42 protein-coding genes are annotated in these 41,152 nt (G+C 71.8%); 12 read left to right on the top strand and 30 right to left on the bottom strand.

Annotation, left to right across the window (positions count from 1 at the left end):
- Positions 1-185 precede the first annotated feature (185 nt).
- Entirely contained in the window at positions 186-797 is a 612-nt protein-coding gene (locus ACFV0Q_RS09460; protein WP_385002981.1) for a hypothetical protein, read from the top strand.
- 104 nt (positions 798-901) lie between these two features.
- Here the strand turns inward: ACFV0Q_RS09460 and ACFV0Q_RS09455 are convergent, their stop codons facing one another.
- Positions 902-1,405 (bottom strand): hypothetical protein, encoded by a 504-nt coding sequence (locus tag ACFV0Q_RS09455; RefSeq protein ID WP_385002978.1) that lies wholly within the window; start codon positions 1,403-1,405, stop codon positions 902-904.
- Positions 1,406-1,674: 269 nt separating this feature from the next.
- On the opposite strand from ACFV0Q_RS09455, the gene ACFV0Q_RS09450 reads away from it, so the two are divergent.
- The gene (locus ACFV0Q_RS09450) at positions 1,675-2,184 is read left to right on the top strand and encodes a carboxymuconolactone decarboxylase family protein (protein ID WP_385002975.1); all 510 of its coding nucleotides are present in this window, start codon (positions 1,675-1,677) and stop codon (positions 2,182-2,184) included.
- 82 nt (positions 2,185-2,266) lie between these two features.
- Positions 2,267-3,487 carry a serine hydrolase domain-containing protein gene (locus ACFV0Q_RS09445; protein WP_385002972.1) on the top strand — a complete coding sequence of 407 codons (1,221 nt, stop codon included), beginning with the start codon at positions 2,267-2,269 and terminating at the stop codon, positions 3,485-3,487.
- Positions 3,488-3,502: 15 nt separating this feature from the next.
- Here ACFV0Q_RS09445 and ACFV0Q_RS09440 read toward each other — a convergent pair whose 3' ends face one another.
- The 5 genes from ACFV0Q_RS09440 to ACFV0Q_RS09420 all read right to left on the bottom strand — a co-directional run bounded on the left by ACFV0Q_RS09440 (position 3,503) and on the right by ACFV0Q_RS09420 (position 7,568).
- Positions 3,503-5,647: a tetratricopeptide repeat protein gene (locus ACFV0Q_RS09440; RefSeq protein WP_385002970.1), complete on the bottom strand. Its 2,145-nt coding sequence runs from the start codon at positions 5,645-5,647 to the stop codon at positions 3,503-3,505.
- Positions 5,644-6,054, bottom strand: a complete 411-nt coding sequence (locus tag ACFV0Q_RS09435) for a hypothetical protein (RefSeq protein WP_385002967.1) — start codon at positions 6,052-6,054, stop codon at positions 5,644-5,646. Before ACFV0Q_RS09435 ends, ACFV0Q_RS09440 begins: the two co-directional genes overlap by 4 nt.
- A 64-nt stretch (positions 6,055-6,118) precedes the next feature.
- Complete coding sequence (locus tag ACFV0Q_RS09430) at positions 6,119-6,583, bottom strand: hypothetical protein (protein ID WP_385002964.1); 465 nt, start codon at positions 6,581-6,583, stop codon at positions 6,119-6,121.
- Positions 6,547-6,732 carry a DUF397 domain-containing protein gene (locus ACFV0Q_RS09425; RefSeq protein WP_385002961.1) on the bottom strand — a complete coding sequence of 62 codons (186 nt, stop codon included), beginning with the start codon at positions 6,730-6,732 and terminating at the stop codon, positions 6,547-6,549. Before ACFV0Q_RS09425 ends, ACFV0Q_RS09430 begins: the two co-directional genes overlap by 37 nt.
- Positions 6,729-7,568: a helix-turn-helix transcriptional regulator gene (locus ACFV0Q_RS09420; protein ID WP_385002958.1), complete on the bottom strand. Its 840-nt coding sequence runs from the start codon at positions 7,566-7,568 to the stop codon at positions 6,729-6,731. Before ACFV0Q_RS09420 ends, ACFV0Q_RS09425 begins: the two co-directional genes overlap by 4 nt.
- 124 nt (positions 7,569-7,692) lie before the next feature.
- Between ACFV0Q_RS09420 and ACFV0Q_RS09415 the strand changes: the two genes are divergently transcribed.
- A complete protein-coding gene (locus ACFV0Q_RS09415) occupies positions 7,693-8,169 on the top strand; it encodes a hypothetical protein (protein WP_385002955.1) in 477 nt (158 codons plus the stop codon).
- Here the strand turns inward: ACFV0Q_RS09415 and ACFV0Q_RS09410 are convergent.
- From ACFV0Q_RS09410 to ACFV0Q_RS09395, 4 genes are all read right to left on the bottom strand, one after another.
- Positions 8,094-8,969, bottom strand: coding sequence for an alpha/beta hydrolase family protein (locus ACFV0Q_RS09410; protein ID WP_385002953.1), 876 nt, complete (start codon positions 8,967-8,969; stop codon positions 8,094-8,096). The genes ACFV0Q_RS09415 and ACFV0Q_RS09410 overlap by 76 nt on opposite strands.
- 171 nt (positions 8,970-9,140) lie before the next feature.
- Positions 9,141-10,430, bottom strand: coding sequence for a kynureninase (gene kynU, locus ACFV0Q_RS09405; protein ID WP_385002950.1), 1,290 nt, complete (start codon positions 10,428-10,430; stop codon positions 9,141-9,143).
- The gene (locus ACFV0Q_RS09400) at positions 10,423-11,271 is read right to left on the bottom strand and encodes a tryptophan 2,3-dioxygenase family protein (protein WP_385002948.1); all 849 of its coding nucleotides are present in this window, start codon (positions 11,269-11,271) and stop codon (positions 10,423-10,425) included. Before ACFV0Q_RS09400 ends, kynU begins: the two co-directional genes overlap by 8 nt.
- A 129-nt stretch (positions 11,272-11,400) precedes the next feature.
- Entirely contained in the window at positions 11,401-11,814 is a 414-nt protein-coding gene (locus ACFV0Q_RS09395; protein ID WP_385002945.1) for a DUF3151 domain-containing protein, read from the bottom strand.
- Between the two features lie 162 nt (positions 11,815-11,976).
- On the opposite strand from ACFV0Q_RS09395, the gene ACFV0Q_RS09390 reads away from it, so the two are divergent.
- Positions 11,977-13,125 carry an IS701 family transposase gene (locus ACFV0Q_RS09390; protein WP_385002943.1) on the top strand — a complete coding sequence of 383 codons (1,149 nt, stop codon included), beginning with the start codon at positions 11,977-11,979 and terminating at the stop codon, positions 13,123-13,125.
- 91 nt (positions 13,126-13,216) lie between these two features.
- On the opposite strand, the gene ACFV0Q_RS09385 is transcribed toward ACFV0Q_RS09390, so the two are convergent.
- The 10 genes from ACFV0Q_RS09385 to ACFV0Q_RS09340 all read right to left on the bottom strand — a co-directional run bounded on the left by ACFV0Q_RS09385 (position 13,217) and on the right by ACFV0Q_RS09340 (position 23,299).
- Positions 13,217-15,139, bottom strand: coding sequence for a helix-turn-helix domain-containing protein (locus ACFV0Q_RS09385; protein WP_385002940.1), 1,923 nt, complete (start codon positions 15,137-15,139; stop codon positions 13,217-13,219).
- A gap of 103 nt (positions 15,140-15,242) precedes the next feature.
- Entirely contained in the window at positions 15,243-15,944 is a 702-nt protein-coding gene (locus ACFV0Q_RS09380) for a BTAD domain-containing putative transcriptional regulator (protein ID WP_385002937.1), read from the bottom strand.
- 81 nt (positions 15,945-16,025) lie between these two features.
- Complete coding sequence (locus ACFV0Q_RS09375) at positions 16,026-16,736, bottom strand: ScbR family autoregulator-binding transcription factor (RefSeq protein WP_385002934.1); 711 nt, start codon at positions 16,734-16,736, stop codon at positions 16,026-16,028.
- 178 nt (positions 16,737-16,914) lie between these two features.
- Positions 16,915-17,937 carry a class II fructose-bisphosphate aldolase gene (gene fbaA, locus ACFV0Q_RS09370; protein WP_385002931.1) on the bottom strand — a complete coding sequence of 341 codons (1,023 nt, stop codon included), beginning with the start codon at positions 17,935-17,937 and terminating at the stop codon, positions 16,915-16,917.
- Between the two features lie 260 nt (positions 17,938-18,197).
- Positions 18,198-18,737: an orotate phosphoribosyltransferase gene (pyrE, locus tag ACFV0Q_RS09365; protein WP_385002928.1), complete on the bottom strand. Its 540-nt coding sequence runs from the start codon at positions 18,735-18,737 to the stop codon at positions 18,198-18,200.
- A gap of 29 nt (positions 18,738-18,766) precedes the next feature.
- Positions 18,767-19,552: an aldose 1-epimerase gene (locus ACFV0Q_RS09360; protein WP_385002925.1), complete on the bottom strand. Its 786-nt coding sequence runs from the start codon at positions 19,550-19,552 to the stop codon at positions 18,767-18,769.
- 19 nt (positions 19,553-19,571) lie between these two features.
- Positions 19,572-20,426: an SRPBCC domain-containing protein gene (locus tag ACFV0Q_RS09355; RefSeq protein ID WP_385002922.1), complete on the bottom strand. Its 855-nt coding sequence runs from the start codon at positions 20,424-20,426 to the stop codon at positions 19,572-19,574.
- A gap of 77 nt (positions 20,427-20,503) precedes the next feature.
- Positions 20,504-22,144 (bottom strand): polyamine aminopropyltransferase, encoded by a 1,641-nt coding sequence (locus tag ACFV0Q_RS09350; protein WP_385002919.1) that lies wholly within the window; start codon positions 22,142-22,144, stop codon positions 20,504-20,506.
- 105 nt (positions 22,145-22,249) lie between these two features.
- Positions 22,250-22,768 carry a DUF2617 family protein gene (locus ACFV0Q_RS09345; protein ID WP_385002916.1) on the bottom strand — a complete coding sequence of 173 codons (519 nt, stop codon included), beginning with the start codon at positions 22,766-22,768 and terminating at the stop codon, positions 22,250-22,252.
- A 327-nt stretch (positions 22,769-23,095) separates the two neighbouring features.
- The gene (locus ACFV0Q_RS09340; protein ID WP_385002913.1) at positions 23,096-23,299 is read right to left on the bottom strand and encodes a hypothetical protein; all 204 of its coding nucleotides are present in this window, start codon (positions 23,297-23,299) and stop codon (positions 23,096-23,098) included.
- A gap of 128 nt (positions 23,300-23,427) precedes the next feature.
- Here ACFV0Q_RS09340 and ACFV0Q_RS09335 point away from each other — a divergent pair, with 128 nt between their 5' ends.
- Positions 23,428-24,621 carry a pyridoxal phosphate-dependent aminotransferase gene (locus ACFV0Q_RS09335; RefSeq protein ID WP_385002910.1) on the top strand — a complete coding sequence of 398 codons (1,194 nt, stop codon included), beginning with the start codon at positions 23,428-23,430 and terminating at the stop codon, positions 24,619-24,621.
- 76 nt (positions 24,622-24,697) lie between these two features.
- Here the strand turns inward: ACFV0Q_RS09335 and ACFV0Q_RS09330 are convergent, their stop codons facing one another.
- Together ACFV0Q_RS09330 and ACFV0Q_RS09325 are read right to left on the bottom strand one after the other, a co-directional pair.
- Positions 24,698-25,048, bottom strand: coding sequence for a hypothetical protein (locus tag ACFV0Q_RS09330; protein WP_385002907.1), 351 nt, complete (start codon positions 25,046-25,048; stop codon positions 24,698-24,700).
- Entirely contained in the window at positions 25,045-25,530 is a 486-nt protein-coding gene (locus tag ACFV0Q_RS09325; protein WP_385002904.1) for a prevent-host-death family protein, read from the bottom strand. Before ACFV0Q_RS09325 ends, ACFV0Q_RS09330 begins: the two co-directional genes overlap by 4 nt.
- 121 nt (positions 25,531-25,651) lie before the next feature.
- Here ACFV0Q_RS09325 and ACFV0Q_RS09320 point away from each other — a divergent pair, with 121 nt between their 5' ends.
- Together ACFV0Q_RS09320 and ACFV0Q_RS09315 are read left to right on the top strand one after the other, a co-directional pair.
- On the top strand, positions 25,652-26,533 hold the full coding sequence (locus ACFV0Q_RS09320) for a hypothetical protein (protein WP_385002901.1): 882 nt from the start codon (positions 25,652-25,654) through the stop codon (positions 26,531-26,533).
- A gap of 190 nt (positions 26,534-26,723) precedes the next feature.
- Positions 26,724-27,851, top strand: a complete 1,128-nt coding sequence (locus ACFV0Q_RS09315) for a hypothetical protein (RefSeq protein WP_385002898.1) — start codon at positions 26,724-26,726, stop codon at positions 27,849-27,851.
- Between the two features lie 13 nt (positions 27,852-27,864).
- Here ACFV0Q_RS09315 and ACFV0Q_RS09310 read toward each other — a convergent pair whose 3' ends face one another.
- Together ACFV0Q_RS09310 and clpB are read right to left on the bottom strand one after the other, a co-directional pair.
- Complete coding sequence (locus tag ACFV0Q_RS09310; RefSeq protein ID WP_351824528.1) at positions 27,865-28,407, bottom strand: YbjN domain-containing protein; 543 nt, start codon at positions 28,405-28,407, stop codon at positions 27,865-27,867.
- Between the two features lie 111 nt (positions 28,408-28,518).
- Positions 28,519-31,104 (bottom strand): ATP-dependent chaperone ClpB, encoded by a 2,586-nt coding sequence (clpB, locus tag ACFV0Q_RS09305; RefSeq protein WP_385002894.1) that lies wholly within the window; start codon positions 31,102-31,104, stop codon positions 28,519-28,521.
- 136 nt (positions 31,105-31,240) lie between these two features.
- Here clpB and ACFV0Q_RS09300 point away from each other — a divergent pair, with 136 nt between their 5' ends.
- Positions 31,241-31,645 carry a pyridoxamine 5'-phosphate oxidase family protein gene (locus tag ACFV0Q_RS09300; protein ID WP_385002891.1) on the top strand — a complete coding sequence of 135 codons (405 nt, stop codon included), beginning with the start codon at positions 31,241-31,243 and terminating at the stop codon, positions 31,643-31,645.
- A gap of 162 nt (positions 31,646-31,807) precedes the next feature.
- Here ACFV0Q_RS09300 and ACFV0Q_RS09295 read toward each other — a convergent pair whose 3' ends face one another.
- Positions 31,808-32,122: a (2Fe-2S)-binding protein gene (locus ACFV0Q_RS09295; protein WP_267088552.1), complete on the bottom strand. Its 315-nt coding sequence runs from the start codon at positions 32,120-32,122 to the stop codon at positions 31,808-31,810.
- A complete protein-coding gene (locus tag ACFV0Q_RS09290) occupies positions 32,122-32,421 on the bottom strand; it encodes a hypothetical protein (RefSeq protein ID WP_385002888.1) in 300 nt (99 codons plus the stop codon). The genes ACFV0Q_RS09295 and ACFV0Q_RS09290 overlap by 1 nt, the downstream gene beginning before the upstream one ends.
- An 84-nt stretch (positions 32,422-32,505) precedes the next feature.
- Between ACFV0Q_RS09290 and ACFV0Q_RS09285 the strand changes: the two genes are divergently transcribed.
- Positions 32,506-33,537, top strand: a complete 1,032-nt coding sequence (locus tag ACFV0Q_RS09285) for a helix-turn-helix transcriptional regulator (protein WP_385002885.1) — start codon at positions 32,506-32,508, stop codon at positions 33,535-33,537.
- A 94-nt stretch (positions 33,538-33,631) separates the two neighbouring features.
- Here ACFV0Q_RS09285 and ACFV0Q_RS09280 read toward each other — a convergent pair whose 3' ends face one another.
- Genes ACFV0Q_RS09280 through dnaK form a run of 4 tightly spaced genes read right to left on the bottom strand, consistent with a single transcriptional unit; the run spans position 33,632 to position 37,849 of the window.
- Positions 33,632-34,093, bottom strand: a complete 462-nt coding sequence (locus tag ACFV0Q_RS09280) for a heat shock protein transcriptional repressor HspR (RefSeq protein WP_385002883.1) — start codon at positions 34,091-34,093, stop codon at positions 33,632-33,634.
- A 1-nt stretch (position 34,094) separates the two neighbouring features.
- Entirely contained in the window at positions 34,095-35,282 is a 1,188-nt protein-coding gene (dnaJ, locus tag ACFV0Q_RS09275; protein WP_385002880.1) for a molecular chaperone DnaJ, read from the bottom strand.
- A gap of 48 nt (positions 35,283-35,330) precedes the next feature.
- Positions 35,331-36,002, bottom strand: coding sequence for a nucleotide exchange factor GrpE (gene grpE, locus ACFV0Q_RS09270; RefSeq protein WP_385002877.1), 672 nt, complete (start codon positions 36,000-36,002; stop codon positions 35,331-35,333).
- On the bottom strand, positions 36,002-37,849 hold the full coding sequence (gene dnaK, locus ACFV0Q_RS09265) for a molecular chaperone DnaK (protein ID WP_385002874.1): 1,848 nt from the start codon (positions 37,847-37,849) through the stop codon (positions 36,002-36,004). The genes grpE and dnaK overlap by 1 nt, the downstream gene beginning before the upstream one ends.
- Before the next feature lie 245 nt (positions 37,850-38,094).
- Between dnaK and ACFV0Q_RS09260 the strand changes: the two genes are divergently transcribed.
- Positions 38,095-38,619, top strand: coding sequence for a sugar transferase (locus ACFV0Q_RS09260; RefSeq protein ID WP_385002871.1), 525 nt, complete (start codon positions 38,095-38,097; stop codon positions 38,617-38,619).
- A 110-nt stretch (positions 38,620-38,729) separates the two neighbouring features.
- The coding region (locus ACFV0Q_RS09255; RefSeq protein WP_385002868.1) for a (Fe-S)-binding protein at positions 38,730-41,152 on the top strand (2,423 nt) is incomplete at its 3' end.

Raw genomic sequence — 41,152 nt, 5'->3', positions numbered from 1 at the left:
GTGCCCTCCCGGTCGACACCTCCGGCCGGGAGCGGGACGATGAAGGGGAAGTGACCTAGGCCGGGTCCCATCCGGCTCCCCGCGCGGCCGGTGTTCCCCCGTGTCCGTCCGGCCAGGGGGGCGACAACCGCCCGCTCGCCGTCCGGGCTCCGTGGCGGCGGTGGGCGCCTCCGATGGGTATGACCATGTCCGGTTCCCACAGGCACCGTCTCACCACGTTCAGCGCCGCATCGCTCGTCGCCCTGCTCGCGCTCGCTCCGGCGACCGCCGCCGCGGCCGCCGCACACCCGGCCGCTCCCGCCGTCCCGACCATCTGCCACGGCCTGACCCAGCCCAACGACCCGTACCACCTGGGCTGCCGGGCGGGCTACCTGGAGGGCTCCTCGGCCGGCAACAAGGCCGGCAAGCCCCCCATCTGCCAGAAGGTCGCGCCGCCGCTGTCGCCCGTGAACCCCACCCCGTACGAGCAGGGGAAGCGGGAGGGCTACGTCTACGGCTACAACCAGTCCTTCGCCACCGCCTACAAGGCGAACTGCGCCAACAAGCCCCAGGTCCCGCCGCCGCCCCAGAAGCCGCCGCCCCAGACCCAGACACCGTCGAGCATGGCCGCCGCCGGCCAGGCCGCCGGAACCACCTGGGGCAAGGAAGACGCCCGGCTGACCTGCACCCGCGCACACGCGAACCTGGTCCCGCCGAAGACCCCGGACACGCTGATCACCGCGTACCAGAACGGCTACCGCGTCGGCTACGACACCGCCTACGACGAGGCCTACCGCCAGATGTGCATGAACAAGTGACCTCGGTGACCTCACGGAAGGTCCCCGGAGCCGCGCACGGGCTCCGGGGACCTTCTCACGCGCTCACGTCACTCACGTCACGCGCTCACGCGCTCACGCGATGGTCAGCAGAACGCCTCCCTGGCCACGGAAGCTCCCTTGTTCCAGCCCTGGGTGAACTGCTTGTTGCCCGATGCCGGGGCCTTCGCGGCGCAGTTGCCCTTCACGGCGTCCCAGCCGGCCACGATGCCCGCCTTGGCGGTGGTGCCGGTGGCGCCGGTGCCGGTGTCGTTCCCGGTCTTCATCTCGCTGCCGCCCGAGCACTTGGTGTCCTCGTTGCCCTGCCTGACCGTGTACTGGACGTTCTCCATCTTCTCCATCGCGAAGGAGCCGTCGGCACTCATGTTGAACTGCACCGCCGGACCGGACCCCTTGTCCAGGAACGCGGCCCCCGGCTTGAAGCCGCCGCCGGACAGCCGCACCGTCCCGTCGGGCAGGACACCCGAGAGGGAACACGAGGCGGCGGGCACGGCCGCGGGGGCCGAGGCCCCGGCGAGGGCGGCGGGCCCGAGGACGAGGGACCCCGCCAGCGCGGGGGCGAGCAGGATCAGACGTGTACGTCGGTTCATGGTGGTGCCTCCCATGAGGGAGAAGGGGGACGGTCTGGGGTCGCGGGCGACCGGGACGACATCGCCAGGCGGCACGGGCCGGGCCCCTCCAAGGGGCCACGCGGCGCCGGTCCGGCGGCTGTGAGGCCGGACATGTCCGTCGTTTCCGTCCTTCCATCGTCTCCCGGACTGCCGCGGGTGTCGTCCCGAAAAGTTTTCTCCCCGGGCTGTCACACTCCCGCCGTCCCATCCGTCAGTGCTGTGAAGACACCGACCGAAGGAGAGCAGCGATGACGAACACCGACACCACGACCCCCACCACCTCGATCTCCCGGATGGCCAACCCGGGCGAGTTCGTCCCCGAGCTGAGCGACATCAGCGCCGCCCTCTTCCGGGCCACGGGCAACCGCTCGGTGCCGCGCACCACGATGAGCCTGGTGCACCTGCGGGCCGGGCAGATCGTCCACAACACGTACCTGACCGTCCTGAACACCGCCTTCCTGCGCAAGGCGGGCGAGACCGAGGAGCGCATCACCGCCGTCTCCTCGTGGGCCGACGCCCCGTACTTCACCCCCGCCGAGCGCGCCGCGCTCGCCCTGGTGGAGGCGACCCTGCAGCCCGCCCCGCACGGCAAGGAGCGCGTCTGCGACGAGCTGTACGCGGAGGTCGCGAAGCACTACGACGAGAAGGCCCTGGCCACCCTCACCATCGCGATCGGCCAGATCAACTTCTTCATCGCCCTCGCGGTCATCGGCAAGCCGGCCCCGGTCGCCTCCCTCGCCGACCAGCAGTGGGACTGACCCGCGGGGGGGCGGCCGCCCGGCGGGCGGCCGCACCGGAGCGGGCCTAGCCTGAAGGCTCCCCGTGACAGGAGGAACCGCGGTGAAGGCGACCCTCATACCCCTGCGCCGGGCCTGCGTGGCCGCCACGGCGGCGACCCTGCTCCTCGCCCCGGCGGCCACGGCCTCCGCGTACCGGTCCACGACCGCCCCGGCGCCCGCGGCCCCCTCCCCGTCGGCGGACACCACGTTCGCGCAGCTCACCCCGGCCGTCGCGGCGAAGCTCGACGCGGCCATCCGGCGGACCATGACGGAAACCAAGGTCCCGGGCGTGATCGTGGGCCTGTGGGCTCCGGGCAAGGGCAGTTACGTGAAGACCTTCGGCGTCGCCGACAAGGCGACCGGCGCCCCGATGCGGACGGACCTCAACGTCCGCATCGGCAGCGAGACCAAGACGTTCACGGTCACCGCCCTCCTCCAGCTCGTCGACCAGGGGAAGATCGGCCTGGACGACCCCATCGGCACGTACATCGCCGGTGTCCCGAACGGGGACCGCATCACCCTGCGCGAGCTGGCGGGCATGCGCAGCGGGCTCTTCAACTACAGCGAGGACCCCGCCTTCGACAAGGCGCTCACCTCCGACCCCGACCACGTCTTCACCCCGAAGCAGCTGCTGGACTACTCCTTCAAGCACCCGGTCAACTTCGCTCCGGACGCGAGGTTCGAGTACTCCAACACCAACCTGATCCTGCTCGGCCTGGTGATCGAGAAGATCACCGGCCGCCCGCTCGCCGAGGTCGTCAACCAGGACGTCATCGAGCGGGCCGGGCTGCACCACACCCTCTTCCCCACCGGCGCGGAGTTCCCCGCCCCGCACGCGCAGGGCTACACGAACCAGACGGCCTCCGGGAAGATCGAGAACTCCACGAACTGGGACCCGTCCTGGGCCTGGGCCGCCGGGGCGGTCATCTCCGACCTCCAGGACCTGCGCAGCTGGGCGAAGACCGTCGCCACGGGCACCCTCCTGACCCCCGCGACGCAGGCCCAGCGCCTCATGACCAAGCCCATCGGCATCCCCGGCGACGGCTACGGCCTGGGCATCTTCGACATCCAGGGCTGGATCGGCCACAACGGCTCGCTCCCCGGCTACGAGACGCTGACGGTGTACCTGCCGGAGGCGAAGGCCACCATGGTCATCCTGCTGAACACGGACGTCACGGTGAACGGCCAGGAACCGAGCACCCTGTTCGGCACCGCGATCACCAGCATCGTCACTCCGGCCCACGTCTACCCGGGCAAGAAGCCGGCCGTCCACGGACGGTGAGACGGGCCGAACCCGCTACCCGGCCCCGGCCTCTCCCGCCTGGTACCGGGCCAGGAGCTCTTGGGCCAGCAGCGTCCAGGGGTGGTCCGGCCCGAGTACTCGGGCCCTGTTCTCGGCGACGGCCCGCGCGTGCTCGACCGCCTCGGTGAAGTCGCCCAATGCGGCAAGGATCTGCGAGAGGAGCGACCTGGCGGCCAGCGTGATCTGGTAGTCGCCCCCGTACTGCCGCTCAAAGGCGGCGAGGACCGCCCTGGCATAGGGCAGCGCGGCCGCCGGCTCGCCGCCACTGAAGAGGGCGAACGCGAAGTTGTGCTCGGTTCTCAAGGTGGTGACGTGGTCGGGTCCGAGCGCCCAACGGCAGTCACGGACCAGCTCCTCCCCCATTTCCACCACCGCGCTCCCGCCCGACTCCGGATAGAGCGGCAGGTACGACCTCACGCGAAGCGTCAGCGGATGTACGGGTCCCCGCGCTGCGAGCTGGCCGGCCACGGCCCGCCGGACCAAGACACCGGCCTCGGTCAGGTGCTCGGACGCCCGTAGCGGGTGTGTCAGGGCAATGCAGCTTTCGAGCGTGTCCGGGTCCGTCGGGCCGAAGACGCGCTCGCAGAGGGCGAGAGTCTCGCGGAGCAGCGTCTCGGACTCCTCGAATCGTCCGAGGCGGTGCAGGGTACGTCCTCGCCGCTGGTGCAGCCTTACCAGCAGTGGATGCTCCCCGCCCAGACGCCGCTCCGTCAGCTCTTCTGCCTTCAGCCCCAGCGACAGAGCCGAGGCGAAGTCACCGGCACGATGCAGGACCATGACGAGCCGCAGGGCCGACTCGGCAGCCCTTTCGGCGGTCGACCGGTCGACGCCGTCCCATTGCGTCACCCGTCGCAAGAGCGCGAGCACATGAGGTGCCAGCGGGCTGAAAGACGCGGCGCGCAGCCCGCGCTCGGGCTGTTCCGGGAGCGCGGCCAGCAGTAGCCGGGCGGCCTCCCCGGCGAGCGGCCCGCGCTGGTCCGACGGGGTGCTCCGGGCCACGCTGTCGAGGAGCACGCCATGGGTACGCAGGCCGCGCGGCGCTTCCCCCACGAGCTCGGTGAGGGAGTGGTCGAGCAATCCGCGCAGGGCCGGTTCCACCCGTGCTGCCGGAAGGATCGGCGGGAGTTCCGCGTCGGCCAGCAGGGAGAGGGGAAGGGGGTCGCTCCCCCAGCACGCCAGCAGCCGCAACAGCACCTGTGCCTCGGGCAGGCCCTGATCGGCGACCGCGCGGAGCGAGAGTTCCCACGTACGGCTGACCAGATGGCGGGAGTCGCCGCCCGGCTCCGTCCCGCCCTGGTCGAGCAGCTCGATGGGGTCGGTCGCGCGGCCACCGTCGAGGTGGTCGGCGTAATCGGTCATCGTCCAGGGGCTGATCACGCGCTGGGACAGGAAGGTGCCGGCGAGGGTGAGCGCGAGCGGCAGCCGCCCGAGCCGGTCACCGATCGCTGCGGCCTGCTCGACGGTTCCCGTTCCGGGAGCCAGGTCGCACAGCACCTGGGCGGCCTCTTCCCTGGGGAGCACCCCCACCTGGAGCAGCTCCGCGCCGGGCCACCAACGGGCTGCGGCCTGACGGCTGGTGACCAGTACGGTCCCGCGCGCGCTGGTACGGAGCCAACCCCCGTCCCGCAGCACGGCGGGGTCGTCCGCGTTGTCGATCACCAGCAGCCAGGGCTCGTCCGAGCGGTCCAGGTGGTCCCACACCAGGTCCGCGGCTGCCCGTAACCCGCTGCGCGCGGCGGCCAGCTCTCCCTCGGCGGCGCCCCGGTCGGCGGCCACGGCGAGCATGCCGGAGCGCAGGGACGTGGTGTCGGAGGCGTTCACCCACAGCCCGACTCGACCCGCGTCGGCGGTCGCGTACTCGAAGACCGCGTGGGCCACCGCCGTCTTGCCGCACCCGCCGAGTCCGTGCAGAACGTACGCCTGACCGGCCGTCCCCGGCTCTACGGAGGCCCGCAGGCGTTGCATCAGCTCGACCCGGTCGCGCAGCGCGAGGGGCGTGCGGCCCAGCGTGGGACGGCGTACTGAGTCCGGCCCGGACCACGTGGGGCCGTGGTGGTGGTGCTCCACGATGTGCTGGTCACCGGCCGCCTGATAGACCCGTCCCTGACCGCTGGCCCGGCCCTCGGTACGGCCGGTCACTGCGGACCCAGGTGGAGGTCACGGCCCGCCTGGTAGACGCGGCTGCTCCCGGAGGCCGTCGCCTGCTGGGTGATCGAGCCCGCGGCGGGCGCCGCGTCAGCGTGCTCGGCCAGCAGGGACCGCAGCTCCGCGGCCACCTCCGGGTGGGCGCTGAGCAGCCGCCGGATCCTCCCCTGCCATTCCGCCGCCAGCTCGGCCGGAGTCTCCTCGTCGCCGTGGTCGCGCGCGCCGAGCAGGTCCTCGCGGGTCGCCTCCAGCTCGGCGGACACGGAGTCCGCCCGGTCCGGGAGGACCCGCCTCCAGAGTGCGACGACCCCGTCCCGGGTGCTCTGCCACACCTGGGTGGACAGGAGGGAGACCAGCGTCGTCCCTGCGGTACCCGCCAGTGCGGCGATCTCCGGATCCATCAAACCCCCTGAGTTGACGGGCAGTTGGCAGTCACGGCCACAGTAGACGAGGGGGTCCTCCCCGTCAGGGCAGATCGTCCCGTCCCAGCCAGGCGGGGCGGTCGGGTACGTCGGCGTCCCAGTCCTTCGGCGGCGGTGGTGGCGGGGGCGGGGGCCTGCGGCGCGGTACCGGTGCGGGCTCGGGGCGCGACTCCGGCTCCGGCGGGGGTGGGGGCGGGACGCTGTCCGAGACGACCACGACCGCCTTGAACCGGTAGTGGTGGGGCCATCCGAAGCGGGTCTCCACGACGACGAGGAACCCGTCGCCCTCCCGGTACACGACCCTGCGCGTCACCTTGCGGAACAGTCCGGGGTCGAAGGCGTCGACCCGCTCCCGGAGCGCGGCCAGCGCCTCTTCCCGGGTCCCCTCGACGTGCCCCATGACCCCGACGGACCAGGTCAACCCCCGGTGCTCGCCGATGTTCCGCTCCAGGATCAGCCCCCAGGTCGGCACTAGGACGCAGCCGCCCAGCCCGCGAAGTCCGCCCATGTGGCTGGCGCCAGCGTGAGGGTGGGCCCGGGGTTCCTGGAGTCCCGAACATGGACGGCCTCCGGGCACGCGGCCACCTCGACGCAGTTGTCGCCGCCGCCGTCGTCGCTGTAGCTCGACTTGAGCCACCGCAGGGGGCTGGTGCTCATTCCCGCTCTCCCGCCAACCGCTCGATGAGGCCCAGGGATTCATCGGGACTCAGTGCCTGTGCGCGGATCTTTGCATACCGCTGGAAGTACGTGCCGACCTTTCCACGGTCGCTGATCAGCAAACTCTCGTCCTGGATCTCCAGATACACGAGCCGTTCATGGCGTGGCGTCTCGAACAGCTTCAGCGGCCCGTATAGGCGCGCGTGATCAGAAAGATCACCACCGTCCAGGGGGAGAACTTGAAGCGTCACGTTGCGGCGGTGGGCATAGGACAGCAGACACATCAGTTGGTCACGCATGATCTGCTCGGTACCCACCTCGCGGCGCAGGGCACTCTCGTCGACGATCATCTCGACCAATGCCATGGGATCGCGGTCGAAGAGCGCTTTGCGCTTCATTCGCCCCTCGACCAGTTCCCGCACTCGCTCGTCGGAGACCGGCGGGAAGCCTCCGTGGATCAGCGCAGTCGCGTAGTCCTCGGTCTGGAAGAGGCCATCGATGACGAGCGGCTGGTACGAGGAGACGGTCAGGGCCATCTGCTCAAAGGCGACGAAGTCCTGGAAGAGGAAGACGGGGCATTTGTCCAAGAGGACCAGTTCCCGGCCCAATTCGAAGACCCCGAGGCCGTCGCCGATCGCCCCTTCGAGTCCGACCAGCATGTCATCGCTCGCAGGCTGCGCACCCGTTTCCATCGCGCTGATCGCCGCCGCCGAGTATCCGAGCATCTCGCCCAGTTCCTTCTGGGTCAGCTTCTCCCGCTCCCTGAGGACCCGTGCCAGGTGGGCCAAGAGCCGGGTCACTCCACCCGCCTGCTTCTTGTTCGCCGACTTCGCCATCCGATCACCTTCGAACTCAACCGAACTCAACCGAACCCAACCAGCGCGGCCCGCGTTTCTACCGTTCAGAACCCTTGAGCCCGCGCCCTGGAAAACGGTAGACCCGGCCCTCCACGCTTGTTCCATGAACACTGAAAGTGACGCCGCCAACTCCCCCGCTCCCAGCTGGGTTCCGGACTCCGGGGTCGGGATTCGCAAGGCAGGCGTGCTGTTTGACGCGCTACGTGTGGACGGTGACATGGGGCTGGATCTCGCCGACATGCTCGTCGTGCTCACAGGGGGTGACCCCGGGCCGATCCTGGTGCAGAGCAACGGGCGGCGGCCCGTGTACTTCCTGGTTCCCGTCGGGGCCGCCCGGTTCAAGGTCTGGCCGCCCGGGATCACGCGGCTCGGCTCGGGGCCCAGCCGGACGACGTACCTCCCGGTCCCCGCCCTCGAAGGGGCCTGGCCGCTCAGCTGGCGGTGTCCGCCGAGCGGGGAGGACCGGTTCGTGCACGCGCTGCTGCTGCACCGCGCGGCCGGGCTCTACCAGGCCAGCTGCGCGATCTCCTCGCAGACCACCGCGCACGCGTCGGCCGCCGGGTCGATCAGGGGGAAGTGACCGACTCCGTCCAGCAGGGTCAGCCCGACCAGCTCCCCCGCGACCCCGGCGGCGGCGACGTACGACTCCGCCACCGCCGGCGGGACCACGATGTCCTCCCGCCCGTGCACCACGGCGGTGGCGATGCCCGTCGGGAGCAGGGCCGCCGGGTCGGCGAAGGGCAGCCGGGCGTCCCAGTGCTCCGGACCCCCCAGCAGCTGCGCGGACGCGCCCCCGCACACGCCCAGCCCCTCCGCCGCCGCGAAGTCCGCGATGGGGGCCAGCGCCACGACGCCGCGCAGCATCGGCGGGGAAGCCAGCCTCCAGGGGGACCCGTACGGGAGCACGTGCCGGGCGGCCGCCCACAGCGCGAGGTGTCCGCCCGCCGAGTGGCCCGTCACCACGGTCCGGCGGAAGTCCGCGGCGGGCAGCGCCTCGGCGGTCAGGCCGGGCAGCGCGTCCATGGCGGCGGCGACGTCGTCGAAGGTCTCCGGCCAGCGCCCCGCCACATGCCCCTCGGCGTTCTGGTGCGGCAGGGAACTCCCGCGCCGGTACTCGACGTTGGCCACGGCGAAGCCCCGCCGGGCCAGGAAGTCCGCGAGGGGGGTGACGTGCTGACGGTCGTAGGGGGCCCGCCAGGCCCCGCCGTGCAGCAGCACGACCAGCGGGGCCGGGCCGGCGACGTCCCCGCGCGGGGCGTAGAAGTCGACGACCTGGTCGGGGTGTTCCCCGTACGCGGCGCTCGCGTCCGGGGCGACCGGGGGGTGCGAGAAGGCCGAGGCGGCCTCGGCGGCGTCCCGTTCGACTGCGGGGTCCGTCATCGGCTCAACCTCTCGGTAACGCGTGGGACAGCGGGGACAGATGTTCCGGTGTTTCGCCAGAGCGGGACCGTATCAGGCTAGAACCCGCAATCCCGTGGCCGGACAGGGCGGAACGGGAGCGGGCGGAGCCGTAGCCCCGCCCGCCCGTCGCAGTGACGTTTCGCTACGGCGTCACCCGAAAATGTGACCCAGTGTGCGCGCGGCGCGCTCCGCATCGGCGAAACCGACGTAGAGCGGGGTGAATCCGAAGCGCAGGACATCGGGGGCGCGGAAGTCCCCGACGACCCCCCTGGAGATGAGCTCGGCCATCACCTCGCGGGCGTTCTCGGTCCGCAGCGAGACCTGGCTGCCGCGCTCTCCGTGACCGGCCGGGGTGACCGGCTCGACCCTGCCCTCCGGGACGTACGCGGCCACGCACTCCAGGAAGAAGTCCGTCAGCGCGAGGGACTTGGCGCGGACGTCCTCGATGTCCACGCCCTCCCACACCCCGAGGGCCGACTCCAGGGCCAGCATGGACAGGATGTCCGGGGTCCCGACCCGTGCACGGGCCGCGCCCTCGGCCGGCTCGTAGCCCGGGGTCATCGCGAACGGCTCGGCGTGGCTGTTCCAGCCGGGGAGCGGGGAGTCGAAGGCACCCTGGTGGCGGGCGGCGACGTAGACGTACGCCGGGGAACCGGGCCCGCCGTTGAGGTACTTGTACGTGCACCCCACCGCGAGGTCCACGGCGTGCGCGTCGAGGCCGACCGGCAGGGCGCCGGCGCTGTGGCACAGGTCCCACACGATCAGCGCGCCCGCGGCGTGGGCGGCCGCGGTGAGGGCGGGCAGGTCGTGGAGGCGGCCGCCGCGGTAGTCGACGTGGTTGAGGAGCACCACGGCGGTGTCCCCGTCGAACGCGGTGGGCGCGTCCGCGGGGTCCACGGGGACCAGTTCCAGGCCGGTCAGGCGGGCGGCGGAGGCCGCGATGTAGCCGTCCGTCGGGAAGGTGGTGGCGTCGACCAGCAGCTTCGTCCGGCCGGGGGCCGCCAGGCGGGCGGCGCCGACGAGGGCCTTGAAGAGGTTGACGCTGGTGGAGTCGCCGACGGTGATCTGGCCGGGGGCCGCGCCGACGAGGGGGGCGATGAGGTCGCCGATCCGCTCGGGGGCGGTCCACCAGCCGCTCTCGTCCCAGGAACGGATGAGGAGTTCGCCCCATTGGCGGCGGATCACGTCCGTGAGGGCGTCGGGGACGGCGGACGGGAGCGCGCCGAGGGAGTTTCCGTCGAGGTAGACGACTCCGTCGGGGAGGGTGAAGCGCTCGCGGAGCTTGGCGAGGCCGTCGTGGGCGTCCAGCTGCGCGGCACGGGCCGCCAGGTCCGCTGCGCGGGACTCCCTGGGGGCTCCGCCCCCTGAGCCCCGCGCCTCAAACGCCGGCGGGGCTGGATTTTGGCCCGGCTGCGTCGGCGACGCGTGAGTCTCAGACATGGCTGCGTGCCGTCCAGAGTTCCGGGAAGACGTTCTTCTGGGCGCGCTTCTCCAGCCAGGTCACCCCGGCGGAGCCGCCCGTGCCCGTCTTCGCGCCCATCGCGCGGCGGGTCGCCACCAGGTGGTCGTTGCGCCAGCGCCAGACGAGTTCCGCCACGTCGGTGAGGACCTCGCCCAGCCGGTGCAGGTCGGCGTGGCCGCCCGCCGGGTCGGCGTAGAGGGCCGTCCAGACGGCCTCGACCTCCGGCGAGGGCTCGTACCGCAGGGCGACGTCGCGGGTCAGGACCGACTGCGGGACCGGCAGGCCGCGGCGGGCCAGCAGGCGCAGGGTCTCGTCGTAGAGGCTGGGCTCCTGGAGGGCCTTCTCCAGCTCCCCGTGGACGCGCGGCGCGCCCCGGTGCGGGACCAGCATCGACGCCGACTTCTCGCCGAGCAGGAACTCCATCCGGCGGTACATCGCCGACTGGAAACCGGAACCTTCGCCCAGCGCCGAGCGATAGGCGTTGAACTGCGACGGAGTGAGCTGGGCGAGGGGCCGCCAGGAGGCGTTCAGGGCCTCCAGCTCGCGGAGGGAACGTTTCAGCGCGTCCATCGCGACCGGGATGTCGTCCTCGCGCAGTGCGCGGGCCGCCGTCTCCCACTCGTGGACGATCACCGTGAACCACAGCTCCATGACCTGGGTCGTCACCAGGAAGACCATCTCGCCCGGGTCGTCCGAGCGGAGGTGCTGGAGGTGGGTGAGGACGTCGGCCTGGACGTAGTCCTCGTACGGGGTGGTGCCGGCGAAGTCGAGGTTCGGGGTGTCCGAACCGGCTCCGGAGGCATCAAGGGCTTGCGACATTTCTGTCTCCTCGACACGTGCTTCCGGGTAGCGGTCCGCTCCTTCCGGTGAGGTAAGTGGAGCCCCGGTCCCCTGCCTCGCATCATAAGCAGGGGATCCGGGAGCCCTCTAGGGCGAACCCCGGCAGCGTTATGCGAGCGTGTCCGCCGCAGTCTGCGAGGAATCGCGCAGGAAGGTCGAGCAGCGCTCGTACTCCTCCTTCTCGCCGATGGCGCCCGCGGCGCGGGCCAGGGCGTGCAGGGCGCGCAGGAAGCCGCGGTTCGGCTCGTGCTCCCACGGCACCGGGCCGTGGCCCTTCCAGCCGGCGCGGCGCAGCGCGTCGAGGCCGCGGTGGTAGCCCGTACGGGCGTACGCGTACGACTCGACGGTGCTGCCCGCGGCGAAGGCGCGGTCGGCCAGGGCGGCCCAGGCGAGGGAGGAGGTCGGGTGCGCGGCGGCCACCTCGGCCGGGTCGGTCCCGGCGGCGAGGGCCTCGCGGGGCGCGGGCTCGTCGGGCAGGTGGGTGGGGGCGGGGCCCCCGAGCAGGTTCTGGTGAATCGACATGCGCCCAGTGTGTCGGATGGGCCGGACGGGCGGGCGGTGGTGGGTTCCCCACCACCTTCCGGGGAAGTGCGGTGACCGGCGCACCTCCCCCTGGAGGGGGTCGGCGACGGACCGTAGGGGTGCAGTTCGATGCACGTACAGGGGGATGTCGTGGCAACGATCATGAGCAGCAGTACCGTCGCGGGGGCGGCGGCCGAACCGGTCACCGATCCGGCCTACGCGGCGGCCGACGACCTCTGCGACGCCGTCCTCGGCTCGCTGCGCCGCAAGGACCAGCGCGAGAAGGGCCGCCAGTACGTGCGCGGGCTCCTCGCGCTGCCCGGCCGCAAGTCGATGCGCGGGATCGCCGGGCAGGTCGGCGGCGGTCCCGCCGAGCAGAGCACGCACCACTTCATCTCCGGCTCCACCTGGGACTGGGAACCCATCCGCGAGGCCCTCGCCGGCTATCTGGAGGCCACCACCCCGCTGACGGCGTGGGTGGCGCAGCCGATGGCGATCCCCAAGGGCGGCGAGCACTCGGTGGGCGTGGCGCACCGCTTCGACCCGCACCTGGGGCAGATGTTCCGCGGTCAGCGGGCCTTCGGGACCTGGTTCGCCTCCCCCGGGCTGGTGACGCCGGTCGGGTGGCGGATGTTCCTGCCCGACGCGGAGGCGGATGCCCTCGGCGCTCCCTGCGCGTACGAGGAGGCCGCGTACGCGGAGTCGGCGGCGGCCGCCGTGCTCGACACCGTGCGCCGGGGCGCGGGCGCCCCCCGCCCGGTGGTGCTGGACATCCACCGCATCGGGACCCGGTCCACGATGAACCGCTTCGCGGAGGCCCGGGTGCCGGTCATCGCCCGGGTCGATCCGGCGACCCCGCTGCTCGTCACCGACCCGGCGCTGACCGGCCACGGCGCGGGCCCGCGCAGCGCCCGCGAGGTGCTGCGGTCGGTGCGCGGCCTGTGCACCCCGGTGGAGTGGGCGGACCCGGACCCCGCGCACCCGGGGGGCCGGCACCGCAGCACGCTCGCGGTGGCGGTGCGCGTGACGATGCCCGACCCCTCCCCGGCCCGCCGGCGCCACCTGCTGCTGGTCGGGGAGTGGACGGACCCCCGGCGCGCGCCGTCGCAGCTGTGGGTGACGGACCTGGTACGCCTCCCCGTGGGCCCGCTGCTGCGGCTGACGAAGCAGGGGCTGCGCGTCGGCTCCGCCGCCGAACGCAGCGGCCGCGAGGCGGGGTTGCGCGACTTCGCGGGCCGCACCCTGCCCGGCTGGCACCGCCACGTCACCCTGGCCTCCGTGGCGCACGCCGCCCGCGCCCTGACCGCGTAGCGGCGAGCGGGGGCCGGGCGCTGGCCCGGTGCGGGCCCGGCGCTGGCCCGGCGCTGGCCCGGTGCTGGCCCGGTGCGCGCCCGGCGCTGGCCTAGCGCGCCTGGTGGGCCGCCGTGCGGCGGTCGTGGAGGACCGTGCGGGTCGTGCGCAGCCGCAGGGCCATCTGGATTTCGAGGGCCCGGGCGGGCTGCTGCCAGTGCGGGCCCAGCAGTTCGGTGACGCGCTCCAGGCGGCGGGAGACCGTGTTGGGGTGCACGTGGAGGGACTCGGCGGCGCGGGTCGGGCTGGCTCCGGAGGCGAAGTAGGCCTCCAGGGTGCGGGTCAGTTCCGCCGGCCGGCCCGCGTCGTACTCCAGGACCGGGCCGACGGTCGAGGCGATGAAGGCCTCCACGTCGTGGTCGGCGGACAACAGCAGGCCGAGGAAGCCCAGTTCGCGCGGGGAGGCCGTGCCGCCGACCCCGCCCAGGGCGGTCAGCGCGTCCAGGCAGCGCACCGCCTCGGCGTACACGCGGGCCACCTCCCCCGGGCTCGCGGTGGGTCCGGCGGCGCCGGTGGACACGGCGTGGCCCAGGAGCGGGGAGAGTTCGCCGGAGACCCGGTGCGCCGTGGCCGAGGCGTCGGTGGCGGGCAGCACCAGGACGATGCAGCCGCGGCGCACGCCCTTGAGGCCGCCCGTCCGGTACGCGTACGAGGAAGCCCAGGCGACGGCCTTGCCGAGTTCGCCGCCCTCGGGCCGGGCCACGACCACCACGTGCGGGCGGTCGAGGTCGATGCCGAGCCGCCGGGTGCGCGCCAGCAGGTGCGGGTCGACCGAGTGCGGCCGTTCCAGCAGGTCGGCGAGGAGCTCGTCGTGGACGGGCCCTTCGGCGGCGGCGGTGCCCCGCTGGATCAGCATGAGCGAGGCCACGGACTGCGCGGCCAGCTGCAGCAGCCGTACGTCCTCCTCGGCCAGCGGCGCGGACGCGCTCAGCAGCAGCACCCCGAGGTCCTCGGCACCCGCGAGCACGGGAGCCAGCCACAGGTCGCCGGGGAGCCGGACGGGCCGCCGGTCGGTCAGCGCCTCCAGGGCCCCCTTGGTCACCGCCTCCTCGTCCAGGCCCGGCAGTTCGCCGGTGGCGGTCAGCGGCCGCCCGCCCGGGTCCCGTACCTGGAGCACGCCGTCCAACGCGTCGGCGGTGGCGCGGGCCAGGGTGGGCAGTCCGGCCCCGTCGAGGACCAGGCCGGCCAGCCGGGCGTGGCACTCCCACAGGTAACGGACCCGGGTGAGGGCGGTGTTGGTGCGCGAACCGAAGGCCTCCAGCTCGGTGACCTCGTCCCGGGTCTGCTCCAGCAGGCGCGCCTTCTCGATGGCGACGGCGGCCAGGTCGGCGAGCGAGAGCATGATGCCGATCTCGTCCGGGGTGAACTGCCGTACGGCGCGGTCGGATCCGTAGAGCGCGCCGAGGCTGGAGTCCCCGCGCCGCAGCGGGACGGCGATGATCGCGTGCAGGCCCTCCGCCTCGACGACGGCGTCGATGCCGGGGGCGTGCACGATGGCCGGGTCGGCGAGGTAGTCGGCGGTCCACACGGGGGAGCGGCGGGCCTGGGCGATGCTGCCGAGGCCGCGGCCGGTGCCGAGTTCGAGGCCCGCGTTGAGGGCGGTGGTCTCGCCCTCGGAGGTGCGTACGTACGCGGTCCCGTCCGGGCGGCTGAGCGAGAGCCAGGCCATGTCGAAGCCGAGGAGGCGCCGGGCGCGGCGGGTGATCAGGCGCAGCAGGCCGTCGATGTCGTACGGGGACGTCAGGTCGTGCGCGGTGTCCACGAGGGCGGTGAGGGCGGCTTCGCGCTGCTTGCGGCGGCTCGCGCCGGCCCGTACGGAGCGGGCGAGTTCCACGGCGCGGGTGAGTTCCGCGAGGGCGGCCGGGCCGGTTCCGCCGCGGCGGGCCTCGGCGAGCAGGGCGTCGTACCGGCTCTGCGGGGCGTCCGCCGCGAGCAGTTCCAGTACGGCCAGTGAGCCCCCGTCGTCCCCGCCCATGGTGCCGTCCCCCGTCCGACCAGCTGTTTTCCGCTCGGGTCCCGAACCTAGGTTCCGTCCGGCGGGGGGTCAAGCAGGGCGCGCGGCCCGGGACGGCCGCCGGTCAGCAGCGGGTGGCGCAGGCCAGGTTCGTCCTCGGGGCGGGACGGACCGCGGCCAGGGCCCGTTCCTCGGCCCGGCGCAGCGCGGCCGGGTAGGCGCCGTCGGGGCGCGGGCCGCCCGCGCCGCGCAGGCCCGCCAGTTCCAGGCGCAGTGCGCGGTGGTGGCCGAGCGCGAGTTCCGCTTCGACCCACTGGCCGAGTACGGAGAGCCGGTCCGCGTCGAGGAGCGCGATGCGGCCGCGGAGCCAGGTCCCGGCCTCGATGCCGTCCAGGGCGGGGCCGGTCCACAGGTCCAGCGCGCGGCGGAGCCGGGAGGCGGCCCGCGCGAAGTCGCCCCGGCCCATGGCCCGGTAGCCGGCGCCCGCCTCGCGCTCGAACTCGCGGACGTCGCAGCGGCCGCCGCCGGTGTCGAGAAGATACCCGCCGGGACGTGACGAGAGCACCGTTTCGGGAGTCCGTACCGAGGAGGCCCCCAGCGCCTCGGCGATCCGCTCGCGCAGGCGGCGTACGGCCGTGTGCACGGCGGCCCGGGTGTGTTCGGGCGGCATGCCGCCGGCCAGTTCGTCGGCCAGCACCGAGACGGGCACCACCCGGTCGGGACAGGCCGCGAGGACCGCGAGGACGTGCCGGGACTCCGGCGTGGGGGCCGTGACGGGCATACCGTTCTCGGTGACCCGCGGGGGTCCGAGCACCTCAATGTCCACAGTCTTCTCCCTGGGCAGGCAGCAGAAAAATAATACCCGGAAGGATCTTTCAGGGAAGAGGCGGAGCGGACGGCCCTCGCGTCAGGCGGAGATCTCCTCGACCGGAGCCACACCGCCGGAGCAGCCCGTCCGGCAGGCGTGCCCGCCGTCCGGCCCGTACAGCGCCCGCGCGCCGCGCCCCGGCCGGGTGTCGAGCCGGATCGCCACGGCCGGGACCACCACGTTCGGCATCACGTGCGTGTACAGCTCCGACACCTGCGCGTCCAGGTCCAGGCGCAGGATCTGGGACATGGTGTTCAGCCCCGCGTAAGCGCCCACGATCAGCCGCGACGGCACCAGCGGGTCCACGCCCGGCAGCAGCTCGCCGCGCCGCCGCGCCTCTTCCAGGACGGTGACGTGCAGGTCGATCCAGGCCTGGTACGGGGCGGCCTTGTCGAGGTGGCGGCCGGCGTGCTCCAGCGTGAGCCGGGCGCTCGCCCGCATCAGCGTCTCGTGCCGCAGCCGGTGCGAGAACACCATGCCGATGTCCACGAACTCCTGGGTCTTGTACGGCTGCGGGGGCAGCTGCGGCTGCGAGGCGTTCTGCGCGTCGATGACGGCCTGGGCCAGGCCTTCCTTGGAGTCGAAGTGGAAGTAGAGCGCACCCTTGGTGACCTGCGCGATGTTGACGATGTCGGAGAGCTTGGCCGTGTCGTAGCCGTGCTCCTCGAAGACCTCGGCCGCCGCTTCCAGGATCGCCCGACGGGTGCGCACCGCCCGGTCCTGCTTCACCTGGGGTCGCTCTGTCCTCATGTCTGGCGTCGCCTCTCCTGGCCCGCCGGCTTTACATCCCCACGGGTACGTTTCTGTGGGTCGATTCCACACCATCCCCCGCCCACCCGTCCACCGGGCCGCCCCCGCTCTGTCAGAAAGGGGGCCCGCCGGTCCGTGGAACGGACCGGCGGACCCCCTTCCCGGGTCCCCTGCGGGGTTACTTCAGCTTCGTGCCCGTGGAGCGCAGGTTCGCGCAGGCCTCGGTGACGCGCTTGGCCATGCCGGCCTCGGCCAGCTTGCCCCAGGTGCGCGGGTCGTACGTGGACTTCGTGCCGACCTCGCCGTCGACCTTCAGGACGCCGTCGTAGTTGCGGAACATGTGGTCCGCGACCGGGCGGGTGAAGGCGTACTGGGTGTCGGTGTCGAGGTTCATCTTCACGACGCCGTTCTCCAGCGCGGTGGCGATCTCCTCGGCCGTGGAGCCCGAGCCGCCGTGGAAGACGAAGTCGAACGGGGACGCCTTGCCGTACTTCTCGCCGACGCCGGCCTGGAGGTCCTTGAGGAGCTCGGGGCGCAGGACGACGTTGCCCGGCTTGTAGACGCCGTGCACGTTGCCGAAGGAGGCGGCCAGCAGGTAGCGGCCCTTCTCGCCCAGGCCCAGGGCCTCGGCGGTGCGCAGCGCGTCCTCGACGGTGGTGTACAGCTCGTCGTTGATCTCGTGGCTGACGCCGTCCTCCTCGCCGCCGGTCGGGGTGATCTCGACCTCAAGGATGATCTTCGCGGCGGCGGCCTTGGCGAGCAGCTCCTGGCCGATGGCCAGGTTGTCGGCCAGGGTCTCGGCGGAGCCGTCCCACATGTGCGACTGGAAGAGCGGGTTCAGGCCGCGGGCCACGCGCTCGGCGGAGACCTCCAGGAGCGGACGTACGTAGCCGTCCAGCTTGTCCTTCGGGCAGTGGTCGGTGTGCAGCGCGACCGTGATGCCGTACTTGGCGGCGACGACGTGCGCGAACTCGGCCAGGGCGACCGCGCCGGTGACCATGTCCTTGTTGTACTGGCCACCCAGGAACTCGGCACCGCCGGTGGAGATCTGGATGATGCCGTCGCTCTCGGCCTCCGCGAAGCCGCGCAGCGCAGCGTGCAGGGTCTGGGTCGAGGTCACGTTGATGGCCGGGTAGGCGAACTTGCCTGCCTTCGCCCGGTCGAGCATCTCGTTGTAGACCTCGGGGGTTGCGATGGGCATCTGTCCGCTCCTTGGATGTGCGGGGAGTGTGCTTATTGCGGGCCCTGACCTGGGGGCGACGTCAGACGTCGCCCCCATCTTTCCAGACTCGGCGCGACACTCCAGCCCACCCGTCTCGCCATCCGGTCCGCAGCGGGTGGAGCCCTCCGCGAGGAGCGCTCCACCCGCCCGGAAAGGCGCAGGTCAGACTGCGGACCGGGGGGTTCTGGGGACCTTGGTCACCAGTTGTCCGCCCGCGTTCCGCCTCCCCGGTACGGGGGTCAGGCCAGGCCGAGGTCCCCGAGGCGGTAGCCCGTGAGGTACGGCAGGCCCGCCGCGGCGATGGCGTCCGCCGCGCCCCGGTCCACGATGGTGGCGACGGCGACGACCTCGCCGCCGGCCTCGCGGACCGCCTCGACGGCGGTCAGCGGGGAGCCGCCGGTGGTCGAGGTGTCCTCGACGACCAGGCAGCGCTTGCCCTTGACCTCGGTGCCCTCGATGCGGCGCTGCATGCCGTGGGCCTTCTGCGCCTTGCGGACGACGAAGGCGTCGAGGCGCGCGCCGCGGGCCGCGGAGGCGTGCAGCATCGAGGTGGCGACCGGGTCGGCGCCCAGGGTCAGGCCGCCGACGCAGTCGAATTCGAGGTCGGCGGTGAGGTCGAGCATGACCTGCCCGACCATCGGGGCGGCCTCGCCGTCGAGGGTGATCCGGCGGAGGTCGATGTAGTAGTCGGCCTCCTTGCCGGAGGAGAGGGTCACCTTGCCGTGCACGACGGCCTTGTCCTTGATCTGCTGCAGAAGCGCATCGCGTACGTCAGTCATGCCCCCGAGCTTAATTGCGCCGCGGAGCGTCAGAGCCGCCGCCAGGTCCAGGTGGTCGAGATCTCCAGCGGGTCGACGGGGGTGACCAGCCGCGGGAGGGTGTTCAGGCCGTTCGGCGGGCCGGACTGGGGCTCGACGCAGACGGCCTCGGGCTGCTCGTCGTAGATCACCACCCATTCGGCGCGGCTGGCGACCTTCAGCTCCAGCTGTCCGGGCCACGTGAGGGTGACGTCGACCCCGTCGGGCATCCCGAAGCAGTCGTCCCAGGGGCCGGGCTTCGGGTCGGTCCGGCGGCCGGTGGGGAGGTGGTCCTCGCCGCGCTCCTCCTGCCAGGCCGGGTCGAAGGCGATCCGCGCCTCGGGGCCGCCGGGGGTCAGGACGCGGTGGAACCAGGGGTGCCAGCCCGCCTGCGCCGGGAAGGAGTCCTCGTACGTCTCCACGCCCATGGTGAGCGTCAGCGCGTCCTCGGTGAGCTCGAAGACCTGGGTCACCCGGCCGGCGTACGGCCAGGGGTCGGCGAGGTCGTAGGCGAACGCCGCCCGGGTGGCGCTCGCACCGGCGGACCGCCAGACCGCGTCGCGGCCGAAGCCGTGGATGGCGTGCGGCGGGTGGTTCACGGGCAGCTGGTGGACGCTCGCGCCGTCGCGGAACCGCCCGTTCGCCGTGCGGCCGCACCAGGGGACCATCGGGAAGGACCCGAAGTGCGGGCCCTGGCGCAGCAGCTCGGTGCCGTCGACGCGCAGACTGCTGATCCGGCAGCCGTTCTCCCGGTCGATGGTGATGTCGGCGCCGCCGGCGCTCAGTCGCGTACTCATACCGCGACCCTACGGGGGGTCAGCGGCGGCGGCGCAACGCCCTTCCCACGACGACCGCCGAGGCCAGGGCGAGTGCCGCGGCGGGGGCGATCCAGCGCATGCCGGCGCCCGCTCCGGAGGCGGAGGGGGCGGGTACGGGGGCGTAACGGCCGCGCGGGGGCGCGTGGTCGACCTCCTCGGCGCTGCGGCCGATCATCGTGCGGCGGGCGTGCGCGGCCTCGGCCGGGGGAGGCGGCGGACCGTCGGGGCCGGGGGTGGCGGCGGCGTCGATGTCGCCGAAGTCCCCGTCCAGGAAGGGGTCGAGGGAGGGCGGCGGCACCTCGGTGTCGAACACGGAGGCGGTGACCTCGGTGACGCCTTCGCCGGAGTCTCCCGGGTCGCCCGGTTCCCGGGCCTCCTCGGCCTCGGCCTCGGCCACCGGGTCGTGCGGCTGCTCGCGCTCCGGGGCGGCGGCCCCGGCCAGGTTGGCGGCGAGCCGGTCGAGGAGGCGTCCGGCGGCGGTGGCCGTGGCGTCGGGGTCGAAGCCGGCGGCCCGCCCGTCGGCGGTGGCCTCGGCGGTGAACTCCAGCCGGGTGCCGCCCTCGTGCGGGATCAGCCGCAGCCGGAGGGCGAGGGTGACGGCTCCGCTGCCGCGCACCTCGGTGCCCTTGCCCTCGGCCTCGAAGCGGTCCGCTTCCGGCTCGGTGAGGGACAGGGCCCCCCGGTAGGTCACGGTGTGCCCGCCGACCCGGACCTTGAGGCGCCCGGCCAGCGGCCCGGAGGCCGTGTCGGCGTCCTGCTGGAGCCCGGGGACGCAGCGGGCCACCCGGGCGGGGTCGCGCAGCAGTGCGCGGAGATCGTCTGCCGGTACCGGAACGAACACCTGATGCTCCATGTGGTCGAGCCTACCGACGAGACCCGCCCGTGCACACGGACACGACACCGCCGCGGCCCCGTGGCCGGGGACCGGGGTCAGGAGTAGCGCGGGTGCGGGAGCGTGGAGGGCGGGAGTCCGGCCAGCCGGGTCCGGGCCGCGTCCCGGGCGGAGTCCTGCAGGGCCCGGGTGGACACCGCCAGCAGGGCGGGCGTGTCGCGGTCCACCCGCAGCTCGGGGACCCGCTCGCGGGCGGCGAGCACGAAGCCCCAGTCCTGCGGCGGCGCGCCGGCGGCCCCCGCCGTGCGGTCGGGTCCGGCGGCGAAGCCGGAGAGGCGGCCGCCCGCGCTGTACGGGGCGGTGAGCAGCCCGGCGGCCTGGAGGGTGGAGTCGACGGTCCAGTAGGTGCGCGGCCGGGTGGTCAGCGGCCCGGCGTGCACCGCGAGCCGCCCGCCGGGGTTCAGGGCCCGCGCGGCCAGCCCGTAGAACTCCTGCGAGTACAGCTTCGTGCTCGGGGTGATGCCGGGGTCGGGGAGGTCGGAGACGATGACGTCGAAGCGGTCCCGGGCGGCGGGGCCGCGCAGCCAGCCGAAGGCGTCCTGCGTGACGACGCCGAGGCGCGGGTCCTCGTACGCGCGGGCGTTGAGCGCGGAGAGCATCGGGTCGGTGCGGGCGAGCCGGACGACGCCGGGGTCGAGCTCGACGATGGTGACGGAGGCGACGTCCCGGTAGCGCAGCACCTCGCGGGCGGCGAGCCCGTCGCCCCCGCCGAGGACCAGGACCCGGGCGTGCGGGCCGGTCATCGCGGGGTGGACCAGGGCCTCGTGGTAGCGGTACTCGTCGTAGCCGGAGACCCGCAGCCGTCCGTCGAGGTAGAGGTCGAGGGAGCGCGGGGATCCGGTGGCCGGGCCGGTCAGCACCAGTTCCTGCACGCCGGTCTGGACGGCGACCCGCACCTCCCCGCCGTAGACGGCGGTGCGTGCGACCCGCTCGAAGTCGTCGGCGAGCAGGGCCGCGGAGGCGAGGACGGCGAGGACGGTCGCGTTGGCGGCGATCAGCAGCCAGCGGCAGCGGCGGCTGAGGTCGCGGCGGAACAGCCACAGGACGAGGCCGCCGCCGACGACCGCGTTGACGGTGCCGGTGAGCATCGCGCCGGTGAGCTGCCCGACCATCGGGAGCAGCAGGAAGGGGAAGGCGAGGCCGCCGACGAGGGCGCCCACGTAGTCGGCGGCGAAGAGGTCGGCGACGGCTCCGCCCGCGTCCTGTCTGCGGATGCGCTGGATGAGGACCATCAGCAGGGGGATCTCCGCGCCGATGAGCACCCCGATGGCGAAGGAGAACGCGACGAGGGCGGGCCGGGACTCCCCCAGCCAGGCGAAGCTCGCGTAGAGCGCCATGGCGGAGAACCCGCCGAGCAGGGCGAGCGCGGCCTCGATGGCGCCGAAGCCGAGGGCGGGCCGGCCGCGGAGCCGTTTGGCGAGGAGGGAGCCGACGCCCATGGCGAAGACCATGACGGACAGCACGACGGACGCCTGGGTGACGGAGTCGCCGATGAGGTACGAGCCGAGGGCGAGGAGCTCCAGCTCGTATACGAGTCCGCAGGCGGCGCACACGAACACCGTGGCCAGGACGAGGAGTCGGCCGGTCCGGGGGCGTACGGGCAGGGCGGCCGGGACGGTCTGCACGCCCCGGGGCTCCGGCGCCGGGAGCACCCCGCGGGGGGCGGAACGGTCGATCATGCAGCGAACCGTACGTCACCGCCCACCGACACCCTGTCACCCACATGGGTGCAACTGGCGCATTGATCAGGCCAGTTGGCGTAATCGGAACGCAACCGGCCCGCCCTAGACGGCCACGCCCGTCCGCACGCCGACCCGGGTGCGGGTGGCCACCAGCTGGCCCTCCTGCGGGTACGCGTGCCAGGTCCGCCAGCGCACCTGCCCCTCGTAGCGCTGCGCGAGCAGGGCGGTGAAGGCGTGCGGGTCACCCGGAAAGGTGCCCGCTAGCCCGTTCGGGTGGTCCGCGACCAGCGCGAGCAGTTCCTGGGCCCGCCCCGCGAAGGACCCGCGCGAGAGGGTCTCGACCCGCGCGGCGAACTCGTACTCCCAGTCGCCCACCCGCTTGGCCACGCCGAGCGGCAGCGGCGTACTGCTGCCGGGCATGCAGGCGACCGTCTCCGAGCAGAGCACCTCGCCCTCCTCCAGGAGCACCTGATGGGAGGCCCCGAGCAGGCGCAACTCCACCTTCGCGTCCGCGAGCTGGAGGTTCAGTACGGCCAGGGCGGGCAGCCGGTCCCGTCCCAGGGCCCAGGCGAGATCGGCGGCACGCGTGTCGGTATAGGTGGTCTGGAGGGTCGTGAGCATGAGTCGGCTCCGCAAACGCGCGAGGGAGATGGGCCGGGGCCCGCCAGCGGTAGTCAACGGGTGGGGGGACACCGGCACGGGTCCACAGGAAGTCCAGGGAGGTCCGAGGACTGGTCTACTCAACCGAGGGAATCATGAAAGGCACGGCACTCACAGCGTTTTTACCCAACTTGACGGGGTTTACATCCCCCCGGGGGCTACACAGCTCACGTGTTCAACAACATGCCGCCCGTACGCCGTAGTGCGGGCCCGAACAAGAAGACGCCCCAGGGAAGTTGTCCCCTCCGGAGCGCCCTTTCACGCAGGTCGGCAACCGCCCTCCCAGTGTCAGCTGGACCCGCAGCCACCGCCACCGCAGGAGGACGACGAGCCGCAGGACGAGGAGCCCCCGCACGAGGAGTCCCCGCCGCCGCCACCCGCCCACCAGCTGCTGCTGCTGCCGCCCCCGCTGCCCGAGCCGCCGCCCCCCATGTTCTTCGCGATCCAGACAACGATCACCGCCACCACGGCGATCACCACGCCAAAGGCCATCTCCCCGCCCCTTTCTGCCACCCGGTTCCCCCGGGGTCCGAGATCCCCTTGTCCCGGTGTGCAAGGGGGATGCCCGCAGGCCAAAGCCGCCAAAGCACACTTGAGCAACTCCAGAGGTTCCCCGCAGGATGGCGCCCATGAGCGCACCCGCGAGCAGCAGCAGCCGCCCCTTCCTCAACCGCCGTCTGGCGGCCTTCGGCACCACGATCTTCGCGGAGATGTCGGCCCTGGCCGCCCGCACCGGATCGATCAACCTGGGCCAGGGGTTCCCCGACACCGACGGTCCCGCCGAGATCGCCGAGGCAGCCGTCCGCGCGATCCGCGACGGCCGGGGCAACCAGTACCCGCCGGGCCCGGGCGTCCCCGAGCTCCGCGAGGCCATCGCCGGCCACCAGCAGCGCTTCTACGGGCTGGCGTACGACCCGGACACGGAGGTCCTCGTCACCGCGGGCGCCACCGAGGCCATCGCGGCCGCCCTCCTCGCCCTCCTCGAACCCGGGGACGAGGTCATCGCCCTCGAACCCTTCTACGACTCCTACGCCGCCTGCATCGCCATGGCCGGCGCCGTCCGCGTCCCGCTCACCCTGCGCGCCCCCGACTTCCGCCCCGACCTGGACGCCCTGCGCGACGCGGTCACCCCGCGCACCCGGCTGCTCCTGCTGAACACCCCGCACAACCCGACCGGCACGGTCCTGACCCCCGGGGAACTCGCCGCCATCGCCGAGCTCGCCGTCGAGCGGGACCTCCTCGTCGTCACCGACGAGGTCTACGAACACCTCGTCTTCGAGGGCGGCCACACCCCGCTGGCCTCGCTCCCCGGCATGCGCGAACGCACCGTCACCATCTCCAGCGCGGGCAAGACCTTCTCCTTCACCGGCTGGAAGGTCGGCTGGATCACCGCCCCGCCCGCGCTGGTCTCCGCCGTCCGCTCCGCGAAGCAGTTCCTGACGTACGTCGCGTCGGGGCCCTTCCAGTACGCCGTCGCCGAGGCCCTCGCCCTCCCCGACTCCTACTACGAGGACTTCCGCGCCGGTCTCGCCGCCAAGCGCGACCTCCTCTCCGCCGGGCTCACCGCCGCCGGCCTGGAGGTCTTCCGTCCGCAGGGCACGTACTTCATCACCACCGACGTCGCGCCCCTCGGCGAGAAGGACGGCCTGGCCTTCTGCCGCGCCCTCCCCGAGCGCTGCGGCGTCGTCGCCATCCCGAACCAGGTCTTCTACGACGACAAGTCCGCCGGCGCCACCCAGGTCCGCTGGGCCTTCTGCAAGCGCACGGAGGTCCTGGAGGACGCGGTGGCCCGGCTCGGTCGGCTGGCTCGCTGAGAGTGAGCCGGGTGGACGTGTGGGTACAGGGCCCGGCCTCGGCTCAGCCGGGCCCGTTCCGCACGGGAACGACGAGCTACTCGGTGTCCTTGGGGTGCCGAGTGGACGCGTAGACCAGAACAACGGTCAATGTCTCGGGGCTGACCAGGTAGCGCACTCGGCCGCCGCTCGTGACCTCGAACTCCCACTGCTCGAGCGCGGATCCCTTCCATTCCTTCGTGGCGAGTTTCCCGCGAAGCTGATGCTGGCGATTCCAGTTGTCACGCGACAGCGGGTCGGTGCGCAACGCCTCCAGGCATCGGTGCGCACTGGGCAGCGCCACGCGGCACAGCTCCTCCCACCCCGTCACCGCCTCCGTGCTCCCGAAGACGACGTTCCATCCGCTCAGGGGTGGAACGCTGACACGATCGCCCTTCTTCGGGCTCACCCGCCCACCTCGACCGGACCCAGGTCATCCCCGTCGAGCGGGCGCATCGCTTCCTTGAGCTGCTCTGGATCGGCGTTGATGCGAGCCGTCGCCCTCCAGGAGACGAGCGCCCGGTGTACCGCTTCCCTGGCACCCAGTTCTGCCGCATCGGAAAGCGCTCCCAGAAGTTCCACGGTGAATGCGCGCATCTCTTCGTCATCGAGGTGCCGCACCCACGGGAAGACCTCCGGCAGCGCCAGCAGGAGCGACCGGGCTCCGTCATCGTGCTTCATGAGCGCGAGGAAGAGCCTCGACGCCGTCGTGAGGTTCTCCTCGGTGCGCTCCGCGTGCACTGCCGTGGTCAGCACCATGTCGGGTGCGTCCCGATGGGTGACGCGCAGAGCACCGAGGGCGGCAGCCCGGGCGGCTACGGCCTTCGGGTTTCTCGACAGGTCGGTGAACGACACCGACTCGGGCTCGGCTCCCAGGTAAGCAAGGCTCATACTCAGACTGTACTCAGATTACAGTCTGAGTACCAGCGCGTCCCATAGCCCGGCCACACCGCAAGCTCAGAACCTGATCAAGTCCAGGGTTCGGGGGCGGCCCGGCGGCCACCATCCCGCCATGCAGACACCCACCGCCCCACCGGCGGAAACCACACGCACCCCAGCCAAGAAGGACGCGCTTCAGGCGATCGTCACCCTGTTGGGGCTCGGGGGAGTCATCCTGACGGGTATCCAGTACTGGGCTGTGGACCGGTACCTCGCCCAATTCGACGTGACGCCCGAGGAGGTCGGGCTGGACACTTCTGTACTGCTGACCCGGGCCGCAACCGTCCTGGTCTTCCTCGGGTTCTTGATCGTGCCGGCTTTGCTGGCGTTTCCCAGCCTGTTCAGCATGGGCATGACCGAGGGGTCGGACCGCAGCCGCTTGGCGGCGTTCCTGCTGCGACAGTTCCGGCAGCGCCCCGGACTGCGGACCCTTGCGCTGTCAGCGCTGGTGGGTTTGGCGTGGGCGGCCGCAGCCCTGGCCGAGAGTCCCACCATCATGTTGAGAGAAGGCCTGTGGGTCACGATGCTGGTGGGCGGAACTCTCATCGCGGCGCCCGCACTCCATATCGCCGGCAAACACCGGACCCTGGGCCCACTTCTCCGCCTATGCGTGATCGTCTTCATGATGACCGGGCTGTGCCTGATGAGCCTTGGTGATGTGATGGAGAAGCGCGGCGCGAGAACTGCCGAGTCGGCCCATCTGGGACGGCTGGAGCGCCTCCTGGGCATCCGGGCTCAGTACGTGCGGGCCGATTTCTCGGAGGTGGCCGGCAGTCCGACACCCGAGGACGGGCCGATGCTCCATCTCGGGCAGGCAGGCGGGATTCACGTTCTCTATGACTGCTCATCTTCCACAGTGATCCGCAGAGCAGCCGTTCAGGTGCAGCTGACCACGTACATGGGGCGAAGCCGAGATCTGCTCGCCTACGAAGCCGAACGCTCGTGCCGGCTCTGAGGTTGCGTACAGCTGCTCGTACCTTGCCCTTCTGCGAGCGCACGGAGGTCCTGGAGGAACCGGCGTCCGAGAACCTCTCCCCCGCCGCGCCGGGGCGTGCAGCGCGGGCGCGGGCCCTCGCCCTCGTAGGGTTTCCCCCATCGTGGCGACGCCGACCGGGAGCGCGGTCCCACCGGAGGTTTTCGAGAACATGACGACGGTGGCCCTGCGGCCGCGGGCGCGGGAAACCACGGCCCCATCGGCCCTCGTCGCGCTCGGCGTGTTCGCGGCCGTGCGCGGGGCCGGGGTGCTGGTGCTGACCGCCGGGTCCTGGTGGGCCGGGCGGAACCCGGTGCGGGTGCTCGGCTCCTCCTGGGACTCCGTCTGGTACCTCGGCATCGCCGCCCACGGCTACGGCCGGACCCAGATGTGGGCCACCGGCTCCATCCAGAGCGACTACGCCTTCTTCCCGCTCTACCCCGCCCTCGTGCGCCTCGCCGGCGGCACCGCGCTCGCCGGGCTGGCCGTGTCCTGGACGGCCGCCGCGGTGGCCGCCGTCGGGGTCTACCGGGTCGGGGAGCGGCTGCTCGGGGCCCGGGCGGGGGTGCTGCTCGTCGGCCTGTGGGCGGCGCTGCCGCACGCCGTGGTGCTGACCCTCGCCTACACCGAGGCGCTGCTCGCCGCCCTCGCCGCCTGGGCCCTGTACGCCCTGCTGCGCGAGCGCTGGGCGTGGGCGGCGGCCCTGGCGGTGCTCGCCGGGCTGACCCGGCCCACCGGGATCGCCGTGGCCGCCGCCGTGACGGCGCTGGCGGTACGGGAACTGGCGCTGCGGGGCAACCGCGCGCCCGCGGTGTGGGCGGCCGCGCTGCTGGCGCCGGCGGGCTGGGCGGCGTACGTCCTGGCCGTCGGGGCGCACCGCGGCGACCCGCTCGGCTACTTCGCCGTACAGCGGCAATGGGGCTCGCGCTTCGACTTCGGCGTCGGGGCGCTGCGCTCGGCGGAGACGGTGCTGACCGGCGGGCACGTGCCGGTCGCGACGACGGTGACGGTGGCCGTGCTGGCCGCGGCGGGGCTGCTCGCGGCGGCGCTGGTGCTGGAGCGGGTCCCGCTGCCGCTGCTCGCGTACACCGGCACCCTGCTGGTGATCACCTACGGCGGGGCGGGGTTCTTCGAATCGAAGCCGCGGTTCCTGCTGCCCGCGTTCCCGCTGCTGCTGCCGCTGGCGGCCGTCATGGCGAGAGCCCGGCCCCGCACGGCGGTCGTGGTGACCGCGTGCCTGGCCGGGCTCTCGTACGGCTACGGGGTGTACCTGCTCCTGGTGGCGCGGGTACCCCTGTGAGGGCCGTCGGCGACTAGTTGGTCTCGTCGCCCTCGGCCGTGTCGTCGCCCTCCGCGGAGTCGACGTCCTTTTCGAGGCCGAGCTGCTCGACGAGCCACTTGTCGAACTCGATCGAGGCGCGCACCCAGCTGACCGTGGAGGACACGAAGTGCTCCAGGCTGACGCCGGTGCCGATCAGCATCTGCGCTTCGCCGATCAGACGGACCGAGCCGTCGTCGTGCGTGTGGCTGTAGACCTTCGGCCACAGGGTGCGGCGGTTCCAGTCGTCGATCGACTCGAGCAGCTGCGGCTTGTCGTCGATGGCGTGCGGACGGTCGTAGAAGGTCCGGACGGAGAAGACCTGCTGCTCGTCTTCGCCGCGGAACATGAAGTACGTCCGGAAGTCCTCCCACGGCGCCGCGAGGTCACCCTCGTCGTCGACGACGTACTTGAGCTCCATCTGCTCCAGGAGCTGCTTGACCAGATCCTGGTCGGGGACGACGGGGCCCGCCGGTCCTGTGGCCTGCGGTTCGGGCTGACCCCCGAAGTTCGGAATCGAGGCCGGGTCGATGCTCACCGTGTACTTCCCTTCGTGCGGATACCGCCATCCTCCCCCATCGCTCCCACCCCGTGTCCACCCCCGCACGCCCGATCCGCTCCGGGCGGACACGGGGAGTGGACGGGGTGGTCACAGCACGCGGCCGACCAGCAGGTCTTCGCCGGCCACGGCCACGCGGACGGTGTCGCCGTCCTTCACCTCGCCGGAGAGGATCTCCTTGGCGAGGCGGTCGCCGATCGCCGTCTGGATCAGGCGGCGCAGGGGGCGGGCGCCGTACGCCGGGTCGTTGCCCTTGTCCGCCAGCCAGGCCAGGGCCTCGGGCGTGACGTCGAGGGTCAGGCGGCGGTCGGCGAGGCGCTGGGCGAGGCGGCCGATCTGGAGCTCGGCGATGTGCGCCAGTTCCTCGCGGGTGAGGGCGGAGAAGACCACCAGGTCGTCGAGGCGGTTGAGGAACTCGGGCTTGAAGCTCGCCCGGACCACGTCCAGGACCCGGGCCTTCTTGTCCTCGGCGGAGATCGCCGGGTCGACCAGGAACTGGCTGCCCAGGTTCGAGGTCAGGATCAGGATGGTGTTGCGGAAGTCCACGGTGCGGCCCTGGCCGTCCGTGAGCCGGCCGTCGTCCAGGACCTGGAGCAGGATGTCGAAGACCTCGGGGTGGGCCTTCTCGACCTCGTCCAGCAGGACCACGCTGTACGGGCGGCGGCGGACGGCCTCGGTGAGCTGGCCGCCCTCCTCGTAGCCGACGTACCCGGGCGGGGCGCCGACGAGGCGGGCCACGCTGTGCTTCTCGCCGTACTCCGACATGTCGATGCGGACCATGGCCCGCTCGTCGTCGAAGAGGAAGTCCGCGAGGGCCTTGGCCAGCTCCGTCTTGCCCACGCCCGTCGGGCCCAGGAAGAGGAACGAGCCGGTCGGGCGGTCCGGGTCGGCGATCCCGGCGCGGGTGCGGCGCACCGCGTCCGAGACGGCCCGTACGGCCTCGCCCTGGCCGATCAGGCGGCGGCCCAGCTCCTCCTCCATGCGCAGCAGCTTCTGGGTCTCGCCCTCCAGCAGCCGGCCGGCGGGGATGCCGGTCCAGGCGCCGACCACGTCGGCGATGTCGTCGGGGCCGACCTCGTCCTTGACCATCGTGTCCTTCGACACCTCGGCCTCGGCCTCGGTGGCCTCCGCCAGCTCGTGCTCCAGGGCCGGGATCTCCCCGTAGAGCAGCTTGGAAGCCGAGTCGAAGTCCCCGTCGCGCTGGGCGCGCTCGGCCTGGCCGCGCAGGTCGTCCAGGCGCTCCTTGAGCTCACCCACCCGGTTGAGGGACTGCTTCTCCTTCTCCCAGCGGGCGGTGAGACCGCGCAGGTCCTCCTCCTTGTCGGCGAGGTCCTTGCGGATCTTGTCGAGGCGTTCGCGGGAGGCCGGGTCGGACTCGTTCTTCAGCGCCAGCTCCTCCATCCGCAGCCGGTCCACGGAGCGCTGGAGCTCGTCGATCTCCAGCGGGGAGGAGTCGATCTCCATGCGCAGCCGGGACGCGGCCTCGTCGACGAGGTCGATGGCCTTGTCGGGCAGGAAGCGGGAGGTGATGTAGCGGTCGGAGAGGGTGGCGGCGGCGACGAGGGCGCTGTCGTTGATGACCACCTTGTGGTGGGCCTCGTAGCGGCCCTTCAGGCCGCGCAGGATGGCGATGGTGTCCTCGACGGACGGCTCGGCGACCAGCACCTGCTGGAAGCGGCGCTCCAGCGCCGGGTCCTTCTCGATGCGCTCGCGGTACTCGTCCAGGGTGGTCGCGCCGACCATGCGCAGCTCGCCGCGGGCCAGCATGGGCTTGAGCATGTTGCCCGCGTCCATGGCGGAGTCCCCGCCGGCGCCCGCGCCGACGACGGTGTGGAGCTCGTCGATGAAGGTGATGATCTGCCCGTCGCTGGACTTGATCTCCGCCAGGACGGTCTTGAGGCGCTCCTCGAACTCGCCGCGGTACTTCGCGCCGGCGACCATCGCGCCGAGGTCGAGGGAGACCAGCCGCTTGTTCTTCAGGGACTCGGGGACGTCGCCCTTGACGATGCGCTGGGCCAGGCCCTCGACGACGGCGGTCTTGCCGACGCCGGGCTCGCCGATGAGCACCGGGTTGTTCTTCGTACGGCGCGAAAGGACCTGGACAACGCGGCGGATCTCGTGGTCGCGGCCGATGACGGGGTCGAGCTTGCCCTCGCGGGCGGCCGCCGTGAAGTCCGTGCCGAACTTCTCCAGGGCCTTGTACTGTCCCTCGGGATCGGGGGTGGTCACCCGCCGTCCTCCTCGTGCGTTCTCGAATGCGGCCAGCAGCTTCTTCGCCGTCGCGCCCTGGGCGGAAAGGACCTCACCGGCGGCTCCGCCCTTGGCGGCGGTCGCGATGAGGAGGTGTTCGGTGGAGAGGTACTCGTCGCCGAGCTTCCCGGCCTCGGCGTCGGCCTCCGCCAGTACGGCGAGCAGCTCGCGGGTGGGCTGCGGGGGCGCGACCGTGGAGCCCGTGACGCTGGGCAGGGCGGCGAGCAGCCGCTCGGCCCCGGCCCGGACGGCGGCCTGGTCGGCGTCGGTCGCGGCGAGCAGGTCGGTGACGTTCTCGTTGTCCTCGCCGGCGAGCAGTGCCAGCAGCAGGTGTGCGGGGGTCAGGTCGGCGTGGCCGTCCTTGACGGCCCTGCTGGTGGCCGCGTTCAGGGCGTCGCGGCTCTTGTTCGTCAGCTCGGCGTCCACTCTCGGGTTCTCCTCTCCGGCGGGGGGGGCACAGCGGTATGCGCAACTCTGACATCTTCAGCGTCTGCAAAGTTGAGTCTATTCCACTCAAGGCTGCTTGTGGGCCGATGCGGTCCGCGCGCGTACGCTTCGGCGCATGTCCCATGACGTACTCAATCCGACGCCCGAGTACCTCGCCTTCTGGCGGGAGCGGCACGTCTGCACCCTGACCACCCCGCGGCCCGACGGCACGCCGCACGTGGTGCCGGTGGGCGTGACCTACGACCCCGGGGCGGGGCTGGCGCGGGTGATCAGCAGCAAGAGCAGCAAGAAGGTGCGCAACGTCCTGGCGGCGCCGGACGGCACGGCGCGGGTGGCGGTCTGCCAGATGGAGGGCCGGCGCTGGGCGACCCTGGAGGGGCGCGCGGTGATCCGTACGGATGAGGCGTCGGTCGCCGACGCGGTGGCGCGCTACGCGGTGCGGTACGGGCGGACGCCCTCGCCCAACCCCGACCGGGTGGTCCTGGAGATCACCCTGGACCGGGCGATGGGCCGGGCCTGACCCGTACGGGCGGCCGCGGCGGTTCTCATCCGATCCTCAGCTGATTGTCCGGTTCAACCACTGGACGCGGACATCACAACGGCGCCATCGTGGTCAGGTCCACGATGGCGCCGTTGTGTGGGGGAAGCACCTGGGGCGATCTGCAACGACGGGGGAATCGCCTCAGGCACTGCGGGGGGTGGCGGCGGTGATGTCGGGTTCGAAGAGCTGGTGGTCGCGCTGATCGAGGTTGACGAAGACCATGCCGTACCGCACCTCGCAGCGGACGGGCTGCGGTGCGCCCCGGGGGCGGCGCAGACAGCGGTAGGCGCGGACGTCTTCGTCCTCCTCGCGCACGACGACGATGGGCTGGCCGAAGAGGGTGACCATCAGCGAATCGCCTGCGTAGGGGATGGCGGTCGCAAGGTCGATGAACTGCCAGCCGGACCGGTAGGCGGAAGCCATCTCACGTCGGAAATCGCGGTCGTCGGGGGTCATCAGGCGACCGTCGCGGGAGCAGCGTTCCAGCCGCTGTCGGACTGGACGGTCGGCACGACGTTCCAACCGCTGTCGAGCTCACCGTCCGCCACGGTGTTCCAGCCGCTGTCCACCTTGCCTGCCGGCCTGGCGTTCGAACCGCTGTCCGTCGTCGGCGCGACGTTCCAACCGCTGTCGGCCAGAGCACCCCCCGCGTCGCCGTTGACAGCGCCGACTGCCCCAAAGACCGCAACAGCGGAGAAAACAACGGCAAGCGCCGAGCGAAGCATTCTCTTGTACATGGTCGGCTTCGTCCTCACTTGATGGAATCCTCTCCCCCGCATGTCAGACCATGGCTCATTCAGGCACGTTACGGCCACAGGGACGATGCATCATGTTCTTGCATGTTCAGGACCCTGGGGGGTGGAGATTTGCCCATAAGAGACACAAACCCGACACATCCCCACCCCGTGACATCCATGTGCGACGAGGGGGCCCGGCTCTACGCGGCGGCGCTGAGCACCGGACGGGTACCGCGCAGCGAGGTGGAAAACGTTCCCTGCCTGCTTGAATTCGCCCTCCTGCGTCCCGACCCGGACGACGCGAACCAGCTCCGCGCGGTTCCGCCCGCCGTCGCCCTGGCCCAGCGGCTCCAGCCGCTGGAGCGCGAAATCCAGGACCGGCGGCGCAGCGCGATCGACCTCACCGACGCATTCGAGCCGTTCCTGACCATCAGCGCGCAGAACCCCGCCAACACCCACGCCATCACTGTGCTGGAGGGATTCGACCAGATCAACGCCGCGCTGGATCTGGCGACGGCCGAATGCCATACGGAGATGCTGACGGTGCAGCCGGGCGGCGCCCGCCCCTCCTACGCCCTCAGCGAGGCCCTGGAACGCGACGCCCCGCTGATCGACCGCGGGGTGAGCATCCGCACGCTCTACCAGCACACCGCGCGGCACAGCCAGGGCACGCTCGCCTACGTGGACCGGATCTCCGCGGGAAAGGTGGAGATCCGCACCCTGGAGGAGCTGATCGAGCGGCTCATCGTGTTCGACCGGACGGTGGCCTTCATCCCGGTCAGCGACGACCGGCGGGTGGCGCTGGAGCTGCGCCACCCCGGGCTGGTCGACTACCTGATCAAGGTGTTCGAGCAGCTGTGGCGGCGGGCCGTGCCGCTCAGCGACGAGGTCACGTACACGCACACGCCCGACGGGATCTCCGGCGTCCAGCGCTCCATCGCCCAGTTGCTGGTCGAGGGACACGTGGACGAGGCCATCGCGCGCCGGCTGGGCATGAACGTGCGGACCTGCCGTGCGCACATCGCACGCCTGGCGACCGCGCTGGGCAGCGGCAGCAGGGCCCAGCTGGGCTATCTCATCGCCCAGTCGGGCATTCTGCACACCGAAGGACCCCCGGACCTTCCGGAGGCCTGACAGGGGCGTACACGGCCTCGGCCGTCCGCGCACACGAAGGCCCCGCCCGGATCCCGGGCGGGGCCTTCGTACGCGGAACGGAGCGGGCCGCGCGTCAGTCCATCGGGCGCTTGGGGCGCCAGACGACCAGGGCGTTGCCCGGCTGCGGCGGCTGGTACGGGACCAGGTCGCGGCGGTACGAGGCGTGCACCTGCGCCTCGCGGGCCTTGAGGGCGGCGGCCGCGCCGTCCACGGCGGTGGACAGCTCGGCGACGCGCTGCTGGAGCGCCGCCACCTGGTTCTCCAGCTCGATGATCCGCTTGATTCCCGCCAGATTGATGCCCTCGTCCTGGGACAGGGCCTGCACCGTGCGGAGCAGTTCGATGTCCCGGGCGGAGTAGCGCCGGCCGCGGCCGGCCGTCCGGTCCGGGGAGACCAGGCCGAGCCGGTCGTACTGGCGCAGGGTCTGCGGATGCAGGCCCGAGAGCTGGGCGGCCACCGAGATCACGTAGACCGGGGTCTCGTCGGTGAGCTGGTAGGCCCCACCGAAGCGGGGCTGTCGTCGGCGGCCGTCCATGTCATGCTCCCTTCGCGGACTCGAACAGCAGGGCGCGCGGATCCTCGGATCCCGCCGCGTCGCGGTACATCTCCAGGGCCTCGCGGGCCTTGTCGGACAGCTCCGTCGGCACCGCCACCTCCACCGTGACGAGCAGGTCGCCGCGGGTGCCGTCCTTGCGGAGCGCACCCTTGCCGCGGGCCCGCATCGTACGGCCGCCGGGGGTGCCCGGGGGCAGTTTCAGCGTGACGGACGGACCGTTCAGGGTCGGAACCTTGATGTCGGCGCCCAGGGCGGCCTCCGCGAAGGTCACCGGGACGGTCACCGTGAGGTTGTCGCCCTTGCGGCCGAACACCGGGTGGGAGTCCACGTGGACCACCACGTAGAGGTCGCCGGCCGGGCCGCCGCGCTCACCGGGAGTGCCCTTGCCGCGCAGCCGGATCCGCTGGCCGTCGGAGACGCCCGCCGGGATCCGGACCTGCATGGTCCGCGAGCTGCGGGCCCGCCCGCTGCCCTTGCAGACGTCGCAGGGGTTCTCCGCGATCAGGCCGCGGCCCTTGCAGTCCGCGCAGGGGTCGGTCAGCGAGAAGCCGCCGCCGCTGCCGCGGGACACCTGGCCGGTGCCGACGCAGGTCGGGCAGACCCGGGGGGTGCCGTTCTTGTCGCCGGTGCCGGAACAGGCCTTGCAGGGGGCCTGCGAGGACATCCGCAGCGGGACCGTCGCGCCGTCCACCGCCTCCGTGAAGGAGAGCGTGACCTCGGACTCGACGTCCTGGCCGCGGCGCGGCTGGGTACGGGTACCCGGACCCGGGCCGGCGCCGCGGTTGAACAGGCCGCCGAAGACGTCCCCGAGGCCGCCGCCGAAGCCGCCGGCTCCCGCACCGCCGCCCTGGGCGCCCCCGAAGAGGTCGCCCAGGTCGAAGTTGAAGGAGCCGCCGCCCGGGCCGCCCGGACCGGGGCGGAAGCCCCCGTTGCCGAACAGCGCGCGGGCCTCGTCGTACTCCTTGCGCTTCTTGGCGTCCCCGAGGACGTCGTTCGCCTCGGAGATCTCCTTGAAGCGGGCCTCGGCCGAGGCGTCGCCCTTGTTGGCGTCCGGGTGGAACTCGCGCGCGAGCTTCCGGTACGCCTTCTTGATCTCCGCCTCGGTCGCGTCCTTCGGGACACCGAGGACCTTGTAGTAGTCCTTCTCGACGAAGTCCTTCGTGCTCATCCCCGGTGGCCCTCCTCTCGGATTCCTGCGTTTCCTACGGGTGTCGCGTCAGTCCTTTTCGGGTGCATCCGCGTCCTTGTCGGACGGCTTGTCGCCCTCCGAGGACTCGGACTTCGCGGCGGGAGCCGCACCCGGCTGGGGCTCGGCGACCGCGACCCGCGCGGGACGGATCGTACGCTCGCCGATCCGGTACCCCGGCTGGAGGATCGCCACGCAGGTGTCCTCCGTGACGTCCGGCGCGTACGAGTGCATCAGGGCCTCGTGGATCGTCGGGTCGAAGGGCTCGCCCTCCTTGCCGAACTGCTGCAGGCCCATCTTGGCCGCCGCCGTCTCCAGCGACTCGGCCACCGACTTGAAGCCGCCGACCAGTTCGCCGTGCTCGCGCGCCCGGCCGATGTCGTCCAGCGTCGGCAGGAGCTCCGTCAGGAGGGACGCGACCGCGATCTCCTTGACGGCGATCCGGTCCCGCTCCACGCGACGGCGGTAGTTCTGGTACTCCGCCTGGAGCCGCTGGAGGTCCGCGGTGCGCTCGCCGAGCGCGGTACGGGCCTGGTCCAGCTGCGCCAGCAGAGCCACGTCTGCTGCTGCGGAGTCCCCGGCCGGGGCCGCGGCCTCCTCCTTGTCGGAGGAGGCGGCGGCCTTCGGCTCGGCGGCGTCGTCGGGCGTGCCGTCGGCGGGGACTTCGGGCTTCTCGTCGAAGCCCGGGGTCTCCTCCGACATCAGGCAGCGCCGCCCTTCGGCTTCTCGTCGTCCACGATCTCGGCGTCGACGACGTCGTCGTCGGCCTTCGCCTGGCCCGCGTCACCGGCGGCGCCGGCCGCACCCTGGGCGGCCTGGGCGTCGGCGTAGATGGCCTGGCCCAGCTTCTGGCTGATCGCGGCGAGCTTCTCGGTCGAGGTGCGGATCTCGGCCGTGTCCTCGCCCTTCAGCTTCTCCTTGAGCTCGGTGATGGCCGTCTCGACCTCGGTCTTGACGTCACCCGGGACCTTGTCCGCGTTCTCCGAGAGGAACTTCTCCGTCTGGTAGACGAGCTGCTCACCCTGGTTGCGGGACTCGGCGGCCTCCTTGCGGCGCAGGTCCTCGTCCGCGTACTGCTCCGCCTCCTGGCGCATGCGGTCGACCTCGTCCTTGCCGAGCGAAGAGCCGCCGGTGACGGTCATCTTCTGCTCCTTGCCCGTGCCGAGGTCCTTGGCCGTGACGTGCATGATGCCGTTCGCGTCGATGTCGAAGGAGACCTCGATCTGCGGGACGCCACGCGGGGCCGGCGGCAGGCCGGTCAGCTCGAACATGCCGAGCTTCTTGTTGTACGCCGCGATCTCGCGCTCGCCCTGGTAGACCTGGATCTGCACGGACGGCTGGTTGTCCTCGGCCGTCGTGAAGATCTCGGACCGCTTGGTCGGGATCGTGGTGTTGCGCTCGATGAGCTTGGTCATGATGCCGCCCTTGGTTTCGATACCCAGGGACAGCGGGGTCACGTCGAGGAGCAGGACGTCCTTGACCTCACCCTTGAGCACACCGGCCTGGAGGGTGGCGCCGATGGCGACGACCTCGTCCGGGTTGACGCCCTTGTTGGCGTCCTGACCGCCGGTGAGCTCCTTGACGAGCTCCGCGACGGCCGGCATGCGGGTGGAGCCGCCGACCAGGACCACGTGGTCGATCTCGGACAGGTTGATGCCCGCGTCCTTGATCACGTTGTGGAACGGGGTCTTGCAGCGGTCGAGCAGGTCCGCGGTGAGCTGCTGGAACTGCGAGCGCGTGAGCTTCTCGTCCAGGTGCAGCGGGCCCTCGGCGGAGGCCGTGATGTACGGCAGGTTGATCGAGGTCTCCGTGGAGGAGGACAGCTCGATCTTCGCCTTCTCGGCGGCCTCGCGCAGGCGCTGGAGCGCCATCTTGTCCTTGGACAGGTCGACGCCGTGACCGTTGGCGAACTGCTTCACCAGGTAGTCGACGACGCGCTGGTCCCAGTCGTCACCACCGAGGTGGTTGTCACCGTTGGTGGCCTTCACCTCGACGACGCCGTCACCGATCTCCAGGAGCGACACGTCGAAGGTGCCGCCGCCGAGGTCGAAGACGAGAATGGTCTGGTCGTCCTTGTCGAGGCCGTAGGCCAGGGCGGCGGCGGTCGGCTCGTTGACGATGCGCAGGACGTTGAGGCCCGCGATCTCACCGGCCTCCTTCGTCGCCTGGCGCTCGGAGTCGTTGAAGTAGGCCGGGACGGTGATGACCGCGTCCGTGACCTTCTCGCCCAGGTACGCCTCGGCGTCGCGCTTCAGCTTCTGCAGGATGAAGGCGCTCATCTGCTGCGGGTTGAAGTCCTTGCCATCCAGGTTGATCTTCCAGTCAGTGCCCATGTGGCGCTTGACGGAGCGGATGGTCCGGTCCACGTTCGTGACCGCCTGGCGCTTGGCCACCTCGCCGACGAGGACCTCGCCGTTCTTGGCGAAGGCGACGACGGACGGCGTGGTCCTGGCGCCCTCGGCGTTGGTGATGACGGTGGGCTCGCCGCCTTCGAGAACGCTGACGACGGAGTTAGTGGTGCCCAGGTCGATGCCGACCGCACGTGCCATTTCAATTCCTCCAGCTGACTTGAGTGCAACGGACTCAAGAATGCCGCAACGCCACGCTCGCGTCAACAGAGGTGAGCCTGGGGGGCTCAACCTTTAGGTAGCCCCTACGCTCAGGCGATCCAGCCTCGCCGGCGTTTGAGGCGCGGGGTCCGGGGCGGAGCCCCGGCAACGGCGCCGCGCCCGAACGGGTCACCCCGGCCGCGCGCCACCCCCGCACCGCCGGAGGCATCCGGCACGGTGCTGGCATGCCTCTGCTGCTCACGCTCCCCGCCCGGCCAGGGCCGTGGCCGGCCAAGCGGGTGTTCGACCTGGCCGGCGCGCTGATCCTGCTGGCGGTGTGCGCCGTCCCGATGCTGCTGGCCGCCGCGCTGCTGTGCGCGACCCCGCGCGCCCGGGTCCTCGTACGCGACCCGGCGCTCGGGCTCGGCGGACGCCCGTTCCGCACCTGGCGGCTGCGGACCGAGGACGCCGGGTGGGCCGGGGAGGCGGTCGAGCGGTGCGCCCTGGACGCGCTGCCGCAGCTGCTCAACGTGGTGCGCGGGGAGATGTCCCTGGTCGGGCCGCGCCCCGAGGCGCGGACGGACCGGCCCGAACGCCTGCTCGTACGTCCCGGAATGACCGGATTGTGGCAGGTCAGCGCGCGATCCGACCTCCCCTGGGAAGAGATGGCCCTGCTGGACCGGCACTATGTGGAGAGCCATTGGCTGGGGATGGATCTCGCGATCCTCGCGCAGACCCCTCGGGCGGCCTACCGACAGAGGCATGCCTGAGCGACACAGATCACCGCTCGCTCACCTACATTGCGGCGCGGGAACTGGGTAACCTCAAGCCTTGACTCAATAAGTTACCGCTTAGTAAGTCCCGCCCGAGGAGCCCTCCCATGCAACTCGCCGCGATCATCGTGTCGCTGGTCCTGACCGTGGTCGGCGTCGCGCTGCTCGCCCGAGCCGTGGCGCAGATCTACCGGTTCGTGAAGATCGGTCAACCCGTACCGGCGGGCAGCCGCACGGACCGGCCGAAGGAACGAACGCTCACCCTGGTCAGGGAGTTCCTCGGCCACAGCCGGATGAACCGCTGGGGCATCGTCGGCTTCGCCCACTGGTTCGTCGCCATCGGCTTCCTGACGCTGCCTCCGACGCTGGTCCAGGCGTACGGCCAGCTCTTCCAGGCCGACTGGGTCCTGCCGATCGTCGGCGAGTTCCTGCCGTTCGAGCTGTACATCGAATTCATCGGCGTCATGACGATCCTCGGCATCGTCGTGCTGATGGCCATCCGCCTGCTGTCGCTGCCCTCCCGGGCGGGCCGCAAGTCGCGCTTCGCGGGCTCCAAGGCCTGGCAGGCGTACTTCGTCGAGTACGTGATCCTCACCATCGGCCTCGCGATCCTGACGCTGCGCGGCCTGGAGGGCGCGATCCACCACGTGGACTCGTACGAGCCGGCCTACTTCGCCTCGTACCCGCTGGTGCTGGCCTTCAAGAGCCTCTCCCTCGGCGCCCTGCAGAACGCCATCTACTTCACCGCGATGGTCAAGATCGGCGTCTCGCTGATCTGGATGATCGTCGTCTCGCTCAACACCAACATGGGTGTCGCCTGGCACCGCTTCCTCGGCTTCCCGAACATCTGGTTCAAGCGCAACGCGGACGGCTCCACCGCCCTCGGCGCGCTGCAGCCGATGACCAGCGGCGGCAAGGAGATCGACTTCGAGGACCCGGGCGAGGACGACGTCTTCGGCGTCTCCCAGGTCGAGCAGTTCTCCTGGAAGGGCATCCTCGACTTCTCCACCTGCACCGAGTGCGGCCGCTGCCAGTCGCAGTGCCCCGCCTGGAACACCGGCAAGCCGCTGTCCCCGAAGCTCCTGATCATGTCGCTGCGCGACCACGCGCACGCCAAGGCCCCGTACCTGCTCGCCGGCGGCGGCAAGGACATGGAGGGCAACGAGAAGGCGACGGCCGAGCAGCTGAAGGACGTCCCGGCCGCGGCCCTCGCGGAGGCCGAGCGCCCGCTGATCGGCACCGCCGAGGAGAACGGCGTCATCGACCCGGACGTGCTGTGGTCCTGCACGACCTGCGGTGCGTGCGTGGAGCAGTGCCCGGTCGACATCGAGCACATCGACCACATCGTCGACATGCGCCGCTACCAGGTGATGATCGAGAGCGCGTTCCCGTCGGAGGCGGGCACGATGCTCAAGAACCTGGAGAAGAAGGGCAACCCCTGGGGCCTGGCCAAGAAGCAGCGCGTGGAGTGGACGAAGGAGGTCGACTTCGAGGTCCCGATCATCGGGAAGGACGCGGAGGACCTCTCGGAGTTCGACTACCTGTACTGGGTCGGCTGCGCGGGCGCCCTGGAGGACCGGGCGAAGAAGACCACGAAGGCCTTCGCGGAGCTGCTGAACATCGCGGGCGTCAAGTTCGCGATCATGGGCGGCGACGAGAAGTGCACCGGTGACTCCCCGCGCCGCCTGGGCAACGAGCCGCTGTTCCAGCAGCTGGCCCAGGAGAACGTGGCCATGCTGAACATGGCGTTCGGCGAGGACGACGAGGACGAGTCGACGAAGAAGCCGAAGTCGGCGAAGCGCATCGTCTCGACCTGCCCGCACTGCTTCAACACCATCGCGAACGAGTACCCGCAGCTGGGCGGCGAGTACGAGGTCATCCACCACACGCAGCTGCTCCAGCACCTGATCGACGAGGGCCGGCTGACGCCGGTGACGCCGGTCGACGGGCTGATCACGTACCACGACCCCTGCTACCTGGGCCGGCACAACAAGGTCTACACGCCGCCGCGCGAGATCATGTCGGCCGTGCCGGGGCTGCGCCAGCAGGAGATGCACCGCCACAAGGAGCGGGGCTTCTGCTGTGGCGCGGGTGGCGCGCGGATGTGGATGGAGGAGCGGATCGGCAAGCGCATCAACAACGAGCGCGTCGACGAGGCCCTGTCCCTGAACCCGGACATCGTCTCCACCGCGTGCCCGTTCTGCCTGGTCATGCTGACCGACTCGGTGAACGGCAAGAAGAACGACGGCCAGGCGAAGGAATCCGTCCAGGTCGTGGACGTGGCGCAGCTGCTGCTGGAATCGGTGAAGGCCCCGGAACCGACGGAGGCCGAACTGGCCGCCGCGGCTGCCGCCGAGGAGGCCGAGGCCGCCGCAGCCGCTGCCGCTGAGGCGAAGGCGGCCGAGGAAGCCGCTGCCGCGAAGGCCGAGGCCGCAGCCGCTGCCGCTGCCGCTGCCGCTGCCGCTGAGGCGAAGGCCAAGGCGGACGCCGAGGCCAAGGCCGAGGCGGACGCCGAGGCCAAGGCCGAGGC

This window comes from Streptomyces sp. NPDC059564, from assembly GCF_042735575.1.
In the GTDB taxonomy this organism is placed as follows: Bacteria; Actinomycetota; Actinomycetes; order Streptomycetales; family Streptomycetaceae; genus Streptomyces.
The sequence above is the reverse complement of the archived record's forward strand: the minus strand, read 5'-3'. Positions and strand labels throughout refer to the sequence as shown.

Excerpts from the sequence above, each read along its gene's own strand:
- ACFV0Q_RS09420 (WP_385002958.1), bottom strand. The coding sequence starts at position 7,568 with ATGGCGAAGTCGGCGAACAAGAAGCAGGCGGGTGGAGTGACCCGGCTC.
- ACFV0Q_RS09450 (WP_385002975.1), top strand. The coding sequence starts at position 1,675 with ATGACGAACACCGACACCACGACCCCCACCACCTCGATCTCCCGGATG.
- ACFV0Q_RS09390 (WP_385002943.1), top strand. The coding sequence starts at position 11,977 with ATGAGCAGCAGTACCGTCGCGGGGGCGGCGGCCGAACCGGTCACCGAT.
- ACFV0Q_RS09455 (WP_385002978.1), bottom strand. The coding sequence starts at position 1,405 with ATGAACCGACGTACACGTCTGATCCTGCTCGCCCCCGCGCTGGCGGGG.
- ACFV0Q_RS09280 (WP_385002883.1), bottom strand. The coding sequence starts at position 34,093 with ATGGACGGCCGCCGACGACAGCCCCGCTTCGGTGGGGCCTACCAGCTC.
- dnaJ (WP_385002880.1), bottom strand. The coding sequence starts at position 35,282 with ATGAGCACGAAGGACTTCGTCGAGAAGGACTACTACAAGGTCCTCGGT.
- ACFV0Q_RS09430 (WP_385002964.1), bottom strand. The coding sequence starts at position 6,583 with ATGGGCGGACTTCGCGGGCTGGGCGGCTGCGTCCTAGTGCCGACCTGG.
- fbaA (WP_385002931.1), bottom strand. The coding sequence starts at position 17,937 with ATGCCCATCGCAACCCCCGAGGTCTACAACGAGATGCTCGACCGGGCG.
- ACFV0Q_RS09385 (WP_385002940.1), bottom strand. The coding sequence starts at position 15,139 with ATGGGCGGGGACGACGGGGGCTCACTGGCCGTACTGGAACTGCTCGCG.
- ACFV0Q_RS09350 (WP_385002919.1), bottom strand. The coding sequence starts at position 22,144 with ATGATCGACCGTTCCGCCCCCCGCGGGGTGCTCCCGGCGCCGGAGCCC.
- ACFV0Q_RS09400 (WP_385002948.1), bottom strand. The coding sequence starts at position 11,271 with ATGTCGCAAGCCCTTGATGCCTCCGGAGCCGGTTCGGACACCCCGAAC.
- ACFV0Q_RS09425 (WP_385002961.1), bottom strand. The coding sequence starts at position 6,732 with ATGAGCACCAGCCCCCTGCGGTGGCTCAAGTCGAGCTACAGCGACGAC.
- ACFV0Q_RS09325 (WP_385002904.1), bottom strand. The coding sequence starts at position 25,530 with ATGAGCCTTGCTTACCTGGGAGCCGAGCCCGAGTCGGTGTCGTTCACC.
- ACFV0Q_RS09335 (WP_385002910.1), top strand. The coding sequence starts at position 23,428 with ATGGCGCCCATGAGCGCACCCGCGAGCAGCAGCAGCCGCCCCTTCCTC.
- ACFV0Q_RS09315 (WP_385002898.1), top strand. The coding sequence starts at position 26,724 with ATGACGACGGTGGCCCTGCGGCCGCGGGCGCGGGAAACCACGGCCCCA.
- ACFV0Q_RS09300 (WP_385002891.1), top strand. The coding sequence starts at position 31,241 with ATGTCCCATGACGTACTCAATCCGACGCCCGAGTACCTCGCCTTCTGG.
- pyrE (WP_385002928.1), bottom strand. The coding sequence starts at position 18,737 with ATGACTGACGTACGCGATGCGCTTCTGCAGCAGATCAAGGACAAGGCC.
- ACFV0Q_RS09260 (WP_385002871.1), top strand. The coding sequence starts at position 38,095 with ATGCCTCTGCTGCTCACGCTCCCCGCCCGGCCAGGGCCGTGGCCGGCC.
- ACFV0Q_RS09395 (WP_385002945.1), bottom strand. The coding sequence starts at position 11,814 with ATGTCGATTCACCAGAACCTGCTCGGGGGCCCCGCCCCCACCCACCTG.
- dnaK (WP_385002874.1), bottom strand. The coding sequence starts at position 37,849 with ATGGCACGTGCGGTCGGCATCGACCTGGGCACCACTAACTCCGTCGTC.
- ACFV0Q_RS09355 (WP_385002922.1), bottom strand. The coding sequence starts at position 20,426 with ATGGAGCATCAGGTGTTCGTTCCGGTACCGGCAGACGATCTCCGCGCA.
- ACFV0Q_RS09360 (WP_385002925.1), bottom strand. The coding sequence starts at position 19,552 with ATGAGTACGCGACTGAGCGCCGGCGGCGCCGACATCACCATCGACCGG.
- kynU (WP_385002950.1), bottom strand. The coding sequence starts at position 10,430 with ATGTCTGAGACTCACGCGTCGCCGACGCAGCCGGGCCAAAATCCAGCC.
- ACFV0Q_RS09340 (WP_385002913.1), bottom strand. The coding sequence starts at position 23,299 with ATGGCCTTTGGCGTGGTGATCGCCGTGGTGGCGGTGATCGTTGTCTGG.
- ACFV0Q_RS09285 (WP_385002885.1), top strand. The coding sequence starts at position 32,506 with ATGTTCAGGACCCTGGGGGGTGGAGATTTGCCCATAAGAGACACAAAC.
- ACFV0Q_RS09375 (WP_385002934.1), bottom strand. The coding sequence starts at position 16,736 with ATGAGGACAGAGCGACCCCAGGTGAAGCAGGACCGGGCGGTGCGCACC.
- ACFV0Q_RS09410 (WP_385002953.1), bottom strand. The coding sequence starts at position 8,969 with ATGACGGACCCCGCAGTCGAACGGGACGCCGCCGAGGCCGCCTCGGCC.
- grpE (WP_385002877.1), bottom strand. The coding sequence starts at position 36,002 with ATGTCGGAGGAGACCCCGGGCTTCGACGAGAAGCCCGAAGTCCCCGCC.
- ACFV0Q_RS09295 (WP_267088552.1), bottom strand. The coding sequence starts at position 32,122 with ATGACCCCCGACGACCGCGATTTCCGACGTGAGATGGCTTCCGCCTAC.
- ACFV0Q_RS09320 (WP_385002901.1), top strand. The coding sequence starts at position 25,652 with ATGCAGACACCCACCGCCCCACCGGCGGAAACCACACGCACCCCAGCC.
- ACFV0Q_RS09345 (WP_385002916.1), bottom strand. The coding sequence starts at position 22,768 with ATGCTCACGACCCTCCAGACCACCTATACCGACACGCGTGCCGCCGAT.
- ACFV0Q_RS09415 (WP_385002955.1), top strand. The coding sequence starts at position 7,693 with ATGAACACTGAAAGTGACGCCGCCAACTCCCCCGCTCCCAGCTGGGTT.
- ACFV0Q_RS09435 (WP_385002967.1), bottom strand. The coding sequence starts at position 6,054 with ATGGATCCGGAGATCGCCGCACTGGCGGGTACCGCAGGGACGACGCTG.
- ACFV0Q_RS09460 (WP_385002981.1), top strand. The coding sequence starts at position 186 with ATGTCCGGTTCCCACAGGCACCGTCTCACCACGTTCAGCGCCGCATCG.